The sequence below is a fragment of the uncultured Gemella sp. genome (assembly GCF_963537375.1).
Classification (GTDB): domain Bacteria; phylum Bacillota; class Bacilli; order Staphylococcales; family Gemellaceae; genus Gemella.
In genome coordinates this window covers 1-48,803 of the sequence record NZ_CAUTDQ010000012.1, presented here as the reverse complement: position 1 = coordinate 48,803, position 48,803 = coordinate 1, and the positions used below count along the sequence as shown (strand labels likewise).

Here is a 48,803-nt window from a genome sequence, read left to right as displayed (position 1 = left end):
TAGCATAGCTTTCTCCTAATTTTCTAAATCAACCGAATTTGACAAAGAACCAATAAAATCTCTTTTTAAGCCGTTTAAGTAAAAATCAATTTTTTTTAGTATTTTTACTGTGAAATTTGAATATTTTTAATTAGTTTTTATTCCTTTTTCTTCCTAAGATAAATGCAGCAACTGCACTTAATCCAGCAAATAGAAGTGAATTAGAAGAATTTAATCCAGTTTTTGGTAATATTCTAGATTTTTTATCATCCTGAACTTTAGAAGTTTCTTGTGATATTGTATTTGTAGCATCTGCTTGCGTAGAATTATTCTTTTTAGAAGCTGATGATTGAGTTGCAATAACAAATGTACTAAAGTGCGGTGTATTAAAAGTAAGTTTTCCATCTGTATACGAAGTATCTTTTATTTCTTCTAACACATTACCATTAACGTGATATACTTTCAATTGTTGATTTTCATCTTTAGCCACTGCTAAAGTAACAACACGATTTTCTCCTGTAGCTTTTAGTTCTTTACCATCTTTGTCTTCAAAATGAAGTTCTAGAGTTCTTACTACATTTAATTCTGAATTAAGTTCTTTAACTAATTCTTTTATTTCTTTAGCTCTTTCTCCCGTAACATCTTGAGCAACAAATTTATCAACGTTGTTAATTTTTGATTCGTCATATTTAACTGAAATTGTTACTCCATCAGCTAATGTAACAGTACGAACAAAATCTTTTCCTGTTTTCTCGGAAGTAGCTGAATTTGTTGAATCTTTAGGCTCATTAGGACTGATTGGATTTCCTGATGTCCCTGGTTGAGTTGGTGTAGTTGATACTTCTTTCTTACTGAAGTCAATTTGCACAACTACTGGATCGTGGTCAGAAGCACGTCCATGTTCTTCCATGAATGAAGCATTAATATGAACTGGAGAGAAGACTACTTTATCTTTAATATTTTTAGAAATTAAAATATTATCTAAACTTTGGTTACTTCCACGATAGAAGTATGAATATCTGTCTCCTGCTTCATGTTCAGCCATTAAGTTAACAAGTTCATTTCCTACGATTGTTCTTACACTATCTGAGAATTCAAAATCATTGAAGTCACCTGTTAGAACAAATTTTAAGTTTGGATTTTGACGTAATCCTTCTTTAATAAATGCATTTAAGATTTTCGCTTCTTCTATACGTTTTGGTCTAGTATTTTCAACAGATGGTTGATTAGAACCATAAATTGCATCGTCACCTAATTTTGATTTTAAGTGGTTCGCAATTACTACGATTCTTTCACCTTTAAAATCAAATTCAGCAGCTAATGATTTTCTAACTTTTTCAAAGTGAACACTCGTTGGATCAACTCTTGATGGATTTTTTTCAAGATGCCCATTAACGAAACGAGCCGCTTCTTCGCTTCCACCTTTCTCTTTACCGATTAATGTTACTCTATTAGGGTTATATAAGTAAGCTACCCTAATATTAGCTCCCGGTTTACCACCGTCTTTCCCATCAACTGGAGCTATTTCAGTATATTTATAATCAGGTCCACCAAGACTTTTAATTCTTTGAGCTAATTTTTCCCCACTCTTAACTCCATCAACAGTTCCATCATTAACTCCACCATTATTGTCTTGAACCTCAATAAGAGTTATGATATCAGGACTATGAACTTCTTTTATAAATGAATTAGCAATCTTGTCAACTTTCTCCTCAGGCGTTTCATCATGACCACTGTTATTTGCTGAGAAGTTTTCAATATTGTAAGAAGCAATTGTTAATTTATCTTCTGAAGGATAAATTTTAGATACTTCACGTTTTAATCCCCCATCTTGAATTGCTGGCACGCTAGATGGATCAATTTTATATGTTTTATTTTTATAAGTAACTACTCCTGTAATATTTTCATTAAAGTAGTCTTTTGCTTTTGCTACAAATTTATTCCCTACTGTAATAGGTAGTACTTCTGTATTTTGTACACCTGGACGAAGATTTACTCCACCGATGTTATTAAGTTTTTGACCTTTGTAGTCACCTGGTAAGACATAAATATCCCCTTTATATTGCGGTCCAGTAACTTTTGGTTTAGTCACCTCTACACGCATTCCCTCTAGACTTTCCCAATAATCTAAAGCTTCTGTTTCTGGATTATATTTAGTTGGTGTATTATCAACTATGTCTTTAGGCATTTTTTCAGAAATGTTTAATGCTTTTGGTAAATCTGCTTTCCCTAATTTTGTTATAGTTGCGTTAATAATTTGAGTAACTGTTAAGCTTCCTGCTGGTTTTTTAAAAGTTTGTCCTGGTTTTACAGAATATTCTTCCATATAACCTTCTTTAACAGTTCCTTGAACTTTTAATAAGTCACCTGATTCTACTTTATCTTTTGAAGCAACATAAACTGCATCAGAAGTTTTCGGATTATTGTCTGATACTTTATCCTGAACATAGAAACCAGTTTTGTCAGTCTTAGTTACAACAACATTGTTTATTACTACTTCTTTTCCAACTAAAGGACTTTCATGGCTTTCACCTTGTACTTCCCCTATGTTTTTTACTTCTTTTGGAGCAGTAGTTTGAGGACTTGTTGTAGTCGCTCCAGTAGGTGTCACTTCGTTTTTTCCTGTAGTAGCCGGTGTAACTACTTCTGTTTTTACCTCAGCCGCAGAAACTTCATTGGCTTCAGCCGATAAATAAGTTGCACCTACTCCTCCTAATACTGCGCTTGCTAATAATATTGATAATTTGTATTTTTTCACAATATGAACTCCTTGTATATAAGTTTATACTAACTATTTTACTATTAATCTAGCTAATAAGCAATATTAATTGTTCACCCTTTTAAAAAAAGATGCAACTCAATAAAAACAATTGTTTTCTAAACTTTTCTTTTATCGAGTGGCACCCTCATATAATATTAGCTATAAAAATTTTATTTTGATATTCTATGACTTATTAAATCTCTTTTTAAACATTGCAATTACAAATGATATAATAACTATCCCTATTATCCCTAAAAATACTAACCATGTATTTTCTATCCCAATTTTATCAGTCAATACTCCATTAACTGATAATAGTATTGCTACAATAATAGATTCAAAAGTATAAAATATTGAAACTATAGTCGTTCTATTTTCATCATTTTTTACTAAATATTTATGCATAAATACACTGACCTGAATACTCATCATAGTAAAGAAAATTATATACAGCATAAATAATAAAAACTTAGCATAAACATTCTGAATAAAGATAAACATTAATAACGTTCCAATATTAATAACTACAAATATATACAATACATGTAATTTTGATAACTCATTTGATAGTTTTTCATATATAAGACTCCCTAACATTCCACTAATAGAAATACCTATCCAAATATAACCAATTATATTAGCATCAAGTTTTTCAAATACCGCTTGCCATTGATTAGATGGTCCAAGATCTAAGATAGACGGAATAACAAAAAGCATCATAAGAAATACACTACTTTTCACATATAATGTTTCCTTCAGTGAGTTTTTAACCGTTCCAAATGATCCTTTTAGTTTCTCAATCGATATTTTCTGTGTAACTTCTAAGTTTTTCATAAATAAAAGTGTAATAAACAACGAAATAATAAAAACTATCATACTTAATATTATTGACAAACTTTTATAATAAACATACACATATTTAGCACTTATAAAGCCTGCAATTGCTGAGAAAAATAATGCATATAGTGAATTTCTAGAAAGCACTTTATCTATATTTACTTCTTCATTATTTTTATTGCTTACATTCACTAACCAACTTATTAGTGTTCCAGATTGAAACGATTCTGCAATTGCAGATAAAACTGCAGAAATATACAGTAAAATTAAACTATTGCTAAGCAATAATGTTAAACCAACAACCCTAAAAACTGAACTAAGAAGGATGCTATTTTTTGCCCCGATATTATCAGTTATTGCCCCACAAGGCAGTTCTGTCATAAAAGAAGCTAACCAAAAAATCGATAAATACAACCCTACTTCAGCGAAAGAAAAATTCTTTGATAATAAGTAAACATATAAAATCGGATTAAAGAATGCTAATGCTACTGTAACTAATATACTATACAAATAAAAAAATTTAGTATTATTCATCTTTTTTTCCTACAACCTTATATATTCTTCCATAATTATCCCTATCTAAAAACTTATAGTCAACTAAGTATCTTCGAATCAGAGAATAATCCGGATGAATCTCCTTAATCGCTTCGTTTAATTCCTTTTCTGTAAACTCTAGTGATTTTTCTTTCAACATCTCTAAAACTATTTGAAGAACAAGAATCTTATTTTTTTCTTTTTTTGGTATTGTTATCAATTTATCATTTTTAAAATATTTTATTTTTACTTCTTCCATAGCACGCTTTCCTTTCAAATTTAAATTTTTTATATACTATTATATACCAAATAAAATAAAAAACAAGTATAAAATTAACCTCTAACACAGTTTATACTATGTTAGAGGTTTTGCAATCTAGTTTACTATTTATTTCTATTGCCCTAGAACAAAAACGTCCTCTGCTTCTCTTTCTTCTTTTTTAGATCCTTTACTTAAAAATGAAATTTTATTAGCTATAATCTTAATTCTATAGTGGGTCACTCCATCTTTATCTTTATAAACATTGTTGTTTAAAGTACCCACTATATTAAGCAAACTTCCTTTTCCACAGTATCTGGCTGTATTTTCTGCGATTTTACCAAAAGCAGTAAATTCGAAAAATTCAGTATCATAGTTCCCTTCTTTATTCTTAAAATCAGACTGAACTGCAATAGTAGCTTTAATATAACTTACTTTATTATCACTTTCTTTTAACTCTGGTTTTTTTACTAATCTTCCTATTAAAATTACTTGATTCAACATAATTTATCCTCCCTTAAAATAGTAATCTAGATTGCTATAAAAACGTTAGGAAGATTATATTAGTCTTATTTATTGATTAAAGTAACAAAAACCTCGCCATCTTTCAAAAATTCTGCATTAATATAATTATCACCATCAAAATGTAATACCTTACCTGGTTCTACAATATGAATTTCTTCATCATTTAAAAATACTTTAACTTCACCTTTTACACAAGTGAAGACTACTAAAGCTTCTGGATGATTATGTTTAGGAATAACATCACCTTGTTTCCCTACTTTTTTTACTAATTTAAATCTATCATGTTTTTTTAATAGACCTGCTTCTTCAAAAATTATTCCTACGTTCATATTAATTCTCCTTTATTTAAAACTTTTTTATATTTATTACGCTTACACTCTTATTATAGAACTTTTTTGTTAACAAAACAAATAAAATTCATATCTTTTTCCAATTTTTTAAAAACTACTCCCATCTTAATAAACTGTGATCTATTTTCTCTCTTAAATCCATTTTTTATTATTTTTAACGTATTTAAAATACCTTCATCATCTACAAGTCCAGATACAGTGAGTAATGTAAGTTTATCATGAAGACTATTAACCGTCTTAAAGCCCGCTTCTTCAAATAATGATCGCCAATTTTCTTTCGGTAACGGAGAAACATTCATATTAATTGCATCAGACAATGTTTTTCTCGTTTCTTCGTAATTATTCAACAACAGTATGTCATGAGTCAGAAGTAATCCGCCTGGTTTTAATACTCTATAATACTCATTTAAGGCTTTAGATTTACTCTTATCACTAAACATAGTTAGCATAGCTTCATTTATAATATAATCAAAACTATTATCGGAAAACGTTAAATGAAATGCATCCGCCCTCATAAACTCTATATTCTTAAGATTATTCCTTACAACTTCAAGTTGTGCTTCTAAAATAGATTCTTTATCCACGTCTATACCTATAAAAGTAGTCTTAGGATATCGTTTGGCTAAAGATATTAGATTTATTCCTCTGTTACATGCAGCTTCTAAGACACGATTTCCAGCTTCAAGCTTTATATGAGCAAGTAGAAATTCAGTTCCCTTCACTCCTCCAGGTCTTAATCTAGTTTTACCTAATTTTTTTAAAAATTTATGCCCCATTTCTTTTTTCATAATAGCCCTCCGCGTTTTATATTATACTTTCATTGTACAATAAGATAAAATTAAAATCCAGAAATAATTGATAATAACTATCGATTATTCCTGGATTTCAAATTAAATAATTCTACTATCATATAAATTTTATATTCATATATTTCTCTAAAAATCCTTATATGTATATGTTCCTTGTTCCTTATTCTCTACTGCAAAGCGAACAATTTCTCTACCCAATACACTAACTTCGATTGGACTATATTTCTTAGCTTTTCCTTTTAATACAAGTTGAAAAATCGGCGCTACTTTCATAAATATTTCTTCAAAAAATCTCTTATCATCACGTTTACTTATAAGAAGAGATGGTTGAAATATTCTAAGAACTCCTAGATTCAATGCTTTCAATTTATCTTCTAACTCCCCTTTTAATGAGTTATAAAAGTTTTTTGATTTACTATTTGCACCAATTGCAGAAACTACATTAAAACTTTTTACTCTATCCTCACATAGTTTAGCAAAATTAACTGTATAATCTACATCTATTTTTCTTTGATTCTCCTTAGTTTTAGCTATTTTTATCGTTGTTCCAAGACTTGCAAATACATCTGCATCTTTTAAGATACTTGTATCAAAATTTAAATTTTCAAAATCAACTATTATTTTAGTTAATCTTTCTTCATCGGCTAACTTATCTATTGAATGTCGTCCAAGAATATATACTTTATTATAAAAGTCGTCTGCTAAGACTTCTTTTAATATCTCTTTACCTACAGCACCTGTAGCTCCAATGATTACCGCCGTTTTCTCCATTTTATCTCACCTCTAGAAAAATAATGATATTAAAGCTAAAATAGGTAATCCTCCTTGCTTTAATATTATTTTCTTATCACTTGTTAAACCACCATATATAGCAACTAGTATAATATAAATCAATAGCATTCCCACAATTTCTTTAGGATTTTTTGATATAAATGCACCATATAATAATGCTACACCTAATAAGCCATTATAAATACCTTGGTTTTTGAATAATGTGTTTAAATTCGGTCTTTTCAATTCTTCTTTTGAAATATTAAATACTCTACTTGTACTGTCTGAATCTGTTGCAATAGTTTCTAAGTACATTATATAGAAAAATAGCACTGCTACTAACACTGTTAAAATAATTGATATTATATTCATTTTTATACCTCTTTCTTAAATTAAACTTTTATTAAATTTATCTAATAATTTCGTCAGATTTTTTAGGTCATCATCTGTAAAATACTCACTGATAATATTTCTAACATCAGTATCTTTAACACAGCTATCTATCTTATTTTTTGAAGCTGCTGTTATTTCTAAAAAGATTTCTCTATTATTTTCTTTGTTACGGCATTTTTTTATATATCCTGCTTCTTCTAATTTTTTTAAATGTCTAGTTATAGCAGCTGCGTCTATTTCTAAAATCTTAGATAGCTGTTTAGGTGTTGCTATATCAACTTCATATAAATATTTTATAATTTGAAATCTCGTTAGACTTATTCCTAATCTTTTCTCAAATATATGAGCGATTTTTCTCTCTAACACTTTCAAATCATGCAATAGATTTACATATTCTCTCACATCCATCCACATAACCTCCTTTTTCATTGACTAGTCAATTATTGATATTTTCATTATAACTTAATTATAGTTGACTTGTCAATTATAATGCAAAAAAAGAAGGAGAGTAATTAAAAATCACTCTTCCTTATTTATTAATCTAAGTATTTACTAGCTTCTCTTAAACTAAGATTCGCCATTTCATTTCTATTTTTCTCTATGAATTTCCTAACCCATTCTGGATTAACTTTTGAATAATCTCGAAGTGCCCATCCTATAGCTTTATTAATGAAAAATTCACCATCAGACAGATTATCTTCTAGTATTGTTTCTAATAAAAGTTTATCTACATTCTCTTTGAATGATAATTGATGTAAAATAGCTACTCTTCTTAACCAGATGTTGTTTTCTTTTTTAGACCATTCTAACATCAAAGTTTTTAATTCCTTGTTACGGTTCACAACATCACCAATAATCTTAGATAGTAAATCAACTGTATCCCACCAAGATTTAGTAACTACAAGATACTTTAGCTTTGAAATATCACCTTTTTTTAGAAATTTCTGCATAGCTTTTAAATAATACACTACCGCATATTGAAATTCTCTTTCTTCTTTATTCCAACAAGTTTCAATAAAATTCCAATCTATTTCTTTTGTTTTTCTAGCTGTAGGAAAATACTTCTTAAATAATTCTGTTCTTTTCGGTCCTCTTATACCAAGAAAGCTAAATTTATCCCGCATGTACTTTTCCATTGATTCAGCTAAAAGTTCATTACGATTGTTTTCAAGTTCTGTGATTAAACCTGATAATTTCATATTAAATCTCTACTTCTTATCTTTTATTTTCTAAACTTGCTTTAATGAATCCAGCGAATAATGGGTGCGCTTTTTCTGGACGTGATTTGAATTCTGGGTGGAATTGACCTGCAACGAACCATGGGTGTTCAGGAATCTCTACTATTTCAACAAGTTTTCCATCTGGACTCACACCTGATAATACCATACCTTTTTGAGATAAACGATCACGGTAGAAGTTGTTGAATTCGTATCTGTGACGGTGACGCTCAGTAATGTTGATTTCCCCATATTCTCTGTGTGCTACAGATCCTTCTGTTAATGTACATGGGTAACTTCCTAAACGTAAAGTTCCTCCCATTTCAACAACATTTTCTTGATCTGCTAATAAGTTAATAATTGGGTATGGTGTATTTGGATCTAATTCAGATGAATGCGCTCCAGTTAATCCACATACGTTACGTGCAAACTCAACAGCAGCAAGTTGCATACCTAAGCAAATTCCAAAGAATGGAACATTGTTTTCACGTGCATATTTAATAGTTGTGATTTTACCTTCTACTCCACGATCACCGAATCCACCAGGAACTAAAATCCCATCTGCATCTTTAAGATATTCATGTACATTTTCTTCTGTAATATCTTCAGATTGGATCCAATCAATTTTCACTTTAGCATTGTGTTTATATCCAGCATGTTTAAGCGATTCTACAACTGAAATATAAGCATCATGAAGTTCTACATATTTACCTACTAATGCAATCCTTACATTTTCTTTTAAGTTATCCACTCTCTCTACTAATGATAACCATTCAGTCATATCAGCTTCTGGTGCTATTAAACCAAAGTGATTTAATATGATGTCATCAATTTTTTGAGCTTTAAGATTTACTGGTAATTGATATAAATTACTTACATCGCGACTTTCAATAACATTTTGTTTAGGAATATCACAGAATAATGAAATTTTAGCACGTAGTTCATCGTTTAGAGCAAGCTCATTTCTTACTACGATAATATCCGGTTGAATACCTAATCCACGTAATTCTTTTACTGATTGTTGAGTTGGTTTAGTTTTCATTTCTCCAGCAGCTTTAATATATGGTAATAATGTACAGTGAATGAAACATACATTATCACGACCTAAATCACTACGGATTTGACGGATAGCTTCTAAGAATGGTAAAGATTCAATATCTCCTGTTGTTCCACCAATTTCAGTAATAACTACGTCTGCATCACTAGATTCTCCTGCTAATAATACACGAGATTTAATTTCGTTAGTTACGTGAGGAATTACTTGAACTGTTCCTCCTAAATAATCTCCACGACGTTCTTTTTCGATAATTGAAGAATAAACACGTCCTGCAGTTACGTTAGAATATTGTCCTAAGTTAACATCGATGAATCTCTCATAGTGCCCTAAGTCTAAGTCTGTTTCTGCTCCATCTTCTGTAACGAAAACTTCTCCGTGTTGATATGGACTCATTGTTCCTGGGTCAACGTTTAAATATGGATCAAACTTTTGTAATGTTACTTTTAATCCTCTATTTTTTAATACACGACCTACTGATGCCGCTACAATCCCTTTTCCTAATGATGAAACTACTCCACCTGTTACAAAAATATACTTTGTCATTGTGTTCTCCTTCTATTAAAAAATAATAAACCCCCTACGAAATTATCGCAGGGGGTGGTTTCTTAAATCACTCTTTAAGAGTGCCCGTATATTATTCTAGCATAACGTAATATTTTTAGCAACTAAAATAATTCGATATATATAATTTTCTTTATGATTGAATATTAAAAGAATTTGAACGAACTAAATGGATAATATCTTAAGCTTACTTTCCCAATCATCGCTTCTTTTTTAACGAATCCAAATACACGACTGTCCGTACTGTGTTGTCTATTATCTCCAAGTACGAAGTATGTCCCTTCAGGTACTGTCTTAGATTTTGTACTGCTTAAAAATTCAATATTAAAGTCTGGTGTAAATGGTGCTGTACCAGAAGCCTTAGCCTCTTTTATTTTTTGAGCTAAGTATGGCTCATCTACTTTTTGACCATTTACATATAATACATCGTTTCTGTACTCAATTGTGTCTCCAGGAACTCCAATTATACGTTTAATATAATCATCAGTTTCATTAGCGTGGAAAACAACTTCATCTCCACGTTCAAAGTTTTTACTAAATTTATTAACGAAAACTTTATCGTTATCAGCAAATGTGTAGTCCATTGAGTGACCTTTTACTGTAAAAGGTGCAATAACATAAGTGCTTAGAACAAGATAAATAGCTATCGAAACTACTACAACTACTATCCATTCCATAATTTCTCTTAAAATTTTCACTGGTATATCCCTCTTTTATTTTATTTATGATTAATAATTCTATCATATATCATAAGAAAAATCAAAAATAATTCTTTATATATACTATTGTTATTATAATTAATAACTCTAGTATGATTTTAGACTTCTATATAGAAATATATCATTTATGTTATATTAAATCTACTCATCTCATCTATTTTAGAGTCTTACCTATTTGAGACTAATCCAAAAGACCTAAAATTTTACAAAGTTCATATGAGAACTCATAGACGCAGTGAATTATCGATATCTAAATTCAACAAAAACTATTTTGATATCTAATCAACTTTGCGGGGATGACTCGATAAAATCTTGTTTCTCCGAAATCATGATTTTATCGAGTCATTCCCTTGAAAGCACTTTTATTGAATTATTTTATCGTTATGCTATAATTATTTATACGGGAGTCTGTGAACAGTCTGAGAGGAAATATCAATATTTCGACCGCACCTGATCTGGATAATGCCAGCGTAGGTACACTTAGCTTAAAGACAAAACTTAGACCCCCCTTATATTGTAAGGAGGTTTTTTATTTTGATAAATTGCAGTATTGCATTACAAATTCTTCCACTTGATAACCATGATGGAAGATTAGAGATTATAGATAAAGTTATCTATTTTCTACAAGATAAACATTCTAATATTAAGGTAACTCCATTTGAAACTGTCATTGAAGGAGAATTCAATGATTTAATGGATACATTAAAAGAATGTTTAGTCCTAGCGGGTGAGGACAGCGAAAATATTTTTGCAAATGTGAAGATTAACTACGGAGATGTTTTAACGATTAATGAGAAAATTAACAAATTTAATTAACAAATACGCTGCAACTATTTCTATGTTGTGCTTAATCATAATTTGGCAAGGTGCTGGAAACCTTGGTTTATTGCCTAAATACATTATTCCAACACCCATTGAAATAGTAAAAGCATTTATAAAAAATTATCAACTATTAATTTTTCACAGCAAAATCACCCTACTCGAAGCTATAATAGGATTATTTCTAGGAATAGTCATAGCTTGGCTTCTTGCTTTAATTATGGATAGTATACCAATATTTAATAAGACAATTTATCCACTTTTAGTACTAACTCAAACTATTCCAACTATAGCCATAGCCCCTATCCTTGTTCTTTGGCTTGGATACGGACTAACTCCAAAGATTGTATTGATTGTTTTAACGACAACATTCCCAATAGTTGTTAGTATTCTAGATGGATTTAGAAACTGTGATAAAGACATGATCACTCTTTTACGTCTTATGAATGCGAGTAAATTCCAAATACTTTGGCATGTTAAAATTCCTACTAGTCTTAGTTATTTCTACGCAGGACTTAGAGTCAGCGTCTCTTATGCATTTATCGCTGCAGTAGTAGCTGAATGGCTTGGAGGATTTGAAGGACTTGGAGTATACATGATTAAAGCAAAAAAACTTTTTGAATATGATACTATGTTTGCAATTATCATATTAGTATCAGTCATCAGTTTACTAAGTATTGAACTTGTTAAACTAAGTGAGAAAAAATTTATTAAATGGAAATATATAGGAGAAAATCATGAAAAAGATATTAACTAGCATTTTTGCATTTATCTTAGCAATTTCATTAACTGCATGTAGTACAGTAAATAAAAATGCAGAGAAAAAAGAACTTAAGAAAGTTGACTTCGTTCTTGACTGGGCGATTAATACTAACCACACTGGTCTATATGTAGCGAAGGAAAAAGGATACTTTGCTGAAGAAGGTATCGATCTTGATATTAAACCAGCACCTGAAGACAGTACTTCTGATTTAATTATTAACAATAAAGCACCTTTTGGAATTTATTACCAAGACTCAATGGCTAACAAACTTTCTAAAGGAGCAGGAATTACTGCTGTAGCTGCCATTATCGAACACAACACATCTGGTATTATTTCGCTTAAGAAAAACAATATTAAAGAACCTAAAGACCTTGAAGGGAAAAAATATGGAACTTGGAATGATCCAGTAGAATTAGCAATGGTTAAATCACTAATTCAAAAACAAGGTGGAGACGCTAATAAATTAAACTTAGCTCCAAATACAGACACTAACTCTGTTACTCCATTAGAAAACGGTCTTTTCGATGCTGCTTGGATTTACTATGCTTGGGATGGTAAATTAGCAGAAAGTATGAAATTAGATATTAACTACTTCTACTTAAAAGATTTCAATAAAGACTTAGACTACTACTCTCCAGTAATTATTGCAAATAATGATTACTTAAAAGAAAATAAAGAAGAAGCTAAAAAAGTTCTTAAAGCTATTAAGAAAGGATATGTCTACGCTATAGAACATCCTGAAGAAGCTGCAGAGATTTTAATTAAAAATGCTCCAGAATTAAAAGATAAAAAAGATTTCATCGTTGAATCTCAAAAATATTTATCTAAACAATATGCATCAAACAAAGATCACTGGGGTGAATTCGACGCTAACAGATGGAATGCATTCTACCGTTGGGTTAACGACAACAAAATCACTGAAAAACCTCTTGCAGAAAACACTGGATTCAGCAATGACTTTATAAAATAATGAATATATTATCAATAAAAAACTTATCTTTCAATTATCCGAACAATAAAATATTACATGATATAAATATTTACGTCGATAAAGGTGAAGTTGTATCTATACTCGGTGGTAGTGGTGTTGGTAAAACTACACTCTTCAATATCATCGCAGGTATCAATCCCCTTCAAAGTGGTGAGATATCTATAAAAGGTAACACAGACTATAAAGGTCGTGTAAGTTATATGCTTCAAAAAGATTTATTATTAGAGCATAAGACTATTATTCAAAATATAACACTTCCACTTCTAATCAGAAAAGTCAGTAAAAAAGAAGCTGAAGAAGAAGCTATAAACAGTCTAAAATTATTTAATCTTTATGAATATAAAGATAAATATCCTAGTGAATTAAGTGGAGGTATGCGTCAAAGAATCGCACTACTTCGCACATATATGTTTAAAGAAGAACTATTCTTATTAGATGAACCATTCAGTGCACTTGATGCAATTACTAAAATTTCACTACACTCTTGGTATTTAGAAATTAAGAACAAACTTGACTTAACTACTCTACTTATTACCCATGATATCGATGAAGCTATTGATCTTAGTGATAGAATTTATATCATAAAAAACAAACCTGGTGAAATAGTATCAGAAATTAAAATAAATCTTGATAGTGAAAATCAAGATGAACAAAAATTAAAATATAAAAAAGAAATACTTAATATACTTGGACTCTAAAAACAAATCCCTAGTGTGAATTATCACACTAGGGTTTCTTCTATATCTTTACTACTTATATATACTATACTTTTTGTTTATTAAGTAAATTAGAAATGCAGGAACAATTGCAAAAAGCATAAGCTTATAACCAAATACTTCTAAAGCAAGAAGTATAGGAGCAATGTAAGTTTTCGTTGCTGCTGAGAATACAAGACAATACCCTAGAGCTGCTGTTACTAAAATAGGTAATCCTAAATAAGTTCCTAAAATTACTCCACATGTAGCTCCTATCGCAAATAGTGGCGTAACTTCTCCACCACTAAAACCAATACCTGTACAAATCGCTGTTAAAACAATCTTCAATATAAAATCATAAATTTGAATTTGTTCAAAATTTGTAAAAGAAAGACTAATTAAATTTGTCCCTAACGAAGCGTACCTATATTCAAAAATAAAACTAGCTAGAATAAAAACAATCAAAAGAATCCAACTGATTTTCTCATTTAAAACTACCACTTCTTTAATTTTTCTTTGAATAACAACAAAGAAAATCCCTACAAATACAAAAACGATACCGATTAAAATAAGTTTGAATATAAATTCTAAATTTATATTTACCTTACTTATATCTATTTTTACAAAGAATTTCTCTAAACCTAACTTATGGGAAACAAAGGCGCTAATATATGCTCCGATGATATATGTTATATACTCATATACCTTATTCACTGTAAAATTAAGTTTTTCACTAACAACTTCTAAAATAAATACTACTGCAGCAAGAGGTGTCTGAAATAATCCTGCAAAACCGCAAATCATTCCCAATTTAACAAAGAATTGTTTTTTGTCCTTACTAAAATCTTCTCCAGCAAGATTACCTCCAATAGCTCCACCTAATTGTACAGCAACCCCTTCACGTCCGACACTTACTCCAAAACCATGTGCTAATAAAGTATTTAACGTTAGTATAAACGGAAAGCTCCATGATACTTTATCTTTATTATCATTTGCAGCTTCTATAAAATATTTCATTCCTATCGTATTAGTTTTTAAATACTTATTACTAAATCTTGTGAAAATTAAAATTAAAGGTGTTAATAATATCAAATACTTATAGTAACCACTTGTTATCTCTATGAGTTTTAATAGTATCTGTCCAAATACTGAGCAACAAACAGCTATTAATAATATTAAACTTACTAATCTTATATAATAATTTTTAACCATACTATTTTTGATTTTTTCCTCCTTGTATTGAATAATAACAGGAGCGACTTTAGACTTATGATTCATAAAAAATCATTTTTATAAAGTCACTCCCATACATTCTTTTTTATAATTTGTTTTTAAACGATAATCTCGTTTTCTTCGGTTGATCAAAACTGAATCCTTCACCAATAATATCATGAACTTCGGTGATTGTTACAAACGCCCGTGGGTCAATATTATAAACGATAGATTTCACTTTCCCTATCTCATTTCTAGAGACTACACAATATCCTATATTTAAATCTTTCTTAGAATAACTTCCCTGACCTTTAATATATGTCAAACCTCGATTCATATCATCTTGAATTCGTTTAGTTATTAATTCAATCTCTGATGAAACAATCATTACTCCTTTTCCAGGAACACCACCTTCAACAACATAGTCAATCATTTTAGTACAAATGAAAATATAAATTAATGTATATAATATCGCAGGAAAACTTTTAACCACTACAAATGTTAAAGCTATAATTACTCCATCAAGAACTTGAATTATTCTACCGATTGAACTTCCTGTATAAAGTTGAATAATCTTAGCTACGATATCTACTCCCCCAGTTGTTCCACCCGCTAAAAAGACTATTCCAAGACCAATACCAGCAAGTATTCCCCCAAAAACAGAAGCAAGTAATCTATCCCCACCTATATCAATAGCGATATTATATTTTTCAAATACTCCTATCCAAAAAGTTAGCATGAAAATACCATATACAGTATATAACATAGTTTTCTTATCTAACATTTTATAACCGATTACTAATAAAGGTATATTCACCAAAATTGTCCCAATAGAAACCGGTAGTCCAATTGCATATAATAATAACAGCGCTATCCCTGTTCCTCCACCTTCTGCAAGTTTATTTGGAACATTAAAATGCATAATCGCAAAAGAATAAATTGCACATCCAAAAGAAATAATAAGCAATTCTTTTATTATCTTCATTAAATTTAAATTTTTAAAATTCTTTTCCATAGTACACCTCCCAAAATTCAACTGTACTCTAATTATAACAGTTTATTTCAGGATAAACAACACCGTACTTATATAAATTTTCTAACTTTAATTATTATAAATTTTATATTTTCTTAGACATTATTTTAAATTTGTACTATAATTATAATATCAATATTGGAGGTTGACTTTTAAAATGAATAAAAACTTCATACCAAATTATCTTACCTTATGTAATATATTTTGTGGATTCATGTCGATTTTGACTACATCACACGGATATTTCATTTGGGGAACTGTCTTTATTATATTAGCCATGCTTGCAGACAGATACGATGGTATCGTTGCAAGAAAACTTGGTGTTGTTTCTGAAATTGGTCACGATTTAGATTCATTATGTGACGTAGTTAGTTTTGGAGTTGCACCAGCTATGCTTGTTTTTGAAATATTTGTTACTACTGAAAAACCATCAGCTATTCTAACAACAATAGTTGCAATAATTTGCGGAGTATACGTATGTTGCGGTGCTTATCGTTTAGCCAGATTCAACGTTACAAAAATGAAAAATGGATACTACCAAGGTGTTCCTATCACAACGTGCGGAACAATTCTTGCTATTATCGCACCGATAAAATTACCAAGCATTGCTACGTTAATCTTAGTAATATTATGTTCTTATCTAATGGTAAGTAATTTAAAAATTAAGAAAATATAAAAAAAAGGTTGTAATTGTTTTTAACTAATTACAACCTTTTTTGATTTAGATCGATTATTTGTATGAATTCAAAATTATTATACACTATAATTGATTTACTTTTACCCCCATATCAGTTTAATTACAGTATATTACTTTTTTTTTTCTAAAATTTGTTATATAATCGTATAAGTAATTTTGAAAATAAACATATTAAAAAGGAGATTTCAAGATGATATTTACCGAAATTAATAGTGAGGAACTCCAACAATTTCAAAAAGAAAATAACCACCGTTATTTTTTCCCTCAGTCAGCTGAATATAATTTCATGACAAATAATAGCAATAATAGTTTAAAAACTAAAATTTTAGCAGTTAAAGAAAATAATAAAATCTTAGCTTATGGAACTTTCATTTATTTTCAGTATAAAAAATTCTTTTATAAGGTGACTGCTCAATTTGGTCCAATTATGAATTATTCAAATATTGAACTAGTAAAATTCTATATGACAGAATTAAAAAAATACTTTGCTAAAGATCTTCGCGTACTTTCTGTAAGGGTGAATCCTTTTATAAACGAGAAATATTTCAAAGATATTGAATATATTACTGAAAATCAAGATGCTAAAAAAGTCGCAAAAATTTTGAATGATTTAAATTACATCCCTATGAATGCTGACTTGTTTACAAATCCAACATTACCTCCCCGTTGTATATTTTCTAAATCATTAGATGAAAACATAACAGAATCTAATTTATTAAAAAATATATCTCAAATTGCTCGTTATACTATAAATAGAACTATTAAAGAAGGTGTATTAGTACGAGAAATAGATATTTTTAATGAGAATGATGCTAAAATTTTTGATGAAATAAATCGTGCCACAGAAAATAGAATTAATTTTGAAATTCGTGACAATACATACTTTAAATCACTTAAAAATAATATTGGTGAAAAAGCACGTTATCTTATTTCTTACATTGATTGCGATCAATTTATAGAAACTACTACAAACACGATAGCTGCTCTTGAAAAAGAACATGATGACTTAAAAGAAAAACTAGATCAAGGTAAAGTTAACGCTAAAAAGGCAACAAATCGTTTAAAGGAATTTGATGAAAATATTGGAATTTGGTATAAAAAAATTGAAAAAATAAAAGAACTAAAATCAGAAAATGGAAATATTATTAATTTATCATGTGCAAGTTTCATCGAATCAGGACAAGATTTAATATACTTCACTAGTGGAGCAATCAGTAAGTTCCACCGTTATGAAGGACCATATGCTATATTATTCCATATGATGAAATATGCAATAAATAATAACTTTAAATATTTCAATTTCTTCGGTACCTCAAAAGATTTCACTTCTGAAACAGCAAGTGACTACGGTGTTCTTCAATTTAAACGTAATTTCAATGGTAATATAGAATACTTTATGGATAATTACGAGTTTCGTAACGCTATTGGAAAAATTTGGAAAATATAAAAGGAATTGGGTTACCTGCCCAATTCCTTTTTTTATTTATTCTGATTTTTTAGCAACTTTTTTCGTAGCTTTTTTTGGTTTCTCTTTTTTTTGTGGTTTATTATTTTCTGGATACATCACTTTATCAACTAATCCATATTCACATGCTTCTTCAGCAGTTAAGTAATTATCACGTTCTGTATCACGTTCAATAGCTTTAATAGTTTGTCCAGTTCTATCTGCTAAAATTTTATTTAATTTTTCGCGAGTTCTTAAAATGTGTTTAGCTGCTATTTCAATTTCAGTTGCTTGACCTTGCGCTCCACCTAATGGTTGGTGAATCATTACTTCCGCATTTGGAAGTGCATAACGTTTACCAATAGTTCCTGCTGCAAGTAAGAATGCTCCCATACTAGCCGCCATTCCCATACAAATAGTTACAACATCACATTTAATATGTTGCATAGTATCATAAATTGCAAATCCAGCGGTTACACTTCCCCCTGGTGAATTTATGTAAAAGTAGATATCCTTTTCACTATCTTGTGCTTCTAAAAATAAAAGTTGACTTGTTATTGAATTAGCTACTTGATCATTAACATCCGATCCTAAAATAATGATTCTATCTTTTAATAATCTTGAATAAATATCATAAGCTCTTTCTCCTTGAGAAGTTTGCTCAATTACTGTAGGAATTAAATTCATTTTCTTACCTCCTAATTTTCTTTTCACTTGTTATTATATATCAAATATGGTCAATTATCAACTTATTTCCCCTTTTAAACTCTTCTTTATTTTCTATAAATTCTCTACTGATTTATAATAAATACGGTTCAAAAACAACTGTTTTCAAACCGTAATTTTATTTATTTTATAACCTATATGAATGTTCTTTAAAATTACCTACAATAGTATTAACTGCAGTTACTGTAATAAACGCCTCTGGACAATTTTTTGCTACTAATTGTCTTAAAAGATGCATCTCATTTTGTTGAATAACTACGATAATCATTCGTTTTTTCTCATGAGAGTATCCGCCTTCTACATCCATTATAGTTGATCCTCTATGTAATGTGTTATTTATAACCTCTACCATGACTTCAGGATTTCTACAAATAATTGTACATTGAATATAAGCAGAGAAGAATTTTTGAACACCCTTCATCGTCTGATTACGCACAAAACTCATAACCAATGCATACATTACATATTTAATATCAAAAAACATCCACACTATTGTATATATTGTTATATCTTGTATTAGAAAAACTGTTGGTAGATTATATTTGAACTGCTTAGTAATAAACTTACCTGTTATATCCGTTCCACCCGTTGAAGCTCCAGCAACCAACAGACAGCACATTGCTAATCCCGAAATAATTCCACAGAAGATTGCTGCTACAAGCGAATCTCCAAGGTTAACAGGAGTTATTATCTTAGGTAAATTGTTAATTAAAAAAGATGAGATACTAATTACTAATCCTGTTAGTATTACAAATTTTCTTCCTATATATTTATAACCTAAATAAAATAATGGAACATTTAAAACAAATTGTGCAGTCCCTATTTTTATCCCAGTTATTTTATTAATTACTAAACTTAATCCTAATGCACCACCCGCACCAATATTATTAACAGGTATTAACAATCCAGCATAAATTGAGAATAATACTGTTCCTAGTATTATTAGAAATATATCTTTTGATTGTTTATGTTGATCAGTCGTATAAATCGTATCCGATAATTTCATGTTATCCTTATCCTTTATTTTTTATCCACTATATATTTTAATACAAATTAAATTTTAAAACAATTAAAAATCAACTATCTCTAATGAAATATCAATAAATAATTCATTTTATCAACATTTTGTGTTAAAATTTAAGTAATAGATTTTTCTAATTATTAAAAAATTGAGAATTTTGGGAGTACATCACTTACATATTTGCCCCCAATTAAAAAGGAGCTATTTATGATTAAACTCTATAATACATTGACAAAACAAAAAGAAATTTTAAAAACAATAGAAGAAAATAAAGTACGAATGTATGTTTGTGGACCGACTGTATACAATTATATTCATATCGGTAATGCACGTCCTATTATCGTCTTTGATGTTGTACGAAAATATTTAGAACATAGTGGATACGAAGTAGATTTCATCTCTAACTTTACTGACGTTGATGACAAGATTATTAAAGCAAGTAATGAAGAAGAAATTTCTACTAGTGAACTTACAGATAAGTACATCAATGCTTTCTTTAAAGATTACGATGCATTAGGATGTAAAAGAGCAACGAAAAATCCTCGAGTTACAGAATATATGCAAGAAATAATCAAATTCATAGCTAAATTAGTTGAAGAAGGATTTGCTTATGAAGCAGAAGGTGATGTTTATTTCAGAACTCGTAAAAAAGAAGACTACGGAAAATTAAGTAAACAATCTATCGATGATTTAATTAGTGGTGCTCGTATTGAAGTTGGAGAACACAAAGAAGATCCCCTGGACTTCGCGCTATGGAAAAAAGCTAAACCTGGTGAAGTAAAATGGGATAGCCCATTTGGAGAAGGTCGTCCAGGTTGGCATATCGAATGTTCTGTTATGGCTAAAGAAACACTAGGTGAAACAATCGATATCCACGCTGGTGGCCAAGATTTAACATTCCCTCACCATGAGAACGAAATTGCACAATCAGAATGTCATAACCATGCACCATTTAGTAATTATTGGATGCACAATGCTTTCATCAATATTGATAATGTTAAAATGAGTAAAAGTTTAGGAAACTTCCGTTTAGTAAAAGATATTGTTGCTGAAATCGATCCTATGGTACTACGCTTGTTCATGTTGACAGTTCACTATAGAACTCCAATTAACTACACATTAGAAAACATTGAACTTGCAAAAACAAACTATGAAAAAATTAAAACTTCATATCAAAATCTACAATTCAGATTAAATAACGAAATGACTGAAGAAAAATTAGATACAGAAGTTGTAACATTAGTTACAGCAGAACTAAATAAATTTGAAGAATATATGCAGGATGATTTCAACACAGCGAATGCTCTTTCTTCATGGTATGAAATCGTAAGAATATCTAATTCTTATACAGCAAAAGAAGCTGTTAATAAAGAAACTTTAGAACTAATAAACGCTGCATTTGAAACATATAGTTCAATTCTTGGAATAAATGTAAAAGAAGATAATACACTTGATAATGAACACATCGAAGGCTTAATAGCTGAACGTGAAGCTGCTCGTAAAAACCGTGACTTCGCCTTAGCTGATAAAATCCGAGATGACTTAAAAGAACAAGGAATTATCCTAGAAGATACAAAACAAGGTGTACGATGGAAAAAAATATAACATTTAAATTTACTGAAAAAAACTTTGCTAACCCAAATCAAATGCAAGCTTTAACACTTGCCTATATTGGAGATAGTATTTACGATATTATGAGTAGAGAATATGTTATGAAAAATCATTTAGGAAAAATAAATGATCTTCATAAAACAGTTTCTACAATCGTATCTGCAAGAGCCCAAGCAAGTTTTATGGAAAACATACTAAGTAATGGGATATTAACTGAACAAGAAGAAAAAATTTATAACCGTGCAAAAAATCAAAAAAACAACTCTAAAGCAAAAAATGCAAGTATTATGGAGTATAAACTTGCTACAGGTTTAGAAGCTGTATTCGGTTATTTATATTTAGAAAAAAACTTTGAAAGATTGGAGGAAATGTTTAACTACATAATTAGACTATATGAAGAAAAACAATAAACACTATAAAGAACTAAGACTAAAAAATAAAGAACAAAAATCTCAAGTTCAAACTCCTGAGGTTGATTTAGATAAAGAAGTAATTGCTGGTCGTAACGCTATACTAGAAGCAATTAAATCAGGACGCGAAATTAATAAGATTTTATTCCAAGAAGGTATTGAAAAAGGAAGATTAAAATCTATCTTCTCCATCGCAAATGAGAAAAAAATCATTTGTCAAGAAGTTCCAAAACGCAAATTAGATAACTCAACTACTGAACGTCACCAGGGTGTTATCGCCTATGTAGCACCTTATTCTTATTTTGAACTTGATGAAGTAGTAAATAATCTAGAAATTAATAAAGATACTACCCTACTTATTTTAGATCATATTGAAGATCCACATAACCTTGGAGCGATTATTAGAACTGCTGAAGCAAGTGGTGTTAAAGCAATAATCATCCCTAAACGTCGTGCTGCTGTAGTTAGTCAAACTGCAGTTAAAGCATCTGCCGGGGCAATTGAACATATGCCTGTTATTCGCGTTTCAAATTTAACTGACGCTATTAAAAAATTAAAAGAAAAAGGATTTTGGATTGCTGGAACAACATTAACTGAACGTTCTGAAGATTATACAAAAATCGCAAAAGATGTACCTTTAGCTATCGTTATTGGTAACGAAGGTGAAGGTATGAGCAAAGTTGTTACTAACGAATGTGATTTCTTATATCACCTACCAATGTTAGGAAAAATACAGAGCTTAAATGCCTCTGTAGCAGCTGGAATCATTATGTATGAAAGAATAAAATCTAATGATTAAAATATTAAGTTCTAAAGAAGAGATTAACCTTGGGTTTGCTCTTCGAATTGAAGTATTCGTTAAAGAACAAAATGTTCCAGTAGAACTTGAACTTGATGAAAAAGATCATAGCAAAAATACGATTCATATTGGATATTTTGATAACAATAAACTTATCGGCGTTGCACGTCTTATAGATATGGATAAAGACGTTATTCACATCGGACGTGTCGCTATTGATAAACATTACCGTGGGCGTGGAATCGGCCATGAACTTATTATTGGATGCGAAAATATCGCACAGAAAATTTTAAAAAGAAAAATAATTATCGAACTAAGTGCTCAAATACAAGCTGAAAAATTTTACGAATCATTAGGTTATAATCGAGTTAATGATACAATCTATTTAGACGCTGGTATTGAGCATGTAGATATGAGGAAAGAAACTAATTAAATTATCAAAGGAGGACTTTTTATGAAGAAACAATATTTATTTATTGATGGTTATAATTTACTTTTTCGTATGAAAGAATATGACTTAATAAAAAGCTCTACCTTTCCTACCGAACGAGATATTCTAATTGATATGCTTCGCGAGTATGCAGGTGGTAATAATTATATCGTTTACTGCGTATTCGACGCTTATCTAACTCGTTCAAAAGAATATATTAAAAAAGAACCACCTATCACTATTGTTTATACAAAAACTGGTGAAAGAGCTGACCAATGGATAGAAAGAAAAACTCGAGAATTAAGAATCAATCACTTCATCGATATAATAGTTGTAAGTGACGATCATGATGAACGTGACACTACTCTTGGCTACGGAGCGATTTTACGTGATTGTCATATGTTTATAAAAGAGTTAAAAGATAGAAAACAAAATGTTTCTAAAATAACAAAAAATCACAATTCACGAGAATTAAAAAATAGACATATCCGCATGAGTGATAACGATAGAAAAAAACTAGAAAATTTCATAAAAAATGGTAGATTCTAAATATAAAAATAAAGAGATGGACTTATTAAAAATCCATCTCTAATTTTAATATTTTGTTTAATATTTTGAAAAATTCCTTCTCAAATCTAACTAAAGCTAATTTCAATTTTCCCTTTTTCTGTTACTGCTGTTATCTGTTTATCTTTAATTTCTTTTGTGTTTTTACTATAATTTATTTGATAATCTTGTTTATTCCCTATTATTTTAGCAAAGATATCACCAGATTCTGTTACCAAATCCATAGAATTCACTTTAGTTTCATCTACTATGATTTTTGTATTATTTTTAGTTTCAATAACAGCTTTATTTATAGTATCTTTTGTAATTTGTACCTTTTTATTATCAGTAGCGATTTTAAGATTACCTATCTCAACTCCAACAACTACTACCTCATCATTACTATTAATAATTAAATTTTCTACATTTACATCAAATATTTTAGAAGTAGCACCTTTATTCTCTACAGTAATACTTTTATACATTTTTTTAGGAAGATATACATTAAGGCTATTATCACCTAATTCCTCTGCGAAAGCAGTAATATCTAATAAATTATTATCAATAGAATACTTATAATTTCCTTTGTACTTTCCTTGTATTAAAATCGTCTCATTATCGTGATAATAAACTTTAACATTGTTTTTCAATGTGTTAATTTTAATACTATCTATCCCTTTCTTCCCAATCCATTCACTAAAGACTTTATTAGAAGATTCTTCAGAAATATTTTTTTCTTGCTTATTATTTGTATCTTTACTGAATCTCACACAACCTGTGGCAATCGGCACAGTGAATATTCCAATAATTATTGTTTTTAATATTTTTTTCATAATAATCCCCTCCTATGTTCAGAATACTCCTATAAAAATATAATGTCAAGAAAAAAATGATTGACCTAGGGAAAGGCCAATCATTTTTTTATAAAATTATCTCATTGTTACGAATTCTTCAGAGCCTGTTGGGTGAATAGCTACTGTATTATCGAAATCACGTTTTGTTGCTCCCATTTTAATAGCAACAGCAAAACCTTGAATCATTTCATCTACACCATAGCCAATTCCATGTAATCCTACAACTTTCTCCTCTTTACCAAGAGTAATAAGTTTCATAAAACATGGTTGTCTGTGGCTAGTTATTGCTGAATACATTGGAGTAAATGAAGATTTATAAACTTTAATGTTTTCTTCACCAAATTCTTTAATAGCTTGTTCTTCTGTATATCCAATAGAACCAATCGCTGGGTGTGAGAATACTACTGTAGCAACGTTAGTATAATCTAAGTGCTCTTCAGGTTTATTATTAAATAATCTTTCTGATAATCTACGTCCTGCAGCAACTGCAACCGGAGTTAACGCTAAGCGCCCTGTTACATCACCTACTGCATAAATTCCTTCTACATTAGTATTTTGGAATTTATCTGTAGGAATAAATCCACGTTCATCAAGTTCTACTCCTGCAGCTTCTAAATTAAGATTTTCAGTTAATGGTTTTCTACCAATTGCCCAAATTAATAAGTCAACTGTAGTTTCACGTCCATCTTCAAGCACTAAAGTAACGCTGTCATCGTCGTTTTTCACAACTTTTTTAGGAATAGCATTTGTGTGAAGAGTTGGTCCTTCTTCATTTATAACTTTTACTAAAGTATCTACTATATCTCTATCAAAAGTTCTCAAAGGACGATCACGACGTACGAATAAATGAGTATCTACACCTAAACCGTGGAATACACCAGCAAGTTCAACCGCGATATATCCCGCACCAACTACTGCGATACGTTTTGGTAATTGTTTTAATGCAAAAACTTCATTAGATGTAACACCATACTCTGCTCCCTCAACATTAGGAATAGTTGGTTGTCCACCAGTTGCTATTAAAATATGATCTGCTGTATATTGTTCACCATTTACCTCAACTGTATTTTTGTTAACAAATTTAGCATATCCTCTTACTAAATCTACTTTGTTATTATTTAATCCACGTTCATAAGAACCATGAATTCTATCAATGTATGCTGAACGATTACCTACTAATTTAGAAAAATCAAATTCTAAATTTTCAAAACTAAATCCGTAGTCATTAGCATATGATTTTAAACTCTCAGAGATTTGTGACGCATGCCACATAACTTTTTTAGGAACACATCCAACATTTACACATGTTCCCCCTAATTCATTTCCTTCTATTAACAATCCTTTTACACCGTACATTGCAGCTCGGTTAATTGAAGCTATTCCTCCGCTTCCTCCACCAATCGCAATATAATCATAATGTTTTGCCATGTTTTCACCTCTATAATATTGTATAGCTTTTATCAACTAAAGATTAGCATTTATATAATTATATCACATAAATCTAATCTCTATATCACATATTATGCAACATTTAACAATTAAATTCAATATATATGCTTACATTTGTAATCAAAATTGAAAATGAAAACTTAAACTGAAAATTAGAAGCTAAGCATTCTCCATGCTAACAATTAATTTTTGTGATATAATCTTAGTCATAAATGAGGTGATTATATGTTTAATTATATAGAAAAATTAAATTCTATAGAACAATTTAAAGTATTGAAAGAAGAAAATGAAAAGATTGTCTTTGTATTTTCTGCAACATGGTGTCCAGATTGCATCATGTTAGATCGTTACTTAGAAGAAACGATGAACAAGTTTCCTGAAATAAAATTCATCTACGTTAATCGTGATGATTATCCAGAAATAGCTCAAGCTCTTGATATTTTTGGTATTCCTTCTTTTGTAGGTTACAAAAATAATGTAGAAGTTAGTCGATTCGTATCAAGACTAGCTAAAACTCAAAAAGAAGTAGAAGAATTTTTAGAGAAAATTTAGTCTACATAAAAAATAAGGCTTAGCGCATGTACGCTGAGCCTTATTTCTACTACCTTAAGTAATACAATGGTCCTAAAATTTTTCTAATATTTTCTGTTGATTCAAATTTTATATCCAATGCATCATCAACAGTTTTTATTTTATTATTTTCTATCATCTCTTCAAGTGAAGATGGAACTACACTTAATTTAAATACTGGTGTTATCTTTAAATCTGATGTAGGTACAACATTATATAAATCATTTTCTTGAATTTCTTGACCTGCAAATATTTCTCTAGTACCTTTGTCCATATTTACTTTTACAGTTTTATTTGCTGTAAAATGAGATAATGAGTAACCTGATCTAGGAACTACTAGTATTTTATTATTTTTTGTAGCATCACCTATACTATTGAATTCATCGACACGTAGTATATTAGTTGAATCTTTTGAAAAATTAATATTACCAGTAAAAGTATTTTCAAATTCTACATTAAATAACTTTCTGTAGATTGCATTAAATTCAATATCTTTACCTTTTTCAGTTACAACTGCACCTAACTCGTTAGTTTGAAGGAGTTTATTTTTAGATACTCTAATTTTCTCAGAATTTTCTCCAGCAATTAAATAATCACCATTCGCCTGCCATCCTAAAAATTCTTGATCCGTAACTCCTATAGCCGTAGGTAAATTAGCCATACTATCTATTCTTGAACCAACTAGCACATCTTGACCATCTGATAAAAATTTATCTATTCCTCTTCCTACGAATTTGACATTAACCCATTCACTTTCTACTTTTTTAAAGTAAATTTCTAGAATAGTTTCAGAAATAATGTATTCATCATCATTTATAACTTTTTTATTAGATCTAAATAGTACTTCGTATCCTGTGCTTGGTTTAATTTTTTTACGTAACTCAGATAATAATTCTCCAATTTTTTTTGTTTCAGGCCATTCTATATCTTTATCTTTAATACTCTCATCAACTTTACCAAAACGTTTATTATAATCATCTTGTCGTATTTTAAGAGTATTAACATTTTCTTTGTAATTAGCCTTAATAATAATACTATTATCAACCTTCTCCTCAGACAAGTCCTTTACATCTTTAATCTTAGAATTATCACTTGCATTATAAATAGAATAACTCTCTACATGATACTTCTCTTTACTGAAGAACTTAGTATCTATTTCACTTAATTTTTGACCAGTTAACAAAGTTACTTCTTTTTTTGAACTTCCATTATCTAATACTACCTTAGTATTATATTTAGCTTGGATTTTTATATTATTTCCTAATATCTGTGAACTCACTACCTCTTTATCATCAAGATAGAAACCAGAAAATTCATACTTATCATCTTTAGGTGTAATTTCCTTGATATCATTTTCTTTAACAAAACTTGAAAAAGTTGTTCCTTGTTTTATTAAATATTCTTTATTATCTTTTTTCAACTCAGATGGATATTCCACAGTTACTTTATTCCAATAATCTTTATCTTGAGCTAATTTTACTTCGATTTTCTTAGCTAGATAAGGTAATTCAATATTTTCCGAATTCGACTCTTTTCCATCAATTAAGATAACAGCTTTCTTGTAACTATAATATTTATCCGGGTTATAATACTGTTCAATCTCATATGGATAAACTGCAATCTTATCTTCTTGGGGAATATTTCTAAGTTCAATCTTCCTATTTACTACTTCTTTGTTACCTTCACTTACTACTAAATTAATATTTTTCTTAGTAAAATATATTTTACTAGATTTTGAATATTCTAAATTCTTAATACTGCCATTATTGTCAATATCATAAGTCATTACATTCATTATTATTCTAGTATTCGGTGCGAAAAGTTTTAGTAAACTTTTATCAACTATTTTCCCATTACCACTCTTTTTCAATGGTATTCTAAAAAGCTCATTTGGGATATTGTTACTATCTAACGAATAAAAAATTAAAAAATTATATGAATTTTTTTTATAGCTAAGTAATTCAGCATTGTATTCAAGTTCATCCATATTACTCTGAATAACACTATTTTTTATTACAGGAAGAGAATAATTTCTATTATTATTGAATATATCAAAATTAAATATATTTTCTCTAAAAACTGTATCCGTTACTGTCGTATTGTAATCTGTAAAATAATCTGCCTTAACGCTAGAATGACCAATAGTTGCCATCCCTAAACCTAGTATAGCAGACGCTATCAATTTACGATATTTCAATATTTCTCCTCCTTTCAACTGTATACTAATACTTATTATATCACATTCTTTAATAACAATTATATAAAAAATTGTTTAAATAAAACTAAATACATTTATATTCAAATATAAATCATTCCCATTAATTCGACTATTTAAAATAAACAAAATCTCTTAAACAATATAATATCATAAAATTGACCTATAAGTGAAAATAACACTTATAGGTCAACTTATTCTTTCAAAATGTTATATTAAGCTTCGCTTATATTTTCTAACATTATTTGATCATTAGATATACTAACTTCATCATATTCGTAGTCATCAGCAAAATCGTACGAATACTCCTTGTATAGGAACATCTCATTAGAGTAATCTAAGAATTCCTCTTCAGGAACAGAAAACTCTACTTCGTTATAGCTTTCATCAGCATAATCTGATAAAATTTCATCTTCATAGTCTATTTCAGTATTGAAGTCCTGGGAATATTCATCATCTTGCCCATACCTGGGATCCGGCGACTCCAAACTAGATAAGTTCATTGTATACATAATCAATCTCCTTAAATATCTTTTTTTATTAATAATATTATACAAAATAGTCCATCATTTTACAAGCAAAAACTATAGTTTTTCCAAAATATTTTTTCTAATTTCTGCGAACGCTTCAACACTTGTTCTGTAGCGAATTAATTCTCTGTCTCCTGTAAAAACTACCTCTTTTGCACTCACTTCTCCTTGAGAATAAATACCAATATACACTAATCCTACAGGTTTTCCACTTTCATCACTATTAGGACCTGCTATTCCAGTAGTAGCAACTGCAAAATCAGCACCTAATCGATTCGCTACTCCTAATACCATTTCTTTAGCTACTTCCTCACTAACAGCCCCAAATTTCTCTAGTGTTTCTTCTTTTACTCCTAAAGTATTAATTTTTGACTTGTTTGAATAACAAACTACACCTTCAAGGAATGATTCTGAAATTCCACTTTTTTCTACTAACATAGAAGAAATCTTTCCTCCAGTTAAAGACTCGGCTACTGATATAGTGAAATTATTTTCTATAAGAAGATTAGCCACCACATTATTCATTTCTGTTTGTGTTCCTGAAATATCTTCATCTCCTACAAGATATATGTACTCCCCTACTCTTTTCTCAATCTCTTTCATTTGTTCGCTTATAAGTTGTTCACATTCATTCTTATCTTCACCGCTAGCTGTTATACGAAGTAGCACTTCTCCTGTTTTAGCATAAAGTGCTAACGTAGGATTTGTTTGATTATCCATTATATCTTTAATTTTAGTTTCTAATAAAGACTCTCCTATACCATAAAATCTTACGTATTTAGATATAAAATGCTTATTACTAAATTTCTCTAAATATGGTTTTACACTTTTCTCAAACATATCACTCATTTCTCGTGGTGGTCCAGGTAATAAAATTATTCTTTTATTATTTTCCTCAATTATTATACCTGGTGCAGTTCCACAAAAGTTTTCTAATACTATTGCCCCTTCAGGAATCATTGCTTGTTTTTTATTATTTTCTGTTATAATATTTCTTCCTGATCTTGTAAGTCTTTCTAATATTTTCACCCATGAATACTCGTGGAAATAAAAATCTCTACCAAAATATTCTGCCGTACATTCTTTAGTTATATCATCATCAGTAGGTCCTAAGCCACCTGTAATAATAACCGTATCATTTTCAAAAAATGCACTCTCTAAAGTTTTAATTAATCTCTCTCGATTATCACCTACAGTTGTTTGTCTAAAAACTCCAAACCCAAGAGCCGCCAACTCTTTTGATAAATAAGCTGTATTTGTATTTACTATATCACCTAATAATAATTCAGTTCCTACTGACACTAATTCAACTCTCATAATATTCGCCTCTCAATATTTTCATTTTTTCTTTCAATTATATTCTACATCAAAACTATAAAAAAATAAATTATATAATCTCTTCTTATTAATTTCTGAAAATAAAGAGAGTTGATTATAAGAACTTTAAAATTCTTATAATCAACTCTTTAATTATTATTCTCTATTAGTATATGATTGATGTAGTTCTAATTGATCACCCATAAGTTCATCAACAGTTACCATTTCAAATCCTTGTTCAGTTAAATACTGTAATATCGATGGTAATGCATCAATTGATGTTTGATGAATATCATGCATTAAGATAATTGAACCAGGTTGTGTTTTTCTAACTTCTTTCATTATAGAAGCAGTATTACGGTTTTTCCAATCTAATGTATCAATATCCCATAAAATAAATGATTGGTCAACAGCAGCTTGAATCGCACCATTTATTGCTCCATATGGAGGTCTCATAATATGAACATCTTGTCCACTTGCTTTTTTCAAAGCTTCTGTTGTATCATTAATTTGTTTTTTAGCTTGCTCTAAACTAATAGTTGTTAAAACAGGATGATCCCAAGAGTGGTTTCCAATTTGATGTCCTTCTGCAACTACTTGTTTAATAAGATCTTCATTTCCTGCGACAGAACGACCAACCATAAAGAATGTACCTTTAGCTTTATATTTCTTCAATAATTCTAATGCTACAGGAGTAGTCTGTGGATTTGGTCCATCATCAAATGTTAATGCTACAGCTTTTCTATCTCTTTTCTTAACATATTCTTTATATTTTTCTAAGTCTTCACCTTTTAGATAGCTCTCCGTTATATACTTGTGTAAGTCAGCCATAGGAACTTCTACTGAACTAACTTCTCCGACTTTAGGATCAATATTTATGTTAAATTTAGATTCACCATAAGTGAATTTCCAGTCAGCCATATCTTGATCTCGAAGTTTAACAACAGCATCTTTTCCTTCTGCTTCAGATACTCCACGACCTTCTAACTGTTTTTGAATTTTAAATAAGAACTTTTTCTTAGCATCATCTGGAGAAGCAAATAAACTAGATAAAGTAAATAGTTTTCCATCATTTGTTAAGAAAATACTAGATAAATTAGATTCTGTTGCAGCTTCTACATTCTTATCAGATATCTTATGAGTAACTTTCTCAACACTTAATTCTGATACATTTGCAAAATTACTTTCTTTTTCTTTACTTCCATAGAAAACAATTTCTTTAATATCTTTGTTAAAATTTAGCTCCCCTTCAACTAATCCTTTTGTTTCCTCATCTAAACGAGATTTTATTTCATCTGCAGTAGAAGAGTTTGAATTTGGATAATAAACTTTTACAAATTTATCACCTAACCAACCCGTTTTTGAACTGCTATCTTTTGCGAAATCTGATTTATCAGCAGCTTCTACCGTATCTTTAACCTGCGATTTAAAATTGTACTCTTGCCATTTTTGGTAAGCAGGTTCACCATAGAATAATAAGAATGTACAAATTGCTATAAATAAAATACCTAAAAAGACACCTAATTTCTTCATTATTCTTATTCCCTTCTTTAAATTATTTTCTTATCACATTTTAAAAGATATAGGGAATTAATCTCGTCATAAAGAGTTCACTATATCCTTCCAAACTAATAAAAATTACACATTACTATTATACCTTAAACTACAGAATTTCTCCAGTATATTCATTAAAAATTACATTAATAATTTTATATAACAAAAAGACATCAATCAACAGATTGATATCTTTTCCTTATTATTTGTTTTGCATTCTACGACCTTTTTTGTCGAAGAATTTCTTATCTGTTCCCCTACGTTCATTACGATTTTTCTTATCTCTATTATCTGAACGACGGCGTCTATCATTTCCTCTATTTGATCGTCTTCCACGTTCTTGTTTACGAGGTAGAGGTTTTTCAAACGATAGTTCTACGTCAACATCTTTTTTATCATTAATTAATTTGCTTAGTAGAATAGTGATTACTTTTTCTGCATTTGTTTCAGCTAACAATTTATTAGCCAAGCTATTAAATTCAACATGGTTATTATCCATTTCCGAAACAACTTCGTCAAATAATCTGTTATGGCGAGCTCTCTTCACTTCATCTTGTGAATAAGGACGTAACATTTTCATTCTTTCACCACGAGAATTTTCAATATCTTTCAGATAAGGCATCTCAACTGGATTTAAAAATGTAATTGCCACTCCAGACTTACCTGCTCGACCAGTTCTTCCAATTCTATGAGTATAACTTTCTACATCTTGTGGGATATCAAAGTTATATACATGAGTCACATCACTAATATCAATACCACGAGCTGCAACATCTGTTGCAACAAGAATTTGTAAAGAGTTATTTTTAAATTTACGTAATATTTCTAAACGTTTAGATTGTGTTATATCTCCATGTAATCCTTCAGCTAAGTATCCCTTAGCAATAAGTGCACTTGATAATTCATCAACACGACGCTTAGTTCTACCAAATACAATTGCCAAGTTAGGATTTTGAACATCTAAAAATCCAATTAGCGTCTCTAGTTTTTCATTTTCTCTAGCGATTGTGGCATATTCAGTAATATCTGGTTTTAAATCCTCATCACTGATAGTTTTTATTAGTTTATAATCCTTCATGAAATCTTTTGAAAGTTCCATAATTGTCTTAGGCATAGTCGCTGAGAATAATAATGTCTGATGTCTTGATGTTATTTTAGACAAAATAAATCTAACATCCTCTATGAATCCCATATTTAACATTTCATCGGCTTCGTCTAATACTAGATGTGTTAATGAATCCAATTTAATTGTTCTTCTATTAATATGATCGATAACACGACCTGGTGTTCCCACTATAATTTGAGGACGTTTTTTCAAGTCTTGAATTTGTCTTTCAATACTTGTTCCACCAAAAACAATACTAACCTTTAATCCTTTTGCTCGTGACATAAGGCGAAGCTGTTCACCTACTTGTTGAGCTAATTCTCTAGTTGGGGCAAGGATTAATGACTGTAATTGATCACTCTTCCTTACTGTATCTACTAACGGTATTCCAAATGCACCTGTCTTTCCTGATCCTGTTTGTGCTTGTGCTAAAATATCAATTCCTGATAATACATATGGAATTGTTTCTGTTTGAATACCAGTTGGAGATATGAAATTCATGTTTCTTAGTGATTGAACCGTCTCTTGACTAACCCCTAATTCTTCAAATGTTGTCATTTAATTCTCCTTAATTTATCCAATTTTATATACTGTCTTATTTATATAACCTGTTAATTATAGCATGAAAATGAAAATTAATAAAGGGATAAGGGTAATCATAAAATTATACCAAAGGAGTAACTTAAAAAATAGGATTTCAAAAAAATAAATTTTTTGGGTCCGTCACTTAAGGTTTATTAGATATCTAAACAGCTGGCATAAAGCAAATTTAGATAAGAATAAACCGCCGATTTAATGTATTACTACATGAAGTACTTTTATATTTATAACTTTCTAGTTAATCTCTTTAAAATTCAAAAAAAAGATTAGATAGTTTTTTCTACCTAATCCTTTTATTACATATTATTATTTGTGATTCCATCAATTTTCTTAGCGATATCTCTTATTGCTTGTTTGGAATTATTCAACTTATTAGTATAGATTAATAACATATAATCTTTATCACCAAATACTATAGCAGTTTCATGATAATTAGCCTCTATAGCACCATACTTACTAGCAATTTTTTTATTCGGTATTCCATCTTTTATTACTTCTCCAGCTTCAGAATCTTCTAAATACTTAATTAATTTTGAATACTTATCACGTTCTTTATAAAGTTTTGTCCAAACAACTTCCATCATTGCCGGTGTTATTCTATTCTTTTGAGCTTCTTCCTGTGATAAATTCACACCCAAACTATCCAAATATTTCACCAATAAATCAGCTGCAGTGGCACTATTCCCTACAAGCATGTTTGTAGCTGTATTATCTGAGTACTGTATCATATTTTGAATAACATAATCTAATTTATAGCTATTTTTCTTCTTATTATTAGTGATTTGTCCATTTCCTTCTTCTAAATGGTTCTCATTATAATATATATCAGCATCTTCTGATACTTCACCATTTCTTATGCGGTCATATATTCTCATTGCATACACTACTTTTATTGTACTTGCAGCTGTGAAGTATTTGTTTTCTTCTTGTCCATATCTATATCCTGTAGAAAAGTTCTTGTAGACAACTCCTATCTCATTGTCTCCCTTATATTGCTCTACTATGTTATCAAAAGCTTCATTAAGTTCTGTCTCACTAAGTTTCGTATTTTCAGATGTTGATTCTTCTTGTTGATTTTCTTTATTTTGTTCTTGTTGTTGAGCTAATTCTTGCTGCTTAGCCGCATCCTTCTTTGCTTTAAGATGTCCACCCGCAGAAAATACTCCATATACAACCAAAATAACAGCCATCGATTCTATAATAAACTTTAAAAATCTCTTAAATTTTCTCTTCATTACAATAATCACATCCTTCTTCCGCATATTTTCTACGTTTCTTCTACTAGTTTACTACATATTAACTATTTTCTCAACAGGAAACATGGAACTTCAATATCCCTAATAATGTTTATAAAAAAGATACGACTCAAGTAATCTAATTTCGAGGAAATCATGATTTATGAGTCGCTCACTCTCTTTACTAATTATATTTTCGTTTTTAAATAAAAATCCTGTTCTGAAATTTTTAAAAAGCCAATATTTTCATACATATACTTAGGTGTATCATTAGCATCAGCTACTAAAAGAACATTCTCTTTACGTTCACTCTTTATAGCATGAGTAATAATATGCCTAGCTATCCCACGATTTCTATACTCAGGTGCTATATATAAATTATCTATTTCAAAGAAGTTACTCTTAACTATTATATTAGCTGACCCTATTATTTTTTCACCATCTTTAGCTACGAGTTGTTTAATATTTTCTGATCTAATATCTTCATACAATAATGTTTGATTGTGTTCAGCCCACTCTTCATTGCTAGCCTCTACATCTATTTTATACTGAAACTTCAAATATCTATTTAAATCAACTTTTTGAAGATATTCTACCTGAAATTCACTTAATTCTGGTTCTACGAAGTCTTTGATATTTAAATAATATAAAAGTAAATTAATTTCACTAAAACCTTCTTTCTTTAAATATCTTTTAAGCTTCCAAGATAGTTTTATATTTTCTAACGCAGCCAAATGAATAAAATTAACACCTTTATCTCTAAAAAAGTTTCTACAAGATGCAATATAGTATTCAAGTTCATCTATAGAAGTTGGCTCTTTTTTCATTAATAAGTAATTCCCACTAAAGTATAATTTCGATTTTAACGTTTGGTAAATCACATAACTATCAGTTTCGACTACCGACTTGGCTCGAGTATATATATCTTTAAAACTATAATCCATAACTAACACCTCCTATCTCTAACTTTTTCTTGATTCTAATGATGATGACCATGTGGTCCATGATGTTGCTCGAAATGACTGATTATATCTCGTACTCTCGCACTTCCTGTTAAGTCATAAACATTTCTTAGTGTTTCTAAATATGTTGGTTCGTCATGAAGTACTTCAAAATAAGTAACAACTTCTTCTTCAACAAAGTCAATATAATCCTCTTCTTCAGATAAAGCATTTAAAGCAGCACCTAAAAGGATTGGATCATCTTTTATCAATGAATTATCATTATATAAGTCATAGATTTTTTCATATTCAAATAGTGATTTAAGAGCATTTATAGTAATAAATAAAGTTTGCTCCGAAATTCCTTGAGAAGACAAGACTTCTTGCATAAGTGTACGAATATTGTCATATTGTTGATCATCTTTATATAAAGAAATTAAATGTAAATATGCACTAATCGCCATACCTTGTAACTCAATGTATTTTTCTAAATATTTCTTAGCTTCATCACCTTTAGACATATGCCCTAAGTGTAAGTAAGCTTCAGTAAAATCAGGATCTAAAGCGATAGTTTTTAATAAATGCATTTTTGATTTTTCTAAGTTTTGAATTTGATTATAAGCAAATGCTAATGAGAATAATATACTTGCATCTTCATAACCTCTACCATTTTGGTTATAAAAATCTATAGCTTCTTCAAATAATCCCAATGCAAATAAATTGTCAAATGCTGTTTGGAAATTTTCTAAAGATGGTTCTTCGTAGAAAATTCTTTCACTTAGATTTTTTGCTTTATCTTCTCTACCAGTTGCTAAATAAATACCAACTAACTCTTTATCGATAGCACGAATTGCCTCATTAAAGTCTGTTCCAGCTCTTGCAGCTAAGAATTTATCCTCAGCAATTTCGTATAATTCATCTTCTAAATAAATTAGACCTTCTTGATATAGAATTGATGGAGTTTTTGGTGAATTGTATAATACTACCAAAGCATCATCTTTTCTATCTAAGTATAATAAGTTGTGAACATAACCTTCGATAGCTGTATCATCATCTCTATTTTGTTCGTAAATAACTTTAGACAGTTCTAAACACTCATCAAATAATCCATAATCTAAAAGTATTGTACGAAATTCTTCTTGTTGTTCTCTATCTAGTGCAGTAAAATCAATATCTTTTAATTCTTCTAAAAATTGTTGTAAATCCATTTAATTATCTCTCCTTGCTAACTTATTCATTATAAAAGTCAATTCATTTTTAACTGAAATTTCTATTTTATCTATACTATTTTGTGCTTTTAGCAAATAACGTCTACTAATATCAAGAGTCTGTGATAAAATTTTCTCATTATTTTTTATATAATCAATAATTTCCATTTTTTCTTCAGAACTCGTTTCACCAGTAAAGTTACTAAATAATTCAGGTTTTTCTTCTTTAGCAAGTAAGGCAGGTAATGTGATATTGCCATTCATTAAATCCTGCCCCACTTCTTTCCCAAGATTCTCAGCTCCACCGGCAAAATCTAAGTAATCATCAATAATTTGATAGCTCATTCCTAAGTAATAACCATACGAAAATGCACTTTTAATGTTTTCATCAGAAGCTTTAGAAACAATACTACCAGCAACGCAAGCAAATGCTATTAGAATTGCTGTTTTTCTTTTGATTTTCTTTAAGTAATCTATTCGTCTAGTTTTAATATTATATAAACCATCGGCTTGAATAAGCTCACCAATACAAAGTTCCTTAAGAGTCTCAGCTAAATAACTATGAATTCTCTCATCACTAAACTTTGCAACCTCATTTAAAACTATCGCAAATAAGTAATCCCCTACATGCAGAGCAAATTCATTAGTATACTCTTTATTCATTGTAATACTACCGCGTCTCGTATCAGCATTATCAATAATATCATCATGAATAAGACTTGCAGTATGAATTATTTCAACTATACTAGCCATTCGAATTATATCTTTTCTATTCAATTCAAAATTTCCTAATTTAGCACACATAAGTAAAAGAAGGACTCTTACCCTCTTTCCACCATTTAAAAAATATCTTTTTATAATCTCATTTAATCTTTCATCATCACATTTTGTGATGTCTAAGATATCTTCTAAAACATCATGTACCAACATATCATACTGTTTTAACATTCTATTCTCCATCAATTTTATACAAAGACCACAGTTTTACTATCAGTTTCCTGGAATTCTATACCATAAAAACTAAACCATGTCTTTATTATACTTAAATAAAATTCTTCCTCACTCATCCTTTTAGTAACAAGTTGAAAATAGCATACTTTCATAGTATCGGTTAAAATACTTAACTTATCCAACTCATCTTTCAATATACTATAATACTCAAAGCTATAATAATCTCCAAGTAATATCGATTTTGATTCGATATTATCATAATTAGATCTATGATTATATATTGAACTTAATGCACAAAAAATAGCAGTATTATATTTTTCATTATTAAAATTATATTTTTCTATAAAAGGAATAATATTTAATTTTTCTATTAATCTCTCATTATAATTATATTTTATCATAATAAATCCTTCATTATTTGTCTTTATAAATTATACCACAATATCCCAATTTATTGAAATTTGATAGTCTAAATTTCAGATAAAAAATTTAATATATTGGTTATCTACTAAAATCATAAAAAAAGAGTAACTTTAAAATCATGATTCTTCGAAAATCATTATCTTAAAGTTACTCTCTATTAAATTTTTGAAATTTAAAAACTATTTATGTAGTTATGGCTCTTTCTACAATCGACTCTTCATCACTATTTTCTAATATTCTTATTGTATTTAATTCATTAATTAAAATTAAAAACATCACGAAAACAAGAATTATCTTAGTATAGATATTATCCATTTTTTCAATAATCATACCTAAAAAGACATAACAGGTCATACTATTTCCCCAATTAGATTTCTTCATATACTTTGAATTCTTAAAATTAATATATATACTATATAAGCCTATTAATATTTGACAAAATAATAAAATATTACTAACCATAAATTCACCTTTTCTTTACTCATATATTTTAATAATTAGATAAATATCTATAGGTAACTAGTCGTTTCTTGATATTCCTGTGGGTTTTCCTTTCTAACAAATAACATAATCGCTACGATAAAGTAGAATAGATATACTGGAATTAATACCCCTACTGTACCAATAGCTACTACTATTGCTAATAATAAGAAAAGTATTCCAGATAAAATACGTTTTTTCATTAAGAAGGTCGCTAATAACGCTACTACAACTAATACTGCTAACAGAACTGAATACATTTTTAAACCTTGAATTGTATAATCAAGTATTTGTTCGGCTGATAAGTTAACCCCATTTAAGTTAGCCCCATTAGGATTTTTTTCAAGTTCTGACTTAAATAAATTTAAAAACTCAGGATTATCTTTTAAAACTGAAATTTTAAAGAATGTTCCATACACCAAAAATCCCGTTAAAACTATTAAAATAACATTAGCAATCCATGCTAAAACTTTCTCTACTCTTCTATTGAATGGTTTCATAATAAACCCCTCCTTTTATAAAATCAAAGGATTTCCCCTTTTACTAATTATAACATAAAACGTTCTCATAATATATAACAAATTACCTGAATTAGCAAATTTTATACGTGAAATGATATTCTTTTAAGTGCACTAAAATTATTTTTTTAAATTATCTCTATACTTATTTATAAAATATCCTACTGTTCTCTCTATAGAGATTATACAAGCAACTACCATTATCGGAATACTAGGATACTCTGATCCAGAAATCTTTAGTCCTATCAAAATAATAGTAAGTAACCAAGAAATCATTGCAAAATATTTACTTCTAAACATAATTTATTCCTCCTGTTTTAAACTTTGATCTTAAAACATATCTGGCTCTTCAAATTTATATTTATAATCTCTCCTTCTACCATAATTTAAAGTACTTTGTCTCTCTTAAATAAATTATTATAGTGATCCAAACAACCCATACACTACCTACTAAACAAATGATTTTATCAGAATCAGATTTTATAATTATTAGTATCACAAATAATATTACAGCTACTATACCTGCAATTAGAGAAATAATATAATAACTTTTTCTATTTCGAGGGATAATGTGTCTTTCTATTATTCTTGGTACTATAAATCTTCTATACCCTGTAACGATTACTAAAGTAAAAAAACAACTCATCGCTAAAAAATATAATATTCCATACCAAGTCATTTTCCCTGAAAAATACATTAAGAAGAACGGTAATAATATAAAATTAGCAATTCCAATCAATACAAATCCTATTCTTTTAACTTTTTCATTATTCATCATTTTAACCCACCTTCTCCTGTTTAAATTTTAAAAATTCGTTTATCTTATAGTCATTATATTTCATATTTTCTCTACCTTTATGAAATTTTCCTGAGTAGTCACTTTTATTCCTATAAAGACATTTTTAATTAATTTAATAATGCGTTTCATAAACTAAATTCGATTGATATTCCTATTATTAAATGTTAAAATTTAATTAACAATTGATATGAATTTGGAGAAAACTATGAACGAACTTGCTAATAACTTTATAATTAATAACTTCTTATTATATATAATTTTGAACATCACTCTTATACATGTATGTTCGTTTTTCTTAGAGTATAAATTTAACAAACATGACATTCTAAAAATATCATCTATCTTCGGTATAATTTATACTTTATCATTATTTATTTTTAATATATTTGTACTAATCTCCGTTGCAATACCGATTTACATTTTTTTCATAATAAAAATGTACCATTCAATAATTTTAAAATAATATTTATTACTGGTTATATTACTATTCTAATGAGAATCTCTGAAATAATAATTGCTATTATTTATACTTATATCAATGTAACATCTGATAAATATTTTAATATTCATAAAAATTTGATTTTTATTTTATTAATACTAATACTTACACCAAAAGTAAATAAATTCTTAACATCTCTTATATCAAATTTTATTTCTTTTAAAACTTACTATAAAATAGTAATGGTACTTCTAAGTTCTATGTTAATAATTTATAATTTTATTTGGTTATACTCGTATTCTCTAAATAATGCTATTATTTATTATATATCAATAAGTATTATATTTACTTTCCTTTTAATTCTAATACTCATCTCCTCTTCTCTTCTTAAAAATCTTTATATTAAGATAGAAGTGGAAGCTGAAAAGCAAAAATTACAACAACAGAAGAAATATATAGAAGCATTAGAAAGAAATAATAATGAGATTAGAAAATTCAAACATGATTTTAATAATATTATTTTAGGCCTTGAGGGGTATATTACTAATAATGAAGTGGATAATGTAAAGTTAAGAGATTACTTTTACAATAATATAAAGGACTTTAATACAAAAATTGAGCTTGATAATATCGTACTTTCTCATTTGAACAATATTAAAGTTCTATCTATTAAGAATTTACTTACAAATAAAATCATCAGTGCTCAGAATAATAATTTTAAAGTTAATATTTGTATTGAAGATGAAATTGATTATTTTTATGTTAACGAAATGCAGCTAAGTCGTGTGCTGGGGATTTTCTTGGATAATTCTTTAGAGGCTGGCTTAGAGTTAGACAATAATAGATTTTTAGAATTAATAATTTTAAAAGCAAACAAGACTATTGTTATTCAAATAACGAATATATTTAAAAATAACAATTTAGATATAGACCAGATTAATAAGAGTGGATATTCTTCAAAAGGAGAAAACAGAGGAATAGGATTAAGCTCTGCAAACGATATTATTAGTAAGCATAATATGATTTTAAATACTAGAATTGAAGATAATCTATTTAAACAAATACTTACAATTGAGGAGGAGTTATAGATGAAAGTTTTTATTTGTGAAGATAATAATGAAATTTTAAAGAAAATAGAACAAGTCATAAAAAATTATATTATGATGTTATGATTTATCTATTGAAATCATAACATCATCTACTGATCCGTTAAATATTTTGGAAGAAGCTCCTAAACACGGTATTGCTAACTGCTATTTCTTAGATATAGACTTAGGTGAAAGTGTTATGAGTGGCATAGACTTAGGAAAGAAAATCCGAGATATCGATCCTTTTGCAAAACTTATCTATATTACAAATTTTGATAATATGCAGGTTAGGATATTAAATGAAATGATAGCTCCCCTAGCCTATATAATAAAAAACCATGATGACATAAATGAAAAAATACGCACGTCTCTAACTAAAGCATACGAACAATACATACAAAGTACGAAACTAAATTCTAATATAGGAAAAGTCCCAATTAAAGTCGGGCTTAAACAAGAGTTCTATGACATTAATGAACTGCTATATTTTGAAGCATTAGAAGGGCATAAAATAAGATTAAATTTAATTAATAATAAAGAAATAATTTTCTTCGGTAAAATCTCAAATCTTGAAATTTTACACCCATCAATTTATACATGCCATAGATCTTACGCTATAAATTTAGATAATATCGATAAATTAGATAGTGAAACTGTAATTTTTAAAGATGGGACTTCTTTATACCTTTCTTCAAAAACTATACGTAGAATAAAAAAAGAGATTAAAAATGGATAAATAAAAACTTCAAAATAACTTAAACGCAAGTTAATTTTGAAGTTTTTTTGTTTTTCTTAAAAGAATCTTTGAATATACACTGCTTTTTATTAGCATCAGCAAAATTTATTTCATTTTTCTAGTTTCTATCTTCACCTTTGTTTTTCTATAAAAATACTGATGAATTAAAACAACTAAGAGTAATGCAACAAAAGATGCAAATGGCATAATAGAATCAGTATCTTTAACTACTTCGGCTGTTGCATAAAATATAATAATTATTTCTATCACAAATAAGAAACATTGAATACTTTTTTCTAATGCCGACATTTTTTTAAATAATTCTATATATTTCTTCCAGTTAGCATTAATATAGCTAATTAGCCGGAAATAAAATTCTATTAAACTATCCATAAATATTCCTCCTATAGACATTCCTTTTAAAAATAATCTCCCAAACCAATTGGCTTGGAAGATTAACTTTTATTAAAATCTTTCATCAAGTGTAAAACGCATTTCTATTTTGAAGATTCCATCTTCTGGTGCATACGCTCGAATTGTTTCTTTGTGTTTTTCAGCAATAAGTTGCGCCATAGATAAACCTATACCATATCCTTTTATTGCACTATTTCTTGATTCATCTAAACGATAGAAACGCTCAAATACTTTACTTAAATCACCTTTCTTAACCTCAGCTTTATTAGAAACTTTCAAAATAGCATATTTTCTATTTTTCTTAAGACTAACTGATATACTGCTATCTTCTGGTGCATATTTAATAGCATTTTCTAATAGTATATCCATCAATTGTACTATTGAAGCTTCTTCTCCAAAATAGTACAAATTAGAATCTACATCTGTAACGATATTTTTTTTCTGGAAGTTTGCTAATTCATCAAAATCTTCTATTCTCGATTCCAATGCACTTGTCAAATCAAATCTTGATCTTTCTACAGTATCCTTTTCTTCCATTCTACTAAATACTACTAAACTATTAACTAAACTAGTAAGACGATCTACTTGATTATGTATATTTTGCGTCCATTTTGAATCACCATTCATCATCTCTAATACATCAGCGTTAGAACTAATTATAGCTAACGGTGTTTTCAGTTCGTGACTCGCACCTGTTATAAATTGTTTTTGTTTTATGTAAGTTTCTTGAATTGGTGCTATCACTCTTTTAGAGATTAACACAATTAAAACAAATACTGATGCTATAACTCCAATAGAAATTAATAAACTATTTTTTTCAAATGAATAATGTGAATCTAACTCACGCTGACAATTTAAAAATAGTATCAAATTACCAACATTAGTTTCTGCCTTTAGAAATCTATAGCTACCGATAAATCCACTTGTTTTCCCTGCTTTTAATGCTTCAATTACTTTACCTTGCAAAGCATCTTGATCAGGTATTAAAGTATCATCACGATATGTTTTAATTATTCTCCCAGAATCGTCAACCTTCGCAATAGAAAAACCATTATAATCTGTCGTACTAGATGAATTTTTTGTAATTACTAAATCATCTCCATCTTCTGCAAAAATTTTAATTAATGCCTGAGACCTAGAAGCATCTTCTAGTGTTGTATCTATTCTTTCTTCTAATTTATAATAGTTAATGAAGTTTAAGGTAATAGCTAAAATAGCTATTACAACAGCCACACTCCCTACAGCTGTAGATACGAATTTTTTCCTAAGGCTCTTAAACATCTATCATCTCCAAAGTATATCCAACATTTCTAGTTGCTTTAATGTGTATATTCGCATCTAAAGCTTTTAATTTTTTTCTTAGATATGAAATATTAACCCAAACTACGTTAATTTCAGAATCACTATCATATCCCCAAATTCTTTCTAAAAATTGTTCAGTTTGAATCACATTTCCAGGATTTCTCATCAACATTTCCATCATTTGGTATTCTTTATTTGATAGTCTTACTTTGTCTTTATCTGTAGCTAATTCGAATGTATACTTACTTAAACTTACATTCCCTAATTCTAATACATTACTAGTGAATTCCGCCTGTCTTCTAGTCATAGAACGAACTCTCGCTAATAACTCCTTAGTTACAAATGGTTTTGTTAAATAATCATCTGCACCACTGTCTAGTCCATACACCTTATCTTCAATCTCTGATTTAGCTGTAAGTAATAAAACTGGTGTACTTTTTTTATTGTCTCTTAATTTTTTCACCACTGTTACTCCGTCCATCTGCGGCATCATAACATCAAGTATTGCACCATCATAGTCATCCAACATTAGATAATCTAATGCATCTTGTCCGTTATTTACAACGTCGACTGAGTAATTGTTGTGTTTCAACATTGCTTCTAGAGCATCTGCTAAATCTCTTTCATCTTCGGCTAATAATAACCTCATCGTCTTCCACTCCTCACTATATCTTTTCATCATATACAATTTATATCGTAATAATTATACAAAGATTAATTAAAATAAAGTTTAAACAAATATTTTAGTTCAAATTATTATGTAGATTCCCTTAAAATATATAAATTTATAACTATTATCAATCCTACTTATAATAACTACTTTCACTAAAATTCATTTCTATCTTTATAATATATTATACCAAAATATAGCCATTATTTAATATTTTTCTTACTATTTATAAAAAATATTTCTTATAATAATTTTATTGTATATATTTTACTCCATTTTGTCTATACATGTCAAAAAAATTGGCTAACGCTTTCTTCGCTAGCCAACAACATTATTTTCTTCCAATAAGCAGTCCACTTTGTATATAATCTTTCATACCTTTTCCATATCCCCATTTTTCTGCATATTCATCTGTAACATCAGAATTAATTATTTGGAATTTCGTGAAACCAGCTTTTTTGATAATATCAGCCATCTCTTCTTCCAGAAGAGCACCTGCCACTCAAGTGCAATGCATCTTTTGAGAATTTTTCCACTCTAATGGTAACTCCTTTTTCAAGATGATATCTGATATTACAAACATACCGTCTTCTTTTAAAATACGATATATTTCATCATATACTTTTTGTTTATCAGGCTCTAAATTAATTACACAGTTACTAATAACTCTATCAACTGATTTATCTTCTAAAGGAATATTTATTAGTTCTCCTTTAATAAATTCAATATTATCAAATTTCTTGTTATCCCTAACTTTCTTAGCTTTTTCTAACATTGAATCTAATCTATCTAAACCATATAGTGTTCCTACTTTTGGATTTTTCATCTTTGTTATGAAAATATCCATTCCAGCTCCACATCCTAAATCAATTAAAGACTGACCTTCTTTAATTTTTAAGTGGTTAATCGGGTTCCCACAAGACAGTCCCATGTTTATTTCATCAGGAAATTCATTTATTATTTTTTCATCATATCCTAATGATTTACTTAATTGTTTTGGATCAATTTTTGTCTTTTGTTTATTTTTAGAAATATTATCATAAAAGTTATCAACTGATAATCTTATTTTAATATTATTATTCATTTTATCACCATTCCTTTATATTAAATAGTTGCTCGAATCAAATGATTCAAGCAACTATCACTTATTCTTATTCTATCATAGAAGGTTATTTTTTTCTATAATTATAGTTTAACGATTTCTCTGTATCGGAATGTTGGATTTGGACGTCCAGGGATTAAAGCATTTAATGTTTCTTCTTTGTATTCTACTACGCTAAATACTCGTTCAACCTCTTCTTTTACAATTTCAACTAATTTATCTGGGTGAACTTCTACACGTGCATTAACTGTAAGGAATACTTTCTCACTAGCATTATCTAATTTACGTAGTGTTGCAGTTTCTTTCTTACCTACAATATTTCCTACTAACCCTTCTTCTTTACCTTGTAGAAGGAATTTCACGTGACCTACATTTAGATTTAATGAATCAAATCTTTCACCTAAGTTAGCTAAGAATGCAGTAGCTAATGTTTCAAATGATTCTTCTTTTTCAATAGCATAAGTTCCATTCAACCATCCGAATAGTGCTTCTCCATCAGCATATGTATCGTAATCTACTTCTACAATTCTTCTTCCTACTTCTTTTTCACTGTTAATAATGTAATCAAACCACGCGTCTAAACCTTCTCCAGTTTTAACACTTGCAGTTAGAACATTTTCATTATTAAATTCTTTTTTAGTTCTTTCTACTAAATCAGCTAATTCTTCTTCTGTTAATAATTCAACTTTGTTAATTAAAATAACATCCGCTTCTTCAAATTGTTTATAAATAATGTAATCTCCAGGATTTGAATGATCTTTTAGTACTGCTTTTAAGCGAGTTGGATCCGCTAATGCTGTAAGTTGTTTTAAATTAACTTGTTCGTTATATTTTTCTTTTAAAGGTTGCATAATAGTCGCTGATAAGTCAGTACAGCTTCCTACTGGTTCTGCTAAAATAATATCACTGTTATTAGCTTCTTGAAGATGAGCAATTGCATTAGCAAAACCACCAAAGTTACAGCAGAAACAACTTCCACTTACTTCTTCAACGATGTCATTATTAGTTTCTAAAAATGAAGTATCAACTAATTCACTTGCTTGGTCGTTTGTAATTAATCCTACTTTACGCCCTTTTTCGTTTAAACGTTTCGCAACTTCCCATAGAAGACTAGTTTTCCCTGCTCCTAAAAATCCACCTACTAAAATTAAATCTGTTTTGTTTGTCATAATTCTTTTCTCCTCTAACCTTATTATATTATTTGTTTAATTCATTTTGTCTTTTTAACGCTGGTTCTAATACTTTAGTAAATAGGTATCCAGCTAATACTCCACCAACTATTGGTCCTAGTATATAAACCCAGAAGAAACCTCCGCTAGCGTCTGGAAATGCTGCTGATCCCCAACCAAATGCCCATGCTACTAGACGAGGTGCGAAGTCACGTGTAGGGTTCATACCTGCTTGAGTAATTGTTGCTAGTAAACATAGTAACGATCCAACAGTTAATCCTATTTGTACAGGAGCCATGTTATCACTTGGTCTACCTACATTAGCACCTTCAGTAAACAGGAATATAATTAAAACTAATAAAAACGTTCCAAGTGCTTCTGCCGCAAACGCTACAGGCATAGAAATGTTATAACCACCCGGTTGATTATAATACTCTCCGAACATTTTCGCCGTGGCCACTGAGTCAAATGTTCCACGTACTATATTCTTTTTAGCTTCAAACTGTGCTATAGATGAGCTATAAATTCCATACATCACTAGTGAACCTAATAACGCTCCGATAAATTGCCCAGCAATATACGTTGGTAATCTTTTAGCACTCATTCTACCTGTAAGAACCATTGCTGCTGATACTGCTGGATTAAAATGAGCATTACTTAAATTTCTAGTCATATATATACCAAAAGTTACCGCAAATGCCCATAACATACCAATTTGGAACAAACTTTGATGTGCATCATATAATACCGCTGCTGCTACAGAGCCCGTTCCAAAAAGAACTAATATAAATGAACCAATAACTTCCCCCAAGAAATCATTTTTTAATGAATATTTCTCCATGAATATCCCCCTTAATTTATTTCTATAAACATATTATAACAAAATTAAAACTATATTTGAATAATTATTTTTTACCTCTCACTTGTATATATATCGTTGTATTTCCAACTATTATTACATATTTTATATATTTTAAAACATAAAATATAAATAATAATATTAATTTGTTACTATAAAATCTGTAATTAAACATGATTTCTTACCTATTTTGTTTATAAAATATTATTCTAAATTTTTTTAGAAATTCTATCTTGCTGCTTATGATAAAAAAAGGTTGTATACTAAATCCGGGGCATGGAAAAATTCCAGCCCCGGATTTCAATT

At 29.1% G+C, this 48,803-nt stretch carries 53 protein-coding genes and 1 riboswitch; of the genes, 14 read left to right on the top strand and 39 right to left on the bottom strand.

From position 1 onward, the window contains the following. Nucleotides 1-130 precede the first annotated feature (130 nt). The 12 genes from RYK99_RS03665 to lepB form a co-directional block, all read right to left on the bottom strand. Nucleotides 131-2,737: an endonuclease/exonuclease/phosphatase family protein gene (locus RYK99_RS03665; RefSeq protein ID WP_314990222.1), complete on the bottom strand. Its 2,607-nt coding sequence runs from the start codon at nucleotides 2,735-2,737 to the stop codon at nucleotides 131-133. A 186-nt stretch (nucleotides 2,738-2,923) separates the two neighbouring features. Beyond that, on the bottom strand, nucleotides 2,924-4,111 hold the full coding sequence (locus RYK99_RS03660; protein WP_314990219.1) for an MFS transporter: 1,188 nt from the start codon (nucleotides 4,109-4,111) through the stop codon (nucleotides 2,924-2,926). Beyond that, nucleotides 4,104-4,370: a DUF2087 domain-containing protein gene (locus tag RYK99_RS03655; protein WP_314990217.1), complete on the bottom strand. Its 267-nt coding sequence runs from the start codon at nucleotides 4,368-4,370 to the stop codon at nucleotides 4,104-4,106. The genes RYK99_RS03660 and RYK99_RS03655 overlap by 8 nt, the downstream gene beginning before the upstream one ends. A 135-nt stretch (nucleotides 4,371-4,505) precedes the next feature. Continuing rightward, nucleotides 4,506-4,874, bottom strand: a complete 369-nt coding sequence (locus RYK99_RS03650; protein WP_314990215.1) for a single-stranded DNA-binding protein — start codon at nucleotides 4,872-4,874, stop codon at nucleotides 4,506-4,508. 65 nt (nucleotides 4,875-4,939) lie between these two features. After that, on the bottom strand, nucleotides 4,940-5,224 hold the full coding sequence (locus tag RYK99_RS03645) for a cupin domain-containing protein (protein WP_314990213.1): 285 nt from the start codon (nucleotides 5,222-5,224) through the stop codon (nucleotides 4,940-4,942). Nucleotides 5,225-5,277: 53 nt separating this feature from the next. Beyond that, entirely contained in the window at nucleotides 5,278-6,021 is a 744-nt protein-coding gene (locus RYK99_RS03640) for a class I SAM-dependent methyltransferase (protein WP_314990212.1), read from the bottom strand. A gap of 159 nt (nucleotides 6,022-6,180) precedes the next feature. Beyond that, complete coding sequence (locus tag RYK99_RS03635) at nucleotides 6,181-6,825, bottom strand: NAD(P)H-binding protein (RefSeq protein ID WP_314990211.1); 645 nt, start codon at nucleotides 6,823-6,825, stop codon at nucleotides 6,181-6,183. A 12-nt stretch (nucleotides 6,826-6,837) separates the two neighbouring features. After that, nucleotides 6,838-7,197 (bottom strand): DUF1304 domain-containing protein, encoded by a 360-nt coding sequence (locus tag RYK99_RS03630; RefSeq protein ID WP_314990209.1) that lies wholly within the window; start codon nucleotides 7,195-7,197, stop codon nucleotides 6,838-6,840. Between the two features lie 15 nt (nucleotides 7,198-7,212). Beyond that, nucleotides 7,213-7,626, bottom strand: coding sequence for a MarR family winged helix-turn-helix transcriptional regulator (locus tag RYK99_RS03625; protein ID WP_314990207.1), 414 nt, complete (start codon nucleotides 7,624-7,626; stop codon nucleotides 7,213-7,215). A 128-nt stretch (nucleotides 7,627-7,754) separates the two neighbouring features. Beyond that, nucleotides 7,755-8,417, bottom strand: coding sequence for a DNA alkylation repair protein (locus tag RYK99_RS03620; protein ID WP_314990205.1), 663 nt, complete (start codon nucleotides 8,415-8,417; stop codon nucleotides 7,755-7,757). A 16-nt stretch (nucleotides 8,418-8,433) separates the two neighbouring features. After that, the gene (locus RYK99_RS03615) at nucleotides 8,434-10,035 is read right to left on the bottom strand and encodes a CTP synthase (RefSeq protein WP_314990203.1); all 1,602 of its coding nucleotides are present in this window, start codon (nucleotides 10,033-10,035) and stop codon (nucleotides 8,434-8,436) included. Nucleotides 10,036-10,199: 164 nt separating this feature from the next. Next, nucleotides 10,200-10,751 carry a signal peptidase I gene (gene lepB / locus RYK99_RS03610; RefSeq protein WP_003147157.1) on the bottom strand — a complete coding sequence of 184 codons (552 nt, stop codon included), beginning with the start codon at nucleotides 10,749-10,751 and terminating at the stop codon, nucleotides 10,200-10,202. A gap of 411 nt (nucleotides 10,752-11,162) precedes the next feature. Next, nucleotides 11,163-11,267, top strand: a riboswitch (TPP riboswitch). 39 nt (nucleotides 11,268-11,306) lie between these two features. Between lepB and RYK99_RS03605 the strand changes: the two genes are divergently transcribed. The 4 genes from RYK99_RS03605 to RYK99_RS03590 are packed head-to-tail and all read left to right on the top strand — an operon-like array spanning nucleotide 11,307 to nucleotide 14,043. Next, complete coding sequence (locus RYK99_RS03605) at nucleotides 11,307-11,588, top strand: thiamine-binding protein (protein WP_314990202.1); 282 nt, start codon at nucleotides 11,307-11,309, stop codon at nucleotides 11,586-11,588. Beyond that, nucleotides 11,563-12,348: an ABC transporter permease gene (locus RYK99_RS03600; protein ID WP_314990200.1), complete on the top strand. Its 786-nt coding sequence runs from the start codon at nucleotides 11,563-11,565 to the stop codon at nucleotides 12,346-12,348. Before RYK99_RS03605 ends, RYK99_RS03600 begins: the two co-directional genes overlap by 26 nt. Continuing rightward, complete coding sequence (locus RYK99_RS03595) at nucleotides 12,329-13,324, top strand: ABC transporter substrate-binding protein (protein WP_003147161.1); 996 nt, start codon at nucleotides 12,329-12,331, stop codon at nucleotides 13,322-13,324. Before RYK99_RS03600 ends, RYK99_RS03595 begins: the two co-directional genes overlap by 20 nt. Further along, a complete protein-coding gene (locus RYK99_RS03590) occupies nucleotides 13,324-14,043 on the top strand; it encodes an ABC transporter ATP-binding protein (RefSeq protein WP_314990199.1) in 720 nt (239 codons plus the stop codon). Before RYK99_RS03595 ends, RYK99_RS03590 begins: the two co-directional genes overlap by 1 nt. Before the next feature lie 51 nt (nucleotides 14,044-14,094). Here RYK99_RS03590 and RYK99_RS03585 read toward each other — a convergent pair whose 3' ends face one another. Both RYK99_RS03585 and RYK99_RS03580 read right to left on the bottom strand, forming a co-directional pair. Beyond that, nucleotides 14,095-15,318: a chloride channel protein gene (locus RYK99_RS03585; protein WP_314990197.1), complete on the bottom strand. Its 1,224-nt coding sequence runs from the start codon at nucleotides 15,316-15,318 to the stop codon at nucleotides 14,095-14,097. A 40-nt stretch (nucleotides 15,319-15,358) separates the two neighbouring features. After that, the gene (locus tag RYK99_RS03580) at nucleotides 15,359-16,267 is read right to left on the bottom strand and encodes a YitT family protein (protein ID WP_314990195.1); all 909 of its coding nucleotides are present in this window, start codon (nucleotides 16,265-16,267) and stop codon (nucleotides 15,359-15,361) included. A gap of 175 nt (nucleotides 16,268-16,442) precedes the next feature. On the opposite strand from RYK99_RS03580, the gene pssA reads away from it, so the two are divergent. Both pssA and RYK99_RS03570 read left to right on the top strand, forming a co-directional pair. Then, entirely contained in the window at nucleotides 16,443-16,961 is a 519-nt protein-coding gene (gene pssA, locus RYK99_RS03575; RefSeq protein ID WP_003147165.1) for a CDP-diacylglycerol--serine O-phosphatidyltransferase, read from the top strand. A gap of 211 nt (nucleotides 16,962-17,172) precedes the next feature. Then, nucleotides 17,173-18,429 carry a peptidoglycan bridge formation glycyltransferase FemA/FemB family protein gene (locus tag RYK99_RS03570; RefSeq protein ID WP_314990193.1) on the top strand — a complete coding sequence of 419 codons (1,257 nt, stop codon included), beginning with the start codon at nucleotides 17,173-17,175 and terminating at the stop codon, nucleotides 18,427-18,429. A 36-nt stretch (nucleotides 18,430-18,465) separates the two neighbouring features. On the opposite strand, the gene clpP is transcribed toward RYK99_RS03570, so the two are convergent. Further along, nucleotides 18,466-19,113 (bottom strand): ATP-dependent Clp endopeptidase proteolytic subunit ClpP, encoded by a 648-nt coding sequence (gene clpP, locus RYK99_RS03565; protein WP_102169953.1) that lies wholly within the window; start codon nucleotides 19,111-19,113, stop codon nucleotides 18,466-18,468. Between the two features lie 166 nt (nucleotides 19,114-19,279). Then, a complete protein-coding gene (locus RYK99_RS03560; protein ID WP_314990190.1) occupies nucleotides 19,280-20,158 on the bottom strand; it encodes a YitT family protein in 879 nt (292 codons plus the stop codon). A gap of 222 nt (nucleotides 20,159-20,380) precedes the next feature. Here RYK99_RS03560 and cysS point away from each other — a divergent pair, with 222 nt between their 5' ends. From cysS to RYK99_RS03535, 5 genes are read left to right on the top strand one after another with little or no spacing between them, the layout of a single operon-like run. Next, a complete protein-coding gene (gene cysS, locus RYK99_RS03555) occupies nucleotides 20,381-21,778 on the top strand; it encodes a cysteine--tRNA ligase (protein WP_314990189.1) in 1,398 nt (465 codons plus the stop codon). Continuing rightward, the gene (locus tag RYK99_RS03550) at nucleotides 21,763-22,194 is read left to right on the top strand and encodes a Mini-ribonuclease 3 (RefSeq protein ID WP_003147172.1); all 432 of its coding nucleotides are present in this window, start codon (nucleotides 21,763-21,765) and stop codon (nucleotides 22,192-22,194) included. The genes cysS and RYK99_RS03550 overlap by 16 nt, the downstream gene beginning before the upstream one ends. After that, nucleotides 22,178-22,993 carry a 23S rRNA (guanosine(2251)-2'-O)-methyltransferase RlmB gene (gene rlmB, locus RYK99_RS03545; protein ID WP_314990186.1) on the top strand — a complete coding sequence of 272 codons (816 nt, stop codon included), beginning with the start codon at nucleotides 22,178-22,180 and terminating at the stop codon, nucleotides 22,991-22,993. Before RYK99_RS03550 ends, rlmB begins: the two co-directional genes overlap by 17 nt. Beyond that, complete coding sequence (locus RYK99_RS03540; RefSeq protein ID WP_314990184.1) at nucleotides 22,986-23,426, top strand: GNAT family N-acetyltransferase; 441 nt, start codon at nucleotides 22,986-22,988, stop codon at nucleotides 23,424-23,426. The genes rlmB and RYK99_RS03540 overlap by 8 nt, the downstream gene beginning before the upstream one ends. A 21-nt stretch (nucleotides 23,427-23,447) precedes the next feature. After that, complete coding sequence (locus RYK99_RS03535) at nucleotides 23,448-23,972, top strand: NYN domain-containing protein (RefSeq protein WP_314990182.1); 525 nt, start codon at nucleotides 23,448-23,450, stop codon at nucleotides 23,970-23,972. 86 nt (nucleotides 23,973-24,058) lie between these two features. On the opposite strand, the gene RYK99_RS03530 is transcribed toward RYK99_RS03535, so the two are convergent. Then, nucleotides 24,059-24,802, bottom strand: coding sequence for a hypothetical protein (locus tag RYK99_RS03530; RefSeq protein WP_314990180.1), 744 nt, complete (start codon nucleotides 24,800-24,802; stop codon nucleotides 24,059-24,061). A gap of 96 nt (nucleotides 24,803-24,898) precedes the next feature. Next, nucleotides 24,899-26,251, bottom strand: coding sequence for a glutathione-disulfide reductase (gorA, locus tag RYK99_RS03525; RefSeq protein ID WP_314990178.1), 1,353 nt, complete (start codon nucleotides 26,249-26,251; stop codon nucleotides 24,899-24,901). Between the two features lie 246 nt (nucleotides 26,252-26,497). Here gorA and RYK99_RS03520 point away from each other — a divergent pair, with 246 nt between their 5' ends. Then, entirely contained in the window at nucleotides 26,498-26,824 is a 327-nt protein-coding gene (locus RYK99_RS03520) for a thioredoxin family protein (RefSeq protein WP_314990176.1), read from the top strand. Between the two features lie 49 nt (nucleotides 26,825-26,873). Here the strand turns inward: RYK99_RS03520 and RYK99_RS03515 are convergent, their stop codons facing one another. The 14 genes from RYK99_RS03515 to RYK99_RS03450 form a co-directional block, all read right to left on the bottom strand. Continuing rightward, nucleotides 26,874-29,039 (bottom strand): hypothetical protein, encoded by a 2,166-nt coding sequence (locus RYK99_RS03515; RefSeq protein WP_314990174.1) that lies wholly within the window; start codon nucleotides 29,037-29,039, stop codon nucleotides 26,874-26,876. 233 nt (nucleotides 29,040-29,272) lie between these two features. Next, nucleotides 29,273-29,569: a DNA topoisomerase IV subunit A gene (locus tag RYK99_RS03510; protein WP_003147189.1), complete on the bottom strand. Its 297-nt coding sequence runs from the start codon at nucleotides 29,567-29,569 to the stop codon at nucleotides 29,273-29,275. A 72-nt stretch (nucleotides 29,570-29,641) separates the two neighbouring features. Next, complete coding sequence (locus RYK99_RS03505) at nucleotides 29,642-30,904, bottom strand: competence/damage-inducible protein A (protein ID WP_314990172.1); 1,263 nt, start codon at nucleotides 30,902-30,904, stop codon at nucleotides 29,642-29,644. Between the two features lie 156 nt (nucleotides 30,905-31,060). Further along, nucleotides 31,061-32,437, bottom strand: a complete 1,377-nt coding sequence (locus tag RYK99_RS03500; protein WP_314990170.1) for a polysaccharide deacetylase family protein — start codon at nucleotides 32,435-32,437, stop codon at nucleotides 31,061-31,063. Nucleotides 32,438-32,660: 223 nt separating this feature from the next. After that, nucleotides 32,661-34,121, bottom strand: coding sequence for a DEAD/DEAH box helicase (locus RYK99_RS03495; protein WP_314990168.1), 1,461 nt, complete (start codon nucleotides 34,119-34,121; stop codon nucleotides 32,661-32,663). 338 nt (nucleotides 34,122-34,459) lie between these two features. Then, nucleotides 34,460-35,398, bottom strand: a complete 939-nt coding sequence (locus RYK99_RS03490; RefSeq protein WP_314990165.1) for a serine hydrolase — start codon at nucleotides 35,396-35,398, stop codon at nucleotides 34,460-34,462. 188 nt (nucleotides 35,399-35,586) lie between these two features. Continuing rightward, entirely contained in the window at nucleotides 35,587-36,342 is a 756-nt protein-coding gene (locus RYK99_RS03485) for a GNAT family N-acetyltransferase (protein WP_314990163.1), read from the bottom strand. A gap of 35 nt (nucleotides 36,343-36,377) precedes the next feature. Then, on the bottom strand, nucleotides 36,378-37,547 hold the full coding sequence (locus RYK99_RS03480) for a slei family protein (protein ID WP_314990161.1): 1,170 nt from the start codon (nucleotides 37,545-37,547) through the stop codon (nucleotides 36,378-36,380). Then, complete coding sequence (locus RYK99_RS03475) at nucleotides 37,548-38,495, bottom strand: polyprenyl synthetase family protein (RefSeq protein ID WP_314990159.1); 948 nt, start codon at nucleotides 38,493-38,495, stop codon at nucleotides 37,548-37,550. 17 nt (nucleotides 38,496-38,512) lie between these two features. Next, on the bottom strand, nucleotides 38,513-38,899 hold the full coding sequence (locus RYK99_RS03470; RefSeq protein WP_314990157.1) for a hypothetical protein: 387 nt from the start codon (nucleotides 38,897-38,899) through the stop codon (nucleotides 38,513-38,515). Nucleotides 38,900-39,104: 205 nt separating this feature from the next. Next, the gene (locus RYK99_RS03465; protein WP_314990155.1) at nucleotides 39,105-39,251 is read right to left on the bottom strand and encodes a hypothetical protein; all 147 of its coding nucleotides are present in this window, start codon (nucleotides 39,249-39,251) and stop codon (nucleotides 39,105-39,107) included. Nucleotides 39,252-39,430: 179 nt separating this feature from the next. Further along, the gene (locus RYK99_RS03460; RefSeq protein ID WP_314990153.1) at nucleotides 39,431-39,901 is read right to left on the bottom strand and encodes a DUF4064 domain-containing protein; all 471 of its coding nucleotides are present in this window, start codon (nucleotides 39,899-39,901) and stop codon (nucleotides 39,431-39,433) included. Nucleotides 39,902-40,039: 138 nt separating this feature from the next. Beyond that, complete coding sequence (locus RYK99_RS03455; RefSeq protein WP_314990151.1) at nucleotides 40,040-40,219, bottom strand: hypothetical protein; 180 nt, start codon at nucleotides 40,217-40,219, stop codon at nucleotides 40,040-40,042. Between the two features lie 76 nt (nucleotides 40,220-40,295). Continuing rightward, nucleotides 40,296-40,697, bottom strand: a complete 402-nt coding sequence (locus tag RYK99_RS03450) for a hypothetical protein (RefSeq protein ID WP_314990149.1) — start codon at nucleotides 40,695-40,697, stop codon at nucleotides 40,296-40,298. A 720-nt stretch (nucleotides 40,698-41,417) separates the two neighbouring features. On the opposite strand from RYK99_RS03450, the gene RYK99_RS03445 reads away from it, so the two are divergent. After that, complete coding sequence (locus tag RYK99_RS03445) at nucleotides 41,418-42,245, top strand: GHKL domain-containing protein (RefSeq protein ID WP_314990147.1); 828 nt, start codon at nucleotides 41,418-41,420, stop codon at nucleotides 42,243-42,245. 130 nt (nucleotides 42,246-42,375) lie between these two features. Further along, the gene (locus RYK99_RS03440; RefSeq protein WP_314990145.1) at nucleotides 42,376-42,981 is read left to right on the top strand and encodes a LytTR family DNA-binding domain-containing protein; all 606 of its coding nucleotides are present in this window, start codon (nucleotides 42,376-42,378) and stop codon (nucleotides 42,979-42,981) included. Between the two features lie 105 nt (nucleotides 42,982-43,086). Here the strand turns inward: RYK99_RS03440 and RYK99_RS03435 are convergent, their stop codons facing one another. The 7 genes from RYK99_RS03435 to RYK99_RS03405 form a co-directional block, all read right to left on the bottom strand. Beyond that, nucleotides 43,087-43,374 carry a hypothetical protein gene (locus RYK99_RS03435; RefSeq protein ID WP_314990143.1) on the bottom strand — a complete coding sequence of 96 codons (288 nt, stop codon included), beginning with the start codon at nucleotides 43,372-43,374 and terminating at the stop codon, nucleotides 43,087-43,089. Between the two features lie 72 nt (nucleotides 43,375-43,446). Then, nucleotides 43,447-44,676, bottom strand: a complete 1,230-nt coding sequence (locus tag RYK99_RS03430) for a HAMP domain-containing sensor histidine kinase (RefSeq protein ID WP_314990141.1) — start codon at nucleotides 44,674-44,676, stop codon at nucleotides 43,447-43,449. After that, nucleotides 44,669-45,346: a response regulator transcription factor gene (locus RYK99_RS03425; protein WP_314990139.1), complete on the bottom strand. Its 678-nt coding sequence runs from the start codon at nucleotides 45,344-45,346 to the stop codon at nucleotides 44,669-44,671. Before RYK99_RS03425 ends, RYK99_RS03430 begins: the two co-directional genes overlap by 8 nt. Before the next feature lie 352 nt (nucleotides 45,347-45,698). Next, nucleotides 45,699-45,869: a methyltransferase gene (locus tag RYK99_RS03420; protein WP_314990137.1), complete on the bottom strand. Its 171-nt coding sequence runs from the start codon at nucleotides 45,867-45,869 to the stop codon at nucleotides 45,699-45,701. Next, nucleotides 45,870-46,451, bottom strand: coding sequence for a methyltransferase domain-containing protein (locus RYK99_RS03415; protein WP_314990135.1), 582 nt, complete (start codon nucleotides 46,449-46,451; stop codon nucleotides 45,870-45,872). A 101-nt stretch (nucleotides 46,452-46,552) separates the two neighbouring features. Further along, nucleotides 46,553-47,638: a GTP-binding protein gene (locus tag RYK99_RS03410; protein WP_314990133.1), complete on the bottom strand. Its 1,086-nt coding sequence runs from the start codon at nucleotides 47,636-47,638 to the stop codon at nucleotides 46,553-46,555. Between the two features lie 28 nt (nucleotides 47,639-47,666). After that, a complete protein-coding gene (locus tag RYK99_RS03405; RefSeq protein ID WP_314990131.1) occupies nucleotides 47,667-48,479 on the bottom strand; it encodes an MIP/aquaporin family protein in 813 nt (270 codons plus the stop codon). Nucleotides 48,480-48,803: the final 324 nt, after the last annotated feature.

Coding starts and splice junctions, on each gene's coding strand:
- RYK99_RS03660 (WP_314990219.1), bottom strand. CDS start 4,111: ATGAATAATACTAAATTTTTTTATTTGTATAGTATATTAGTTACAGTA.
- RYK99_RS03655 (WP_314990217.1), bottom strand. CDS start 4,370: ATGGAAGAAGTAAAAATAAAATATTTTAAAAATGATAAATTGATAACA.
- RYK99_RS03650 (WP_314990215.1), bottom strand. CDS start 4,874: ATGTTGAATCAAGTAATTTTAATAGGAAGATTAGTAAAAAAACCAGAG.
- RYK99_RS03645 (WP_314990213.1), bottom strand. CDS start 5,224: ATGAACGTAGGAATAATTTTTGAAGAAGCAGGTCTATTAAAAAAACAT.
- RYK99_RS03640 (WP_314990212.1), bottom strand. CDS start 6,021: ATGGGGCATAAATTTTTAAAAAAATTAGGTAAAACTAGATTAAGACCT.
- RYK99_RS03635 (WP_314990211.1), bottom strand. CDS start 6,825: ATGGAGAAAACGGCGGTAATCATTGGAGCTACAGGTGCTGTAGGTAAA.
- RYK99_RS03630 (WP_314990209.1), bottom strand. CDS start 7,197: ATGAATATAATATCAATTATTTTAACAGTGTTAGTAGCAGTGCTATTT.
- RYK99_RS03625 (WP_314990207.1), bottom strand. CDS start 7,626: ATGGATGTGAGAGAATATGTAAATCTATTGCATGATTTGAAAGTGTTA.
- RYK99_RS03620 (WP_314990205.1), bottom strand. CDS start 8,417: ATGAAATTATCAGGTTTAATCACAGAACTTGAAAACAATCGTAATGAA.
- RYK99_RS03615 (WP_314990203.1), bottom strand. CDS start 10,035: ATGACAAAGTATATTTTTGTAACAGGTGGAGTAGTTTCATCATTAGGA.
- RYK99_RS03600 (WP_314990200.1), top strand. CDS start 11,563: ATGAGAAAATTAACAAATTTAATTAACAAATACGCTGCAACTATTTCT.
- RYK99_RS03595 (WP_003147161.1), top strand. CDS start 12,329: ATGAAAAAGATATTAACTAGCATTTTTGCATTTATCTTAGCAATTTCA.
- RYK99_RS03590 (WP_314990199.1), top strand. CDS start 13,324: ATGAATATATTATCAATAAAAAACTTATCTTTCAATTATCCGAACAAT.
- RYK99_RS03585 (WP_314990197.1), bottom strand. CDS start 15,318: ATGAATCATAAGTCTAAAGTCGCTCCTGTTATTATTCAATACAAGGAG.
- RYK99_RS03580 (WP_314990195.1), bottom strand. CDS start 16,267: ATGGAAAAGAATTTTAAAAATTTAAATTTAATGAAGATAATAAAAGAA.
- pssA (WP_003147165.1), top strand. CDS start 16,443: ATGAATAAAAACTTCATACCAAATTATCTTACCTTATGTAATATATTT.
- RYK99_RS03570 (WP_314990193.1), top strand. CDS start 17,173: ATGATATTTACCGAAATTAATAGTGAGGAACTCCAACAATTTCAAAAA.
- clpP (WP_102169953.1), bottom strand. CDS start 19,113: ATGAATTTAATTCCTACAGTAATTGAGCAAACTTCTCAAGGAGAAAGA.
- RYK99_RS03560 (WP_314990190.1), bottom strand. CDS start 20,158: ATGAAATTATCGGATACGATTTATACGACTGATCAACATAAACAATCA.
- cysS (WP_314990189.1), top strand. CDS start 20,381: ATGATTAAACTCTATAATACATTGACAAAACAAAAAGAAATTTTAAAA.
- RYK99_RS03550 (WP_003147172.1), top strand. CDS start 21,763: ATGGAAAAAAATATAACATTTAAATTTACTGAAAAAAACTTTGCTAAC.
- rlmB (WP_314990186.1), top strand. CDS start 22,178: ATGAAGAAAAACAATAAACACTATAAAGAACTAAGACTAAAAAATAAA.
- RYK99_RS03540 (WP_314990184.1), top strand. CDS start 22,986: ATGATTAAAATATTAAGTTCTAAAGAAGAGATTAACCTTGGGTTTGCT.
- RYK99_RS03535 (WP_314990182.1), top strand. CDS start 23,448: ATGAAGAAACAATATTTATTTATTGATGGTTATAATTTACTTTTTCGT.
- RYK99_RS03530 (WP_314990180.1), bottom strand. CDS start 24,802: ATGAAAAAAATATTAAAAACAATAATTATTGGAATATTCACTGTGCCG.
- gorA (WP_314990178.1), bottom strand. CDS start 26,251: ATGGCAAAACATTATGATTATATTGCGATTGGTGGAGGAAGCGGAGGA.
- RYK99_RS03520 (WP_314990176.1), top strand. CDS start 26,498: ATGTTTAATTATATAGAAAAATTAAATTCTATAGAACAATTTAAAGTA.
- RYK99_RS03510 (WP_003147189.1), bottom strand. CDS start 29,569: ATGTATACAATGAACTTATCTAGTTTGGAGTCGCCGGATCCCAGGTAT.
- RYK99_RS03505 (WP_314990172.1), bottom strand. CDS start 30,904: ATGAGAGTTGAATTAGTGTCAGTAGGAACTGAATTATTATTAGGTGAT.
- RYK99_RS03500 (WP_314990170.1), bottom strand. CDS start 32,437: ATGAAGAAATTAGGTGTCTTTTTAGGTATTTTATTTATAGCAATTTGT.
- RYK99_RS03495 (WP_314990168.1), bottom strand. CDS start 34,121: ATGACAACATTTGAAGAATTAGGGGTTAGTCAAGAGACGGTTCAATCA.
- RYK99_RS03490 (WP_314990165.1), bottom strand. CDS start 35,398: ATGAAGAGAAAATTTAAGAGATTTTTAAAGTTTATTATAGAATCGATG.
- RYK99_RS03485 (WP_314990163.1), bottom strand. CDS start 36,342: ATGGATTATAGTTTTAAAGATATATATACTCGAGCCAAGTCGGTAGTC.
- RYK99_RS03480 (WP_314990161.1), bottom strand. CDS start 37,547: ATGGATTTACAACAATTTTTAGAAGAATTAAAAGATATTGATTTTACT.
- RYK99_RS03475 (WP_314990159.1), bottom strand. CDS start 38,495: ATGTTAAAACAGTATGATATGTTGGTACATGATGTTTTAGAAGATATC.
- RYK99_RS03470 (WP_314990157.1), bottom strand. CDS start 38,899: ATGATAAAATATAATTATAATGAGAGATTAATAGAAAAATTAAATATT.
- RYK99_RS03465 (WP_314990155.1), bottom strand. CDS start 39,251: ATGATTATTGAAAAAATGGATAATATCTATACTAAGATAATTCTTGTT.
- RYK99_RS03460 (WP_314990153.1), bottom strand. CDS start 39,901: ATGAAACCATTCAATAGAAGAGTAGAGAAAGTTTTAGCATGGATTGCT.
- RYK99_RS03455 (WP_314990151.1), bottom strand. CDS start 40,219: ATGTTTAGAAGTAAATATTTTGCAATGATTTCTTGGTTACTTACTATT.
- RYK99_RS03450 (WP_314990149.1), bottom strand. CDS start 40,697: ATGATGAATAATGAAAAAGTTAAAAGAATAGGATTTGTATTGATTGGA.
- RYK99_RS03445 (WP_314990147.1), top strand. CDS start 41,418: ATGTTAATAATTTATAATTTTATTTGGTTATACTCGTATTCTCTAAAT.
- RYK99_RS03435 (WP_314990143.1), bottom strand. CDS start 43,374: ATGGATAGTTTAATAGAATTTTATTTCCGGCTAATTAGCTATATTAAT.
- RYK99_RS03430 (WP_314990141.1), bottom strand. CDS start 44,676: ATGTTTAAGAGCCTTAGGAAAAAATTCGTATCTACAGCTGTAGGGAGT.
- RYK99_RS03425 (WP_314990139.1), bottom strand. CDS start 45,346: ATGAGGTTATTATTAGCCGAAGATGAAAGAGATTTAGCAGATGCTCTA.
- RYK99_RS03415 (WP_314990135.1), bottom strand. CDS start 46,451: ATGAATAATAATATTAAAATAAGATTATCAGTTGATAACTTTTATGAT.
- RYK99_RS03410 (WP_314990133.1), bottom strand. CDS start 47,638: ATGACAAACAAAACAGATTTAATTTTAGTAGGTGGATTTTTAGGAGCA.
- RYK99_RS03405 (WP_314990131.1), bottom strand. CDS start 48,479: ATGGAGAAATATTCATTAAAAAATGATTTCTTGGGGGAAGTTATTGGT.